Source organism: Vibrio sp. CCB-PB317, from assembly GCF_022808245.1.
Classification (GTDB): Bacteria; Pseudomonadota; Gammaproteobacteria; order Enterobacterales; family Vibrionaceae; genus Vibrio; species Vibrio diabolicus.
In genome coordinates, this window is the sequence record NZ_JALGNU010000004.1 from 115,343 (window position 1) to 173,013 (window position 57,671).

Annotated in this window: 53 protein-coding genes and 8 tRNA genes; 48 read left to right on the plus strand and 13 right to left on the minus strand. The window is 45.9% G+C overall.

Going from position 1 to position 57,671, the window contains the following annotated elements; translation table 11 throughout:
* The first annotated feature begins 24 nt into the window (after positions 1 to 24).
* The 8 genes from MTR11_RS22755 to MTR11_RS22790 all read left to right on the plus strand — a co-directional run bounded on the left by MTR11_RS22755 (position 25) and on the right by MTR11_RS22790 (position 909).
* Positions 25 to 100, plus strand: a tRNA-Gly gene (locus tag MTR11_RS22755).
* Between the two features lie 42 nt (positions 101 to 142).
* A tRNA-Met gene (locus MTR11_RS22760) sits at positions 143 to 219 on the plus strand.
* Between the two features lie 30 nt (positions 220 to 249).
* Positions 250 to 325: transfer RNA gene (locus MTR11_RS22765), tRNA-Gly, on the plus strand.
* A 42-nt stretch (positions 326 to 367) separates the two neighbouring features.
* A tRNA-Met gene (locus MTR11_RS22770) sits at positions 368 to 444 on the plus strand.
* A 30-nt stretch (positions 445 to 474) separates the two neighbouring features.
* Positions 475 to 550 (plus strand) — tRNA-Gly (locus MTR11_RS22775).
* A 36-nt stretch (positions 551 to 586) separates the two neighbouring features.
* Positions 587 to 662, plus strand: a tRNA-Gly gene (locus MTR11_RS22780).
* 35 nt (positions 663 to 697) lie between these two features.
* Positions 698 to 773, plus strand: a tRNA-Gly gene (locus MTR11_RS22785).
* Between the two features lie 59 nt (positions 774 to 832).
* Positions 833 to 909: transfer RNA gene (locus tag MTR11_RS22790), tRNA-Met, on the plus strand.
* A 619-nt stretch (positions 910 to 1,528) separates the two neighbouring features.
* On the opposite strand, the gene queG is transcribed toward MTR11_RS22790, so the two are convergent.
* Positions 1,529 to 2,656, minus strand: coding sequence for a tRNA epoxyqueuosine(34) reductase QueG (gene queG / locus MTR11_RS22795; protein WP_104969880.1), 1,128 nt, complete (start codon positions 2,654 to 2,656; stop codon positions 1,529 to 1,531).
* Between the two features lie 277 nt (positions 2,657 to 2,933).
* Here queG and tsaE point away from each other — a divergent pair, with 277 nt between their 5' ends.
* The 8 genes from tsaE (at position 2,934) to hflC (ending at position 12,086) form a co-directional block, all read left to right on the plus strand.
* Entirely contained in the window at positions 2,934 to 3,398 is a 465-nt protein-coding gene (tsaE, locus tag MTR11_RS22800) for a tRNA (adenosine(37)-N6)-threonylcarbamoyltransferase complex ATPase subunit type 1 TsaE (protein WP_005395381.1), read from the plus strand.
* A complete protein-coding gene (locus MTR11_RS22805; RefSeq protein ID WP_005395379.1) occupies positions 3,392 to 5,107 on the plus strand; it encodes a LysM peptidoglycan-binding domain-containing protein in 1,716 nt (571 codons plus the stop codon). Before tsaE ends, MTR11_RS22805 begins: the two co-directional genes overlap by 7 nt.
* Before the next feature lie 18 nt (positions 5,108 to 5,125).
* A complete protein-coding gene (gene mutL / locus MTR11_RS22810) occupies positions 5,126 to 7,138 on the plus strand; it encodes a DNA mismatch repair endonuclease MutL (protein ID WP_243328452.1) in 2,013 nt (670 codons plus the stop codon).
* Positions 7,135 to 8,067 carry a tRNA (adenosine(37)-N6)-dimethylallyltransferase MiaA gene (gene miaA / locus MTR11_RS22815; RefSeq protein WP_005395375.1) on the plus strand — a complete coding sequence of 311 codons (933 nt, stop codon included), beginning with the start codon at positions 7,135 to 7,137 and terminating at the stop codon, positions 8,065 to 8,067. The genes mutL and miaA overlap by 4 nt, the downstream gene beginning before the upstream one ends.
* A gap of 193 nt (positions 8,068 to 8,260) precedes the next feature.
* On the plus strand, positions 8,261 to 8,524 hold the full coding sequence (hfq, locus tag MTR11_RS22820) for an RNA chaperone Hfq (protein WP_005381379.1): 264 nt from the start codon (positions 8,261 to 8,263) through the stop codon (positions 8,522 to 8,524).
* 38 nt (positions 8,525 to 8,562) lie between these two features.
* Positions 8,563 to 9,852 carry a ribosome rescue GTPase HflX gene (hflX, locus tag MTR11_RS22825; protein WP_005381380.1) on the plus strand — a complete coding sequence of 430 codons (1,290 nt, stop codon included), beginning with the start codon at positions 8,563 to 8,565 and terminating at the stop codon, positions 9,850 to 9,852.
* A 45-nt stretch (positions 9,853 to 9,897) separates the two neighbouring features.
* Positions 9,898 to 11,103: an FtsH protease activity modulator HflK gene (gene hflK, locus MTR11_RS22830; protein ID WP_005395374.1), complete on the plus strand. Its 1,206-nt coding sequence runs from the start codon at positions 9,898 to 9,900 to the stop codon at positions 11,101 to 11,103.
* Positions 11,104 to 11,105: 2 nt separating this feature from the next.
* A complete protein-coding gene (gene hflC, locus MTR11_RS22835) occupies positions 11,106 to 12,086 on the plus strand; it encodes a protease modulator HflC (protein ID WP_005395373.1) in 981 nt (326 codons plus the stop codon).
* A 62-nt stretch (positions 12,087 to 12,148) separates the two neighbouring features.
* On the opposite strand, the gene MTR11_RS22840 is transcribed toward hflC, so the two are convergent.
* Positions 12,149 to 12,334, minus strand: a complete 186-nt coding sequence (locus MTR11_RS22840) for a DUF2065 domain-containing protein (protein WP_005381383.1) — start codon at positions 12,332 to 12,334, stop codon at positions 12,149 to 12,151.
* Positions 12,335 to 12,506: 172 nt separating this feature from the next.
* On the opposite strand from MTR11_RS22840, the gene MTR11_RS22845 reads away from it, so the two are divergent.
* Positions 12,507 to 13,823: an adenylosuccinate synthase gene (locus MTR11_RS22845; protein WP_005395372.1), complete on the plus strand. Its 1,317-nt coding sequence runs from the start codon at positions 12,507 to 12,509 to the stop codon at positions 13,821 to 13,823.
* 219 nt (positions 13,824 to 14,042) lie between these two features.
* Positions 14,043 to 14,678, plus strand: a complete 636-nt coding sequence (motX, locus tag MTR11_RS22850) for a flagellar protein MotX (protein WP_005387944.1) — start codon at positions 14,043 to 14,045, stop codon at positions 14,676 to 14,678.
* A gap of 84 nt (positions 14,679 to 14,762) precedes the next feature.
* Here motX and hmpA read toward each other — a convergent pair whose 3' ends face one another.
* Complete coding sequence (gene hmpA, locus MTR11_RS22855; RefSeq protein WP_170903561.1) at positions 14,763 to 15,947, minus strand: NO-inducible flavohemoprotein; 1,185 nt, start codon at positions 15,945 to 15,947, stop codon at positions 14,763 to 14,765.
* A 157-nt stretch (positions 15,948 to 16,104) separates the two neighbouring features.
* On the opposite strand from hmpA, the gene nsrR reads away from it, so the two are divergent.
* The 5 genes from nsrR (at position 16,105) to trpS (ending at position 21,885) form a co-directional block, all read left to right on the plus strand.
* Positions 16,105 to 16,530, plus strand: coding sequence for a nitric oxide-sensing transcriptional repressor NsrR (gene nsrR / locus MTR11_RS22860; RefSeq protein ID WP_005387939.1), 426 nt, complete (start codon positions 16,105 to 16,107; stop codon positions 16,528 to 16,530).
* Between the two features lie 115 nt (positions 16,531 to 16,645).
* Positions 16,646 to 19,150 carry a ribonuclease R gene (rnr, locus tag MTR11_RS22865; protein ID WP_243328453.1) on the plus strand — a complete coding sequence of 835 codons (2,505 nt, stop codon included), beginning with the start codon at positions 16,646 to 16,648 and terminating at the stop codon, positions 19,148 to 19,150.
* A 70-nt stretch (positions 19,151 to 19,220) separates the two neighbouring features.
* Entirely contained in the window at positions 19,221 to 19,967 is a 747-nt protein-coding gene (rlmB, locus tag MTR11_RS22870) for a 23S rRNA (guanosine(2251)-2'-O)-methyltransferase RlmB (RefSeq protein ID WP_005395369.1), read from the plus strand.
* A 99-nt stretch (positions 19,968 to 20,066) separates the two neighbouring features.
* A complete protein-coding gene (locus MTR11_RS22875; protein ID WP_005395368.1) occupies positions 20,067 to 20,753 on the plus strand; it encodes a phosphoglycolate phosphatase in 687 nt (228 codons plus the stop codon).
* A 115-nt stretch (positions 20,754 to 20,868) separates the two neighbouring features.
* Positions 20,869 to 21,885 (plus strand): tryptophan--tRNA ligase, encoded by a 1,017-nt coding sequence (trpS, locus tag MTR11_RS22880; RefSeq protein ID WP_243328454.1) that lies wholly within the window; start codon positions 20,869 to 20,871, stop codon positions 21,883 to 21,885.
* A 55-nt stretch (positions 21,886 to 21,940) separates the two neighbouring features.
* Here trpS and MTR11_RS22885 read toward each other — a convergent pair whose 3' ends face one another.
* Positions 21,941 to 22,315: a hypothetical protein gene (locus MTR11_RS22885; RefSeq protein WP_012841336.1), complete on the minus strand. Its 375-nt coding sequence runs from the start codon at positions 22,313 to 22,315 to the stop codon at positions 21,941 to 21,943.
* A gap of 546 nt (positions 22,316 to 22,861) precedes the next feature.
* On the opposite strand from MTR11_RS22885, the gene MTR11_RS22890 reads away from it, so the two are divergent.
* From MTR11_RS22890 to MTR11_RS22915, 6 genes are all read left to right on the plus strand, one after another.
* Positions 22,862 to 25,816, plus strand: a complete 2,955-nt coding sequence (locus MTR11_RS22890; RefSeq protein ID WP_243328455.1) for an ExeM/NucH family extracellular endonuclease — start codon at positions 22,862 to 22,864, stop codon at positions 25,814 to 25,816.
* A gap of 175 nt (positions 25,817 to 25,991) precedes the next feature.
* Positions 25,992 to 26,579 (plus strand): aminodeoxychorismate/anthranilate synthase component II, encoded by a 588-nt coding sequence (locus MTR11_RS22895; protein WP_005397690.1) that lies wholly within the window; start codon positions 25,992 to 25,994, stop codon positions 26,577 to 26,579.
* A 361-nt stretch (positions 26,580 to 26,940) separates the two neighbouring features.
* Positions 26,941 to 28,152: an aspartate aminotransferase family protein gene (locus MTR11_RS22900; protein ID WP_005397689.1), complete on the plus strand. Its 1,212-nt coding sequence runs from the start codon at positions 26,941 to 26,943 to the stop codon at positions 28,150 to 28,152.
* A gap of 109 nt (positions 28,153 to 28,261) precedes the next feature.
* Positions 28,262 to 29,281: an arginine N-succinyltransferase gene (astA, locus tag MTR11_RS22905; protein WP_085344615.1), complete on the plus strand. Its 1,020-nt coding sequence runs from the start codon at positions 28,262 to 28,264 to the stop codon at positions 29,279 to 29,281.
* A gap of 28 nt (positions 29,282 to 29,309) precedes the next feature.
* Positions 29,310 to 30,767 (plus strand): succinylglutamate-semialdehyde dehydrogenase, encoded by a 1,458-nt coding sequence (gene astD / locus MTR11_RS22910; RefSeq protein ID WP_243328456.1) that lies wholly within the window; start codon positions 29,310 to 29,312, stop codon positions 30,765 to 30,767.
* Positions 30,768 to 31,016: 249 nt separating this feature from the next.
* On the plus strand, positions 31,017 to 31,808 hold the full coding sequence (locus MTR11_RS22915; protein ID WP_005397681.1) for a DUF1338 domain-containing protein: 792 nt from the start codon (positions 31,017 to 31,019) through the stop codon (positions 31,806 to 31,808).
* Between the two features lie 145 nt (positions 31,809 to 31,953).
* Here MTR11_RS22915 and crp read toward each other — a convergent pair whose 3' ends face one another.
* From crp to MTR11_RS22945, 6 genes are all read right to left on the minus strand, one after another.
* Positions 31,954 to 32,586: a cAMP-activated global transcriptional regulator CRP gene (gene crp, locus MTR11_RS22920; RefSeq protein ID WP_005381432.1), complete on the minus strand. Its 633-nt coding sequence runs from the start codon at positions 32,584 to 32,586 to the stop codon at positions 31,954 to 31,956.
* A 240-nt stretch (positions 32,587 to 32,826) separates the two neighbouring features.
* Positions 32,827 to 33,696, minus strand: coding sequence for a phosphoribulokinase (locus MTR11_RS22925; RefSeq protein ID WP_005397679.1), 870 nt, complete (start codon positions 33,694 to 33,696; stop codon positions 32,827 to 32,829).
* 124 nt (positions 33,697 to 33,820) lie between these two features.
* Positions 33,821 to 34,033: a YheU family protein gene (locus tag MTR11_RS22930; RefSeq protein ID WP_048626696.1), complete on the minus strand. Its 213-nt coding sequence runs from the start codon at positions 34,031 to 34,033 to the stop codon at positions 33,821 to 33,823.
* Between the two features lie 33 nt (positions 34,034 to 34,066).
* The gene (locus MTR11_RS22935; protein ID WP_046874535.1) at positions 34,067 to 35,074 is read right to left on the minus strand and encodes a hydrolase; all 1,008 of its coding nucleotides are present in this window, start codon (positions 35,072 to 35,074) and stop codon (positions 34,067 to 34,069) included.
* Between the two features lie 87 nt (positions 35,075 to 35,161).
* Complete coding sequence (locus MTR11_RS22940) at positions 35,162 to 35,650, minus strand: TIGR02444 family protein (RefSeq protein ID WP_005397673.1); 489 nt, start codon at positions 35,648 to 35,650, stop codon at positions 35,162 to 35,164.
* Positions 35,647 to 37,566, minus strand: a complete 1,920-nt coding sequence (locus MTR11_RS22945) for an ABC transporter ATP-binding protein (protein ID WP_243328457.1) — start codon at positions 37,564 to 37,566, stop codon at positions 35,647 to 35,649. Before MTR11_RS22945 ends, MTR11_RS22940 begins: the two co-directional genes overlap by 4 nt.
* 209 nt (positions 37,567 to 37,775) lie before the next feature.
* Between MTR11_RS22945 and kefG the strand changes: the two genes are divergently transcribed.
* From kefG to MTR11_RS22970, 5 genes are all read left to right on the plus strand, one after another.
* Complete coding sequence (gene kefG, locus MTR11_RS22950; protein ID WP_005397668.1) at positions 37,776 to 38,369, plus strand: glutathione-regulated potassium-efflux system ancillary protein KefG; 594 nt, start codon at positions 37,776 to 37,778, stop codon at positions 38,367 to 38,369.
* The gene (kefB, locus tag MTR11_RS22955) at positions 38,353 to 40,149 is read left to right on the plus strand and encodes a glutathione-regulated potassium-efflux system protein KefB (RefSeq protein ID WP_170892574.1); all 1,797 of its coding nucleotides are present in this window, start codon (positions 38,353 to 38,355) and stop codon (positions 40,147 to 40,149) included. Before kefG ends, kefB begins: the two co-directional genes overlap by 17 nt.
* Before the next feature lie 33 nt (positions 40,150 to 40,182).
* Entirely contained in the window at positions 40,183 to 40,383 is a 201-nt protein-coding gene (locus MTR11_RS22960) for a YheV family putative zinc ribbon protein (protein ID WP_005381449.1), read from the plus strand.
* A 92-nt stretch (positions 40,384 to 40,475) separates the two neighbouring features.
* Complete coding sequence (slyD, locus tag MTR11_RS22965; RefSeq protein WP_047010415.1) at positions 40,476 to 41,012, plus strand: peptidylprolyl isomerase; 537 nt, start codon at positions 40,476 to 40,478, stop codon at positions 41,010 to 41,012.
* Positions 41,013 to 41,142: 130 nt separating this feature from the next.
* Entirely contained in the window at positions 41,143 to 42,084 is a 942-nt protein-coding gene (locus MTR11_RS22970) for an isoaspartyl peptidase/L-asparaginase family protein (RefSeq protein ID WP_046874543.1), read from the plus strand.
* An 84-nt stretch (positions 42,085 to 42,168) separates the two neighbouring features.
* Here the strand turns inward: MTR11_RS22970 and MTR11_RS22975 are convergent, their stop codons facing one another.
* Positions 42,169 to 42,396: a SlyX family protein gene (locus MTR11_RS22975; RefSeq protein ID WP_005381455.1), complete on the minus strand. Its 228-nt coding sequence runs from the start codon at positions 42,394 to 42,396 to the stop codon at positions 42,169 to 42,171.
* Positions 42,393 to 43,379 carry a WD40 repeat domain-containing protein gene (locus MTR11_RS22980; RefSeq protein WP_237309558.1) on the minus strand — a complete coding sequence of 329 codons (987 nt, stop codon included), beginning with the start codon at positions 43,377 to 43,379 and terminating at the stop codon, positions 42,393 to 42,395. Before MTR11_RS22980 ends, MTR11_RS22975 begins: the two co-directional genes overlap by 4 nt.
* 128 nt (positions 43,380 to 43,507) lie before the next feature.
* Between MTR11_RS22980 and fkpA the strand changes: the two genes are divergently transcribed.
* The 12 genes from fkpA to MTR11_RS23040 all read left to right on the plus strand — a co-directional run bounded on the left by fkpA (position 43,508) and on the right by MTR11_RS23040 (position 53,400).
* On the plus strand, positions 43,508 to 44,290 hold the full coding sequence (gene fkpA, locus MTR11_RS22985) for an FKBP-type peptidyl-prolyl cis-trans isomerase (RefSeq protein ID WP_005397659.1): 783 nt from the start codon (positions 43,508 to 43,510) through the stop codon (positions 44,288 to 44,290).
* A gap of 143 nt (positions 44,291 to 44,433) precedes the next feature.
* The gene (locus MTR11_RS22990; RefSeq protein ID WP_031780643.1) at positions 44,434 to 45,156 is read left to right on the plus strand and encodes a transcriptional regulator; all 723 of its coding nucleotides are present in this window, start codon (positions 44,434 to 44,436) and stop codon (positions 45,154 to 45,156) included.
* Complete coding sequence (tusD, locus tag MTR11_RS22995; RefSeq protein ID WP_243328458.1) at positions 45,153 to 45,548, plus strand: sulfurtransferase complex subunit TusD; 396 nt, start codon at positions 45,153 to 45,155, stop codon at positions 45,546 to 45,548. Before MTR11_RS22990 ends, tusD begins: the two co-directional genes overlap by 4 nt.
* Complete coding sequence (gene tusC, locus MTR11_RS23000) at positions 45,545 to 45,901, plus strand: sulfurtransferase complex subunit TusC (protein ID WP_005397648.1); 357 nt, start codon at positions 45,545 to 45,547, stop codon at positions 45,899 to 45,901. Before tusD ends, tusC begins: the two co-directional genes overlap by 4 nt.
* A 7-nt stretch (positions 45,902 to 45,908) precedes the next feature.
* Positions 45,909 to 46,184, plus strand: a complete 276-nt coding sequence (gene tusB / locus MTR11_RS23005) for a sulfurtransferase complex subunit TusB (protein ID WP_047010412.1) — start codon at positions 45,909 to 45,911, stop codon at positions 46,182 to 46,184.
* Between the two features lie 177 nt (positions 46,185 to 46,361).
* Positions 46,362 to 46,736 carry a 30S ribosomal protein S12 gene (gene rpsL, locus MTR11_RS23010; protein WP_004399892.1) on the plus strand — a complete coding sequence of 125 codons (375 nt, stop codon included), beginning with the start codon at positions 46,362 to 46,364 and terminating at the stop codon, positions 46,734 to 46,736.
* A 101-nt stretch (positions 46,737 to 46,837) separates the two neighbouring features.
* Positions 46,838 to 47,308 carry a 30S ribosomal protein S7 gene (rpsG, locus tag MTR11_RS23015; RefSeq protein ID WP_005382796.1) on the plus strand — a complete coding sequence of 157 codons (471 nt, stop codon included), beginning with the start codon at positions 46,838 to 46,840 and terminating at the stop codon, positions 47,306 to 47,308.
* Between the two features lie 75 nt (positions 47,309 to 47,383).
* Positions 47,384 to 49,483, plus strand: a complete 2,100-nt coding sequence (gene fusA / locus MTR11_RS23020) for an elongation factor G (RefSeq protein ID WP_005397643.1) — start codon at positions 47,384 to 47,386, stop codon at positions 49,481 to 49,483.
* 153 nt (positions 49,484 to 49,636) lie between these two features.
* Positions 49,637 to 50,821: an elongation factor Tu gene (gene tuf, locus MTR11_RS23025; protein ID WP_012841309.1), complete on the plus strand. Its 1,185-nt coding sequence runs from the start codon at positions 49,637 to 49,639 to the stop codon at positions 50,819 to 50,821.
* Positions 50,822 to 51,152: 331 nt separating this feature from the next.
* On the plus strand, positions 51,153 to 51,341 hold the full coding sequence (locus MTR11_RS23030; RefSeq protein ID WP_031780493.1) for a (2Fe-2S)-binding protein: 189 nt from the start codon (positions 51,153 to 51,155) through the stop codon (positions 51,339 to 51,341).
* Between the two features lie 101 nt (positions 51,342 to 51,442).
* A complete protein-coding gene (bfr, locus tag MTR11_RS23035; protein WP_005395745.1) occupies positions 51,443 to 51,919 on the plus strand; it encodes a bacterioferritin in 477 nt (158 codons plus the stop codon).
* Positions 51,920 to 52,122: 203 nt separating this feature from the next.
* Positions 52,123 to 53,400, plus strand: coding sequence for a malic enzyme-like NAD(P)-binding protein (locus MTR11_RS23040; RefSeq protein ID WP_006742766.1), 1,278 nt, complete (start codon positions 52,123 to 52,125; stop codon positions 53,398 to 53,400).
* Between the two features lie 114 nt (positions 53,401 to 53,514).
* Here MTR11_RS23040 and metJ read toward each other — a convergent pair whose 3' ends face one another.
* Entirely contained in the window at positions 53,515 to 53,835 is a 321-nt protein-coding gene (gene metJ, locus MTR11_RS23045; protein ID WP_005381353.1) for a met regulon transcriptional regulator MetJ, read from the minus strand.
* Between the two features lie 225 nt (positions 53,836 to 54,060).
* Between metJ and MTR11_RS23050 the strand changes: the two genes are divergently transcribed.
* Positions 54,061 to 55,221: an O-succinylhomoserine (thiol)-lyase gene (locus MTR11_RS23050; protein WP_139060060.1), complete on the plus strand. Its 1,161-nt coding sequence runs from the start codon at positions 54,061 to 54,063 to the stop codon at positions 55,219 to 55,221.
* A gap of 15 nt (positions 55,222 to 55,236) precedes the next feature.
* Positions 55,237 to 57,645, plus strand: a complete 2,409-nt coding sequence (locus tag MTR11_RS23055; RefSeq protein WP_104969869.1) for a bifunctional aspartate kinase/homoserine dehydrogenase II — start codon at positions 55,237 to 55,239, stop codon at positions 57,643 to 57,645.
* The last annotated feature ends 26 nt before the right edge of the window (positions 57,646 to 57,671 follow it).

Genomic DNA, 57,671 nt, shown 5'->3' on the forward strand with positions numbered 1-57,671 from the left:
CTAAACAGCGGAAACGTTGTTGATGCGACACTAGCTCAGTTGGTAGAGCGCAACCTTGCCAAGGTTGAGGTCACGAGTTCGAACCTCGTGTGTCGCTCCAGTTTCATAGTTCTCACGGTACTTAACGGTGACACAATACGGACGCGGGGTGGAGCAGCTTGGTAGCTCGTCGGGCTCATAACCCGAAGGTCGTCGGTTCAAATCCGGCCCCCGCAACCAAATTCTATTAATAGCGACTGCTGTTGATATGCGACACTAGCTCAGTTGGTAGAGCGCAACCTTGCCAAGGTTGAGGTCACGAGTTCGAACCTCGTGTGTCGCTCCAGTTTTATAGTTCTCACGGTACTTAACGGTGACACAATACGGACGCGGGGTGGAGCAGCTTGGTAGCTCGTCGGGCTCATAACCCGAAGGTCGTCGGTTCAAATCCGGCCCCCGCAACCAAATTCCATTAATAGCGACTGCTGTTAATATGCGACACTAGCTCAGTTGGTAGAGCGCAACCTTGCCAAGGTTGAGGTCACGAGTTCGAACCTCGTGTGTCGCTCCAATATATAGCCCTCATCGTGCTTAACGGTGACGAAATGCGACACTAGCTCAGTTGGTAGAGCGCAACCTTGCCAAGGTTGAGGTCACGAGTTCGAACCTCGTGTGTCGCTCCAATATATAGCCTTCATCGTGCTTAACGGTGACAAAAGCGACACTAGCTCAGTTGGTAGAGCGCAACCTTGCCAAGGTTGAGGTCACGAGTTCGAACCTCGTGTGTCGCTCCAGTTTCTTTTTTATAAATGAAAGCAAAGCCTTCATCATCAACAAAGATGAAGCACTCGGACGCGGGGTGGAGCAGCTTGGTAGCTCGTCGGGCTCATAACCCGAAGGTCGTCGGTTCAAATCCGGCCCCCGCAACCAATACAAGACGATAGATTGAATGCTTATTTATTAGCACAATCCTAAGTCGTCGACGGATGCGCCGCTTGATTCAATTCCTGCTTCTCGCAACCAATCACATCGCTCTTTTCATAATGCTGCGAAGCATGAATCCCCAAAAAACTAAATTTTATCCGCATCATATGATGTCGGACGATTTCGTTTGTGTTTAAAACACGATATGAATCGGCTGGCGTACAAGCATGATGAGGTTCTGCATGTTTTATCTACTTTAATTAACAGAGTTATCCACATACGTCGTTCTGTGGATAAGTTAGTTGATAAAGTGTTTTTAGCTTGACTTTTTGCGATGGAGAAGAAAGATCTTTTCGCTGAAGGAAAGTCGAAATAATAACGAAATATTGATTAAGTCTTTGTTAAATAAGAGAAAAATAAGTTTTTTGTCGGATCGGATACGTTAAAATACGATCATTAACTGGTATTTTTTTGATCCTAGTCATTTCTCCGAGCTGTGTTTAACTTTTTTCTGCTAGCTTGTTTTTCTTGAATCTCAAATTTTTTTCCACATTACAAAATTGAGAACAAGGTCATGAATTGAACATGTAAAAGTGCTTTCAATCTCTTGCATATAGACTACGCACTATGCGTCTCTTGGTAGCCCCTTCTCGACGATTCTTATTAAGCGCTGCTTTTTCGTCTCTGTAGATGCTTTATTCTCAATGGGGAGTTGATTCAGTTGCTCGGCCAAAGCCCATTTGATGTGTTCATCAAGTAATTTATTTTCACCTTGTCGACTTTCTAACGCATCAATGACTCGTTGACTGTATTCTGCATTACCAAGTGCGACAGCAATATTACGCAGCCACTGTATATGACCAATGCGACGAATAGCGGAGCCTTCCATATTTTTTAGAAAAGTCGCTTCATCCCAGTTAAACATGTCAACGAGATCCGGGTTTTTGAAACTATCGCGACGATGGAAATCACTCTGCTCCGTTATGTCGGCGTAGCGATTCCATGGGCAAACCAATTGGCAGTCATCACAGCCATAAATGCGGTTACCCATTGGCTTGCGAAACTCTTCAGGGATCACGCCATCGAACTCGATGGTGAGGTAAGAGATGCAGCGTCTAGCATCGACAACTTTGTCTTCAACGATGGCTTGTGTTGGGCATGAGGTAATGCATGCTTTGCATTTACCGCACTGATCAACGCTTGGCTCGTCAACGGGAAGTGGCAAGTCGATAAGTAACTCGCCTAAAAAGAACCACGAGCCACAGTCCTGATCTAAAATCAGGGAATGTTTCCCTGTCCAGCCTAAGCCTGCTTTTTGGGCGAGTGGTCGCTCCAATATTGGTGCGGAGTCGACGAAAGGTCGGTAACCATACTGACCAACTTCTTGTTCAATAAGTTTGCCAAGTTTATTCAGTTGTTTTCTGACGAGCTTGTGATAATCACGCCCTAATGCATAGCGACTAATATAGGCATGATTTTTATTTGCTAGGTTCGAAGCGAATTGTGCTTCTGGTGGTAGGTAGTCCATCCGAACGCTGATCACACGAACGGTTCCCGGGAGTAGCTCATTGGGTCTAGCTCGCATCATACCGTGACGAGCCATCCAGTCCATTGAGCCGTGATAGCCTGCATCGAGCCATTTTTTCAGTGCGGCTTCATGCTCACTCAGATCAACGTCGCAGATCCCAACTTTTTGGAAGCCGAGCTCTTTTCCCCAAATTTTGATTTGTTGTGCGAGTTGTTCGTAGTTCATGCTAACCACCGGAATAAAAGGGGGGCGGATCTTAACGGATCTCTGGCTTTGGTGCTACCCAGTTAGGGACGTTTTTGATGCTGTGAATACTGCTTATTGAAGTCATTTGCATATATTCTAAATCTAGGTCGATACTAAGGTGATTAAGATACCGTTCCTTGGATACTTTTTTCGCACATATGACATTTGAAAGCTTGTCTCTCAAAACCAACACGGTTTACTATTCCTGTTCTTTTGATTTTTATATAGTCAACGATCATTAGTTAGAGAAGCATCAATGAGCACGAAACAATTCAATTTAAAAGATGAGCACGAAACGGTTGCACTAGGTACCGCTCTGGCTCACCTTTGTTCGCAACAAACCACAATTTATCTGCATGGTGATTTGGGTGCAGGTAAAACAACCTTTAGTCGTGGTTTTGTCCGTGCTCTTGGCCATCAAGGTAACGTGAAAAGCCCAACTTATACTCTAGTCGAACCGTATCAGTTGGATCAGTGGCAAGTGTACCATTTCGATCTTTATCGTCTTGCGGATCCTGAAGAGCTTGAGTTCATGGGGATTCGAGATTACTTCACAGATGATGCAATTTGCTTGGTTGAATGGCCTGAAAAAGGGCATGGTTTGTTGCCACAACCGGATCTTGATGTGAACATTCGCTACCAAGGTGAGCAGCGTGTAGCCGAACTAACAGCTAATAATGATTATGGTGTGCAGTTACTCAGTCGATTGGAGCTATGTTGAGTTTTTCAAATTTTAGAGTAGTGGCGACGTTTGTCGCCACTTTTCTCCTTCTCATCCCCAATTTAGCATTTGCTAACGTCGTTAAGAGTTTTCGAGTTTGGCCTTCTCCTGATGAAACGCGTGTTGTCATCGATTTAGGCTCGGAAGCTGACTATTCCTATTTCTCTTTATCCGGACCGGATCGTCTTGTCGTGGATTTAAAAAGCACGACCATGCAGGCCAAACTGCCTGTTACTGTTACGGACAGCCCGGTTTTAAAGCTAGTTCGAAAAAGCTCTCCGCCAGAGAAGGGCACCTATCGTTTGGTGTTTGAACTGAAAAAGAGCGTTCAAGCGGAATTGTTTAAATTAAGCCCAACACCTGGCGGGCAATATGGTCACCGTTTGGTGATTGACCTGCCGCACGGTAAGAAAGCATCGACTTCAGCCTCTAAACCGAGCAAGCCAGCGGCGACCAGTAAAGACATGAGTTCAGTTCAACGAGCTCAAGAAGTCTTGATCGTTATCGACCCTGGTCACGGTGGTGAAGATCCTGGCTCTATTGGCCCTTCACGCCGTAAGTATGAAAAAGATGCAGTATTAAGTATTTCACGAAAAATCGCCGCTCAGCTCGATGCTACGCCTGGGATTAAAACGCGTATGACACGTACCGGAGATTACTTTGTGAATCTAAACCGTCGTGTGGCCATTGCCCGTGAAAATGATGCGCACTTACTGATTTCCATTCACGCTGATGCGTTTACCTCACCGAAGCCTCGCGGAGGTTCGGTTTTCGTACTGAATACTCGTCGTGCAAATACTGAAATTGCTCGCTGGGTTGAGAACCATGAGAAACAATCTGAAATATTAGGTGGTTCGGGTAATGCGTTCTTCACTAAGACCAAAGATCGTAACGTGAACCAAACTTTGTTGGACTTGCAGTTTAGTCATTCACAAAAAGAAGGATATAAGCTGGCAACAGAAATCCTTGGTGAGATGGGACGTGTTGCGCACCTGCATAACACCAAACCGATTAATACTAGCCTTGCTGTTTTACGCTCTCCGCAGATTCCGTCTGTATTAGTGGAAACGGGCTTTATTTCTAACCCAACAGAAGAGCGGTTGCTGTTTCAACGAGCGCACCAGGATAAGTTAGCTCAGGCGATCACTAAGGCGGTCGTTAAGTACTTAAAAGATAATCCACCAGAGGGTACGGTATTCTCGCCTTCAGCGAAGCCAATAGTGCATACCGTAAAACGTGGCGAGTCGTTATCGGTGATTGCGAATAAATATGGGCTTAGCTCTAAAGCGCTGATGTCGGCAAACAACTTGAAGTCGACTGGATTAGCAATTGGTCAGAAGCTCAAAATCCCTTCTGCTGGCACGATTAAAGTGCCAAGTAAACCGATTACTGTTGAGACAGAAACCATTATTCACAAGGTTAAGTCAGGTGAGTTCTTAGGTAAGATCGCGAGTCACTATAAAGTGAAGGTTTCAGATATCCGCCGTGAGAACAACCTGAAGTCAGATACCTTGTGGGTAGGACAAAAGTTGAAGATAACAGTCGCTGTCAAAGATAAGCCGATCCGTAAGCACAAAGTTTCTCGAGGTGAATACCTTGGTAAAATAGCGTCCAAATACGGCGTCAGCGTTTCGAGCATTCGTAAAGCGAACAACTTACGCTCTGATCAGCTGGCGGTTGGGCAAGTTCTTATCATTCCAAACAAGTAGGTGAGCTTTTAACTCATTATGACGATTAAAATTTTGCCAGCTAGACTTGCAAACCAAATCGCAGCAGGGGAAGTGGTCGAAAGACCAGCCTCTGTGATTAAAGAACTGGTTGAAAATAGTCTTGATTCTGGCGCAACTCGAATCGATATCGATATCGAGAAAGGAGGAGCAAAGCTGATTCGTGTTCGTGATAACGGCAAAGGTATCGCGAAAGATGAACTCGGCTTGGCGCTCAGTCGTCATGCTACATCTAAGATACATACCTTGGATGATCTTGAAGCCATCATGAGTCTAGGTTTTCGCGGTGAAGCGTTAGCCAGTATTAGCTCAGTCTCGCGTTTGACGCTCACATCGCGTCCTGCGGCACAAGAAGAAGCCTGGAGTGCCTACTCCGAAGGGCGTGATATGCAGGTGAAGCTTAAGCCTGCAGCGCACCCGATTGGTACGACTGTTGAGGTGTTGGATTTATTTTTTAATACTCCAGCGCGTCGCAAGTTTCTTCGTACGGAGAAAACAGAATTTGCTCATATTGATGAGTTATTGAAACGCATTGCGTTAAGTCGCTTTGATGTCACCATCAATGTGCGTCATAACGGCAAGATCATCCGTCAATATCGCGCGGCGAAAAATCAGCTTCAAACCGAAAAACGTATTGCAGCTGTCTGCGGTAACGCGTTTGTTCGACACATGCTCAGAATAGAGCTTGAGCATCAAGGGTTAAAGCTACATGGGTGGATTACCACACCAGAGGGAGCCAGGCAGCAAAGCGATTTACAATATTGCTATGTGAATGGCCGAATGATGCGTGACAAATTAATCAATCACGCGATTCGTCAAAGCTATGAAATGAGCTTAAAGCCAGATCAGTTTGCTGCGTATGTGCTCTTTATTGAGCTAGATCCGCACCAAGTAGATGTGAATGTTCACCCTGCTAAGCATGAAGTGCGCTTTCACCAAGCTCGCTTAGTGCATGATTTCATCTATCAAGCTTTGGCGGATGCACTTGCGCAAAGCGCCGTGATTGATAAACCACAGGTTAATGAATCCGCATTTCATCGTGTGGAACCGACTGAGTCCGAAGAGGTTGAGCATTCGCCTGAGCCTGAAAAATTGCAAAGGCCGACACCTTCACCAGTTCCAGAGCGTGTTTATCAAGCGATAGAGAGTACACCGGCTTATCCTGGACGCAGTGATTATGAAGTTAAACCTCGCGATCGCAGTCCTAGGGATACTTCCGTGCGAGAAGCTCGCGTTGCGGACTCGTTCAAGCGTACTGATTGGGTGGAATCCAAACCAGCACCAAAGCCGAATCACAATAAAGAGCGCCATGTTGAGCCAGCACCAAGCAAGCAAGAAGTGCGCGCTTATCACGAGTTGTTGAAAACGCCAGAGTTTGAGTCTCAACCCGTAACGCCGATAGAGCCCCAAAAGGCAACTTCGAATGCATCACTTCCATCGATTAATGCATTAGGCAAAGCGCTAGTGATGGTCGATGAGCAATTTGTTTTGATGAGCAGTGACAGTGGGGCGGCGTTAGTCTCGTTACCTAGAGCGGAATTTTATCGTGTAAAAGGGCAGCTCACTCCAAGCGATGGCGCGCTTAAAGCACAACCTCTACTCGTTCCTCTATCTATTAAGTTAGAGGCCGAGTTAGTGAAGCTGGCTCAAGATTATCAACAAGATTTGGCGTTACTTGGCATTCAATTGAAAGCGAGAAATGAGCAAGCCTTAATGGTGATGGGCGTTCCCGCGCCGCTACGTCAACAAAACTTACAAAATCTAGTACCAGATCTGTTATCTTACGCGCAATCTTGTGTGAAGGAAGGTATAGCAACGGCTCAGATGCTGTCTGAGTTGATAGATTGGCTCGCATTGCAGGTCACGACAGTGAAGAGTCATTATACTTTTTCTGAAGCAATTCAAATTATTGCGGAACTTGAACAGCTAAGAGATGGTCAATTGCCATTAGAGGATACAAAATTCGTATCCGCTGTTGATTTCTCTGCCACGATAGCCAAATTAAAACCATGACAGATAAACTACCTTTGGCGCTATTTTTAATGGGGCCAACAGCATCAGGCAAAACTGAGTTGGCGATTCGTCTTCGTCAAAAGTTCCCGGTTGAGATCATCAGTGTTGATTCTGCTTTGATCTATAAAGGGATGGATATCGGTACGGCGAAACCGGATGAAAAAGAGTTAAGTTTAGCGCCTCATCGCTTGATTGATATTTTGGATCCGAGCGAATCTTACTCTGTAGCCGACTTTCGTCGTGATGCATTGAAAGCGATGGATGATATTGTTGCAGAAGGAAAAATTCCACTCTTAGTGGGTGGGACAATGCTGTATTATAAGGCGCTACTTGAAGGTTTATCCCCACTTCCTGCTGCAAATCCTGAAATTCGTCAGCAAATTGAACAAGAAGCATTGACTAAAGGTTGGTCAGTGTTGCACGATGAACTCAAAGAGGTTGATCCTGTGTCAGCAGCGAGAATCCATCCCAATGATCCCCAACGTTTATCTCGGGCATTGGAAGTTTTTCGTATTTCAGGTAAAACTTTGACTGAATTGACTCAAACGAAAGGTGAAAGCCTGCCATACCGAGTCAAGCAGTTTGCAATAGCTCCCAAGGATAGGGCAGAACTTCACCGTCGAATTGAACTTCGTTTCGAAAAGATGATGGAAGCGGGCTTTGAAGAAGAAATGAAAGCGCTACATTCGCGAAAAGATCTTCACCCCGATCTTCCTTCCATACGATGCGTCGGTTACCGACAGATGTGGGAGTATTTAGATGGGGAGTGTACACGTGACGAAGCAGTATTTCGTGGCGTATGCGCGACTCGTCAATTGGCCAAGCGTCAAATCACCTGGTTACGCAGCTGGGATGACTTAACTTGGTTGGATAGCGAGAACATTGAACAGGCATTAGAAACGATGTCGGAAGCAATAGCATCTGATTGACATAGCTGTGTATAATGTGATCGTTTTTGCGTGAACGCACTCTCAAAGGATCTGTTGTTGGCGGTTTTTATACTATGCTGCTAATTACTTAGAGTGCATTTTTGATTCGTTTAGCTCAGATGCAAAAGCAGTATCTTTTGCATTGCACCACTAGCTAAATAATTACAACTACAAATTAAATAAGGAAAATAAAATGGCTAAGGGGCAATCTCTACAAGACCCATTTCTAAACGCGCTACGTCGTGAGCGTATCCCGGTATCTATCTACCTTGTGAATGGTATTAAACTACAAGGTCAGATCGAATCGTTCGATCAATTTGTGATCCTGCTGAAGAATACTGTTAACCAAATGGTGTACAAGCACGCGATCTCAACAGTTGTGCCGGCTCGTCCAGTGAGCCATCACAGCGGTGAACGTCCACAAGGTGAGCGTCCACAAGAGAAATCAGAAGATTAATTCTTCATCGAGTATTTTTAAAATAAGGAGTTGATTGCTTGTTTGACCGTTATGAATCCGGTGAGCGAGCCGTACTTGTTCATATCAACTTCACGCAAGAAGGTGAATGGGAAGATCTGGCTGAGTTCGAAATGCTGGTTTCTTCTGCTGGGGTAGAGGCGCTACAAGTGGTAACTGGTAGTCGTCAATCCCCACACCCGAAATACTATGTCGGAGAGGGTAAGGCCCAAGAGATTGCTACTGCGGTACAGTCGACAGGTGCCGAAATTGTGATTTTTAATCACGCCCTCTCTCCTGCCCAAGAACGTAACCTCGAAGCACTGTGCCAATGTCGAGTTCTCGACCGCACTGGTCTTATTCTCGATATCTTTGCTCAACGAGCTCGAACACACGAAGGTAAGCTACAGGTAGAGCTGGCTCAACTTCGTCATATCTCTACTCGTTTGATTCGTGGTTGGACGCACCTTGAAAGGCAGAAAGGGGGGATTGGTTTACGTGGCCCGGGTGAAACCCAGCTGGAAACCGACCGTCGCTTATTGCGTGACAGAATCAAAGCCATCCTGCGACGCTTAGACAAAGTAGCGAAGCAGCGTGAACAAGGGCGCCGCGCCCGAAATCGAGCTGAAATCCCAACGGTTTCACTCGTGGGTTACACCAACGCGGGTAAGTCGACACTCTTCAACCGTATTACAGAAGCTGGCGTGTATGCCGCTGATCAACTATTTGCTACTTTGGACCCGACTTTACGTAAGATAGAGTTAGCAGATGTTGGGCCTGCCATTTTGGCTGACACGGTTGGTTTTATTCGACATTTGCCTCACGACTTGGTAGCGGCCTTCAAGGCAACCTTGCAGGAAACGCAAGAAGCTGACATTTTGTTACATGTTGTTGATGCCAGTGATGAGCGTTTTCGTGAGAATATTCAAGCTGTTCATGAAGTACTAGAAGAGATCGACGCACATGAAGTGCCGACTCTGGTTGTCATGAACAAAATCGACAATCTAGATTCGCAGAAACCACGTATAGAACGAGACGAGGAAGGCGTACCTCGCGCAGTTTGGGTTTCAGCAATGGATGGGTTGGGCATTGATGTCCTGTTTGAGGCACTGACGGAACGTCTGGCGTCACAAATGGTCGAGCATCAGTTGCGAATTCCTCCACAGTATCAAGGACGATTCCGTAGTACCTTCTTCCAAATGAAGTGTATTCAACGTGAGGAATATGACCAGGATGGTAACTTGTTGATCGATATTCGAATGCAGCAAGTAGATTGGTCTAGACTTGAAAAAAGAGAAGGGGCAGTTTTGACTGGCTTTATAGTCACTTAAAGGACTGCTACAGTATAACGTCATATCAAATGATGGAGCTTTCTAATGGCGTGGAATGAGCCTGGAAATAACAACGGCAACAATGGCCGCGATAATGACCCTTGGGGTAATAATAATCGTGGTGGCCAGCGTCCTGGTGGCCGAGATCAAGGTCCGCCAGATTTAGATGAAGTGTTCAATAAACTGAGTCAAAAACTGGGTGGCAAGTTTGGTAAAAAAGGCGGCGGTGGTTCTCCAATCGGCGGCGGTGGTGGTAGTGCAATTGGCTTTGGCGTGATTGCTCTTATTGCTGTTGCAGTTTGGTTCTTCGCTGGTTTTTACACCATCGGTGAAGCAGAGCGTGGTGTTGTGCTGCGTTTAGGTAAATACGATCGTATCGTAGACCCAGGCCTTAACTGGCGCCCTCGTTTTATTGATGAATACGAAGCGGTAAACGTACAAGCGATTCGTTCACTACGTGCATCTGGTCTAATGCTGACTAAAGATGAAAACGTCGTAACAGTCGCGATGGATGTTCAGTACCGAGTGACTGACCCGTACAAATACTTGTACCGTGTAACCAATGCAGACGATAGCTTGCGTCAAGCAACGGATTCTGCACTACGTGCAGTAATTGGTGACTCATTGATGGATAGCATTCTAACCAGTGGTCGTCAGCAAATTCGTCAAACTACGCAAGAAACACTGAACCAAATCATTGATAGCTATGATATGGGTCTGGTACTTGTTGACGTAAACTTCCAGTCTGCGCGTCCACCAGAGCAAGTGAAAGATGCGTTTGATGATGCAATCGCAGCTCGTGAGGATGAAGAGCGTTTCATCCGTGAAGCAGAAGCTTATAAAAACGAGATTCTGCCGAAGGCAACGGGTCGTGCTGAACGTTTGAAGAAAGAAGCACAAGGTTACAATGAGCGTGTAACTAACGAGGCTCTTGGTCAGGTAGCACAGTTCGAAAAACTACTACCAGAATACCAAGCGGCACCAGGTGTAACGCGTGACCGTCTGTACATTGACGCAATGGAAGAAGTGTACTCAAGCACTTCGAAAGTGTTGATTGACTCGGAATCAAGCGGCAATCTTCTGTACCTTCCAATCGATAAGTTGGCGGGCCAAGAAGGTCAGGCAGACACAAAACGTAAATCGAAGTCATCTTCAACCTACGATCAAATTCAACTGGAGTCTGAGCGTACACAAGAAGACACTTCGAACACGCAGTCTCGTTCAACAGGTTCACGTCAAGGGAGATACTAAGAATGCGTAAGTTAATGATCCCTGTATTGGTAATCGCACTGGCATTAATGTTGATGTCTCTGTTTGTGATTCCTGAAGGTGAACGCGGTATCGTGGTTCGATTTGGTCGTGTTCTTAAAGACAACAACGACATCACTCGAATTTACGAGCCTGGTTTGCATTTCAAGATGCCTCTGTTTGACCGTGTGAAACAACTTGATGCACGTATCCAAACGATGGATGGCCGTGCAGACCGTTTCGTAACGTCTGAGAAAAAAGACGTTATTATTGATACCTACGTGAAGTGGCGTATTGAAGACTTTGGTCGTTACTACCTAGCAACAGGCGGTGGTAATTCGCTAACGGCGGAGGCACTACTTGAGCGTAAAGTAACGGATGTGCTTCGTTCTGAAATCGGTGCTCGTGAAATCAAACAGATTGTATCTGGTCCACGTAACGATGATGTACTACCAGAAGATGCAAGTGCAGATGTTGTCGCAACTGAAGCGGCACGTGAAGCGCTTGAGATTGATGGTGAACGTGACCTAATTATGTCTGAAGTATTGAAAGACACGCGTGAAAGCGCGATGAAAGACTTGGGTGTTCGTGTTGTTGATTTCCGCATGAAGAAAATCAACCTGCCTGATGAAATCAGTGAGTCTATCTACCGTCGTATGCGTGCAGAGCGTGAGTCTGTAGCTCGTAAGCACCGTTCTCAAGGTCGTGAGAAAGCGGAAGTTATTCGTGCTCAAGCTGAGCTAGAAGTAGCCACCATTCTAGCTGAAGCTGATAAGACTGCTCGTGTAACACGAGGTGAAGCGGATGCAGAAGCAGCGAAGATTTATGCTGAAGCATACAACAAAGACCCTGAATTCTTTAGCTTCCTACGTTCGCTACGTGCGTATGAGAAGTCCTTCAGCTCTAAGAGCGATATCCTGGTACTTGATCCGAAGAGTGAGTTCTTCCAATACATGAACCAGTCGAAGGGCGGCATGGAGAAATAATCTCAGCGTCAAATGAAACAAAAGGCTCCTTAGGGAGCCTTTTTTGTATCTGATGCTAAGTGCTAGCTCATCATTATGGCGATTACGGCTCCAGCAACCACTAGGCAGCCACCGATGCGTCGTAGCTGATTGTTGGGCTGTTCACTTAATTGAGCCACCATATTCCGCCAACCGTTTGGAGCAATGAGTGGTCCAATGCCTTCCACGATCAGGACGAGCCCAATCGCCAACCATATGGATTCAGACATACCGCTTTCCAGTCGAATAAAGAAAACTAAATACTATCAGTGATATGCTGATTTCAAAATGAGCAAAGCAGCAAGATGACATTCTGGTAGCAACTCTGTGAACAAAAAATGACTGCAAGAAGCGTGATTCGGTGCTAGAATCCATTTTTAACTAGCAATCAGACTTGGAAAGATGGGAAATAACGTAGTCGTTCTAGGCACCCAATGGGGTGACGAAGGTAAAGGTAAAATCGTAGACCTTTTAACTGAAGATGCAAAATACGTGGTACGCTACCAAGGCGGTCACAACGCAGGTCATACTCTCGTAATTGACGGTGAAAAAACCGTTCTTCACTTAATTCCATCAGGTATCCTTCGCGATAACGTAAAATGTGTTATCGGTAACGGTGTTGTACTATCACCTGAAGCTCTACTTAAAGAAATGAAACCTCTTGAAGAGCGCGGTATTCCAGTACGCGAGCGTCTTTTCATTTCTGAAGCATGTCCGCTAATTCTTCCTTACCACGTTGCAATGGACCAAGCTCGCGAAATCGCTCGCGGTAAAAAAGCTATCGGTACAACAGGTCGTGGTATCGGTCCAGCATACGAAGATAAAGTTGCTCGTCGCGGTCTACGCGTTGGCGACCTATTCGATATGGAATCGTTCGCTGAGAAGCTAAAAGAAGTCATGGAGTTCCATAACTTCCAACTCGTTAACTTCTACAAAGCGGAACCAGTAAGCTACGAAGCTGTGCTTGAAGAAGCAAAAGGCTACGCAGAGCTACTTACTTCAATGGTTATCGACGTAACTGACGAACTAGACGCAGCACGTAAGCGCGGCGATAAGATCATGTTCGAAGGTGCACAAGGTACGCTACTTGATATCGACCACGGTACTTACCCATACGTAACGTCTTCTAACACGACTGCTGGTGGTGTTGCTGCAGGTTCAGGTTTTGGTCCTCGTCACATCGGTTACATCTTGGGTATCGCGAAAGCGTACTGTACTCGCGTTGGTGCAGGTCCATTCCCGACAGAACTATACGATGGTCTAGATAAGCAAGATCCAATTGGTAAGCACTTAGGTGAAGTTGGCCACGAGTTCGGTGCAACAACTGGTCGTCTACGTCGTACTGGTTGGTTCGATGCTGTTGCTATGCGTCGTGCAATCCAAATCAACTCTGTATCTGGTTTCTGTCTAACTAAACTAGACGTACTAGATGGTCTAGAAGAGCTAAAAATCTGTACTGGTTACAAGATGGAAGATGGCTCTGTGCTAGAAGTTTCTCCGATGGCTGCTGAAGCATTCGAAAAAGCAACGCCAATCTACGAAACAATGCCTGGTTGGTCTGAGAACACATTCGGTGCTAAAGCGCTAGAAGATCTACCACAAGCGGCTCTTAACTACATCAAGCGTATTGAAGAGCTAACAGGTGTGCCTGTAGATATCATTTCAACAGGTCCTGACCGCAACGAAACTATCATCAAGGTTCATCCATTCGAAGCTTAATTGATAGTCGTTAAAGATTGCAAAAGCCGACCTTCTGGTCGGCTTTTTTGTATCTGAACAAAAAACGGCAGTGATTCTCATATGGCAAATTTTTGCCGCTGAGTCTAAGTCAGAGGCAAAAATTGTCTAAAGCTTAGCTGGTTTTTGCCGATAAGGTTATCAAGCAGAGGAGATCCTTCATCGATCTTTGGTTTCTTAGATACCTTAAAGAGTACGTTTATGAAGTTACGAACAGTGGCTGCTTCACTGTTATTGACCTTGGTAGCTACCACAGCGAAAGCCAATGTTGCTGATGTGGGGGCGCCAGTTCCTATCTACACCGAAGCAGAGCTGATAAAGCTTATTGAGCAAAATAAGCACTTACAACGTGTGCGCGCTGATAACTGCCAGCTGGTGGAGGATATCGTTGCTCGTGCGACTCGAATTAACTTGCCCGCTTATGAATTTCTGTACGGCGACATGTTGGCGTGGGGTGTGTGTGTCGAGCAAGATGTCGAACTAGGCCTTTACTACATCGAAAATGCAGCACATCAGGGATTACCTGCCGCGCTAGAGCAGATTGGTCGATACTATTCGCGTGGCACTTTAGTGCAGCAAGATAAAGAGCGAGCGATTCCTTACTTGCGAGAAGCCGCCTCAATGGGAAACCTAAATGCGCGTATTCATTTAGCCGAATTGCTCCTGCGTGATTACGGCAGCCCACTTGATTACGAAGATGCGTATCGTTGGTTATATAACTCTGTCACAGCAGATAAGCGGCAGCATAAGCGTATCACTGTATTGAGAAATGGCCTTGAGCAGCGCATGCCACAAAACGTTATTGCTCGAGCTAAACGGCGAGATACCTTTTGGTAACGTCTTATCAAGGCAAACAACTTCATACAACAAAGCCCACATAATGTGGGCTTTGTTGTTTTCCCGAAGAGTAATCTTGAGCGATTAAACGACTTTGTGTGGACCGAAGCATTCGTAATGGAATTGCTCTTGTGGTACGCCAAGTTCTAATAGTTGTTTCGCTACGTGCTGCATGAACCCGACAGGGCCACAGAAGTACACCTGCACGTTATCTTGCTTTAATGCGGCTTCAATTTCATACAGATTGACAAAACCCGTGAAGTGGAAGTCTTCACCTAGCTTGTCTTCTGCCGTTGGGTGGTTATACCAAACGAGCGCGTTCATGTTTTCTTTCGCCGCGACTAGTTGGTTCACGTGTTGCTTGAAAGCATGCTGTTGACCATTTTCTGTTGCATGAACCCAAGTTACAGGTGCTTGATGTACTGAGAGACTTTCTAGCATGGACAGCGTTGGCGTAAGTCCTACACCTGCAGAAATTAGAACAACGGGTGTTTGTGGTTCGGCATCCATAAAGAAATCACCGGCAGGGGCGGCAAGCTGCACTTTTTCGCCAATGTTCAGGTTATCGTGCAGGAAGTTCGATACTTTTCCGCCTTCTTCACGTTTTACTGAGATACGGTAGGTGTTCTCTTGGACCGCAGAAGATAGGCTATATTGGCGAATTTCTTGGTTTTCTAACTGGTCACTGTTGATATAGATGCCAAGATATTGTCCCGGTTTATACGGTGCCACTTTTTGGCCATCGGTTGGCTTAAACACAAAGCTGCAAATGTGTTCGCTCTCGATTTGTTTATCGACTAATTCAAATTCGCGTAGACCGCGCCAACCGCCTTCCAAAGCTTCATTTTGTTGGTAAATTTGTTCTTCGCGCTGAATAAATACATTCGCAAGTACGCCGTAAGCCTCAGCCCAAGCATCCAACACTTCTTGACCTGGATTAAATAACTCATCAATCGTCGCAAGTAGATGTTTACCAACGATTTGGTACTGATCTTCTGTGATCAAAAAGCTCGTGTGTTTATGCGCAATTTTTTCTACTGCGCCAAGTAGGGCTGGCAAATTTTCAATATTGGCAGCATAGGCGCAGATGGCGTTGAATAGCGCTTCACGCTGATCGCCGTTACGCTGGTTACTCATATTAAAAATATCTTTCAACTCTGGGTTATGAGTAAACATACGTTCGTAAAAGTGCGCGGTCAGTTTTGGTCCCGTTTCGGCGATAAGTGGTGCGGTCGCTTTGACGATCTCGATGGTTTGATTGCTGAGCATATGGGCTTCCTACTTTAAGTTGTATTTATAATGCATGTTTAAAGTTGTATCTCAAATGTATCTTTCGATCAAGAAAAGATTTACACTTTTATCGATAGCTCAAGTTTGGCGTTTTAGTGTCACCAGCGAGTTATTGAATCGCACTTTGGGAGAGAATATGCAGTTAACGAGCTTTACTGATTATGCGTTGAGAACCTTAATTTTCTTGGCTTCGTTGCCGGAAGATGAGTTAACTAATATCACTGAAGTGACGGATTTATTTGGTGTGTCACGTAACCATATGGTCAAAGTTATCAACCGTTTAGGGCAATTAGGCTATGTCCACACCGTGCGTGGAAAAAACGGTGGTATTCGGCTGATGAAACCTGCTTCTGAAATCACAGTAGGTGGTGTCGTGCGAGATTTAGAGCCGTTAGATTTGGTCAATTGCGGCGTAGATTTTTGCCATATTACCCCTGCCTGTCGCCTCAAAGATAAATTGGCAAAAGCAAAAAGTGCCTTTTTGGCGGAGCTGGATGATTGCACGATCGAATCCTTGCTGAGCGACAATTCTGAGTTGTTGATCTTACTGGCTCGTCCTTAACTCATTTGCACGTCTAGAGTCGATCTCGATCATTCTTTTTTCAAAGCAATTCTGTAGCTTATCGAGAGACTCAGATATACTAGCCATATACCTTCCTTGCTAGATAGGCGTGCCTATGTCAGACAATATTCCAAACGATCCTTTTGCAGATCGTGAATCCAAAAATTACGAAAATCCAATTCCAAGCCGAGAGTTTATCATCGAGTTTCTAGAGCAAGCGGGCGTTCCAATGAATCGCAATGACTTGTTTGAGGCACTAAAGCTTGAGGGCGAAGAGCAATACGAAGGGTTGCGTCGTCGGCTACGTGCGATGGAGCGAGATGGTCAACTGGTGTTTACCCGCCGTCAGTGCTACGCATTGCCTGAAAAACTTGAAATGGTGAAAGGTTACGTGATTGGTCATCGTGATGGCCACGGTTGGGTGCGTCCAGAAGGCAGCGTCGGCAAGGATGATGATATTCTGTTACCGCACCATCAAATGAAGAACATCATCCACGGTGACTTTGTTTTAGTGCAACCTACAGACAACAGCAAGCGCGGTCGTCGTGAAGGGCGCTTGGTTCGAGTGTTAGAGGAGCGTAATGATCAAATCGTCGGTCGTTTCTTCCTCGAATATGGTTATTCCTATGTTGTCCCTGATGACTCGCGTATCAGCCAAGATATTCTGATCCCAAATGAGCACAAAGCGGGTGCACGCATGGGTAACGTGGTCGTGATTGAAATTACTGATCGTGGCTCACGCTCACGTGGCATGATGGGGAAAGTGGTTGAAGTACTTGGTGAAAATATGGCACCAGGTATGGAAACGCAAATTGCGATTCGTACACACCAAATTCCTCACGAGTGGCCAGAGGCCGTCGATAAACAAATCGAAAACTTAGGCGAAGAAGTACCAGAAGAAGCCAAAGTTGGTCGTGTGGATCTACGTGATCTACCACTTGTGACCATTGACGGCGAAGACGCACGAGACTTTGATGATGCCGTTTACTGTGAAAAGAACAAAGAAGGTGGTTGGCGTTTATGGGTAGCGATTGCTGACGTCAGTTACTACGTTCGTCCTGACTCTGCGTTGGATAAAGAAGCGATCAATCGTGGTAACTCAGTATATTTCCCGTCGCAAGTTGTGCCAATGTTGCCAGAAGTACTATCGAACGGCCTATGTTCGCTTAACCCGCAAGTAGATCGCTTGTGTATGGTGTGCGAAATGACCATTTCTGATACAGGTAAGCTGTCTGGTTACAAGCATTACGAGGCGGTGATGAACTCGCACGCTCGTCTCACATATAGCAAAGTGAGCGCGATTCTAGAAGGGGATGAAGAACTACGTGAGCGCTACCAGCCGCTTGTTTCTCATCTAGAAGAGTTGCACAAGATGTACAAAGTGCTGAAAGAAGCACGAGATCAACGCGGTGCAATCGAATTTGAAACCGTTGAAACCAAATTTATCTTCAATGCGGAACGTAAAATCGAAAGCATTGAGCCAGTAATTCGTAATGACGCGCACAAGATCATCGAAGAATGTATGATTTTAGCCAACATTGCTTCGGCATCGCTGGTAGAAAAAGCGAAAGAGCCTGCGCTCTATCGTATCCACGAATCTCCAGGTGAATTACGCCTGCAAGGTTTCCGAGACTTCTTAAGTGAACTTGGTCTTGAGCTAAAAGGTGGTCTAGAGCCTTCACCAACGGACTATGCTGATCTCGCACGTCAAATCTCTGGGCGTCAAGATCAAGAGTTGATTCAAACCATGCTGCTGCGCTCAATGAAGCAAGCGGTATACAACGCAGATAACGCGGGGCACTTTGGATTGGCACTGAAACGCTATGCGCACTTTACGTCGCCAATTCGTCGTTACCCTGACTTGTTACTTCACCGTGCAATCAAGTATCTGATTGCTAAAGAAGAAGGTCGTAATCAAGATCGCTGGACACCAACAGGTGGCTATCATTACTCGTTTGACGACATGGATTTTTACGGCGAACAATGTTCGATGACAGAGCGCCGTGCTGATGATGCAACACGTGATGTTGCGGATTGGCTGAAGTGTGAATACATGCAAGACCACGTCGGTGACGAACTAGACGGTGTTATTGCTAATGTCACTAGCTTTGGCTTCTTTGTACGTTTAACGGATTTGCACATCGATGGTTTGGTGCATATTTCTACCCTTGCGAACGACTACTATCAATTTGACCCGATTGGTCAACGACTTATTGGTGAAAGTTTCGGTAACATCTACCGCTTAGGCGATGCAGTAAAAGTAAAAGTACTGGCTGTTAACCTCGATGATAAGCAAATTGACTTTGAATTGGTCGAAACAAGTCGTAAGCTACGCGGCGAAGGTAAGACTGCGAAGAAACGCGCAGCGGAAGCAAAACGCAAAGCGAAAGATAAAAAACGCGCTGCGACTCGCTCTTCATCGAAAGAAGGTGGCGCGGCTCGTGCAGTTCCTGCGATAGAGCCAACTAAACGCCCAGAAGAAACGGGCGCAGTGAGTAAGCGCAATGGCCCCAAACGTGATGACGCCGAAGGCAAAAAGAAGCCTAAAGTGAAAAAAGCACGTAAAAAAAAGCCACACAGTAAGCCGAAGAAAACCAAGCGCACTAAAAAAGAAGCGTAGTAGGCTGAAGCGCCAGCTCAGTTCAAACTCAGCTGGCGCAGGCAATACGACCCGAACAACAGGTTAAACAATGAGTAACGAATTTATCTACGGCATTCACGCAGTGAAAGCGGTATTGGAGCGCGAACCAGAGCGTTTTATCGAGGCATACGTTTTAAAAGGTCGTCAAGATGATCGCCTAATGCCAATCCTAAATGATCTTCAGGTTTGTGGTGTCTCTATTCAACAAATGACGCGTAAAACACTGGATGACAAAGCGCGTGGTGCAAATCACCAAGGCATCATTGCTCGCGTAAAACCAGCAAAACAGCTGAACGAGAACGACATTGATGACATCTTAGCGCAGCATGAATCACCGCTACTGTTAGTGCTGGATGGTGTGACGGACCCGCACAACCTTGGTGCGTGTTTGCGTAACGCAGATGCGGCAGGCGCTGCGGCGATCATCGTACCGAAAGATCGTTCTGCACCAATGAATGCCACGGTAAGTAAAGTAGCATGTGGCGCTGCAGAGGTTGTGCCTTTGATTCGTGTAACCAACCTTGCACGTACAATGCGTACGCTACAGGAAAAAGGGATTTGGTTTGTGGGTACGGCTGGTGAAGCTACGCACGACATTTATCAAGCTAAGCTTACTGGTCCTCTTGCTATCGTGATGGGTGCTGAAGGTGATGGTATGCGTCGTCTTACTCGCGAAACCTGCGATGATTTAATTAAGATCCCTATGGCGGGCAGTGTATCAAGCTTGAACGTATCAGTGGCTTCTGGTATCTGTTTGTTTGAAGCGGTTCGTCAGCGTTTGGCTGCCCAAAAATAAGGCGAGCACACTAAGCGTCGCTGAGTGTGACACTGAGTGACATCAAGATTAAGCACACAGGATGGGGAACCATCCTGTGTTATTTTAGCTAGGGAATTTATGACCCAACAAGATATTAAATTGATTGCTTTTGATCTGGATGGAACACTGCTTGATAGCGTGCCAGATCTTGCCGTAGCGGCCGATCAAGCAGTTCAGGCGTTAGGCTATCCTTCTGTATCAGAAGAGCAGGTGCGTGATTACGTTGGTAATGGTGCTGATATATTGATTGGACGTGCATTAAGCCAAAGCATGACCATCAGCAGTGATTTGAGTGATGAGCTGCGTGCTAAAGCGCGTGAGCTGTTTGATGAATACTACAAGCAAAGCGGCCATAAGCTAAGTCACCTTTACCCAACAGTAAAAGAGACGCTTGAAGAGCTACACCAAGCTGGTTTTACGATGGCGATTGTGACGAACAAGCCCTCGAAATTCGTACCAGAAATTCTAGAGCAGCATGACATCGCCAAGTACTTCGTAGACGTATTAGGTGGTGACGCGTTTCCAGAGAAAAAACCAAACCCGGTGGCGCTGAACTGGCTAATGGAAAAGCACCAGGTAAAACCAGCAGAGATGTTGATGGTTGGGGATTCGAAAAACGATATCTTGGCGGCGAAAAATGCGGGTTGTGCTTCATTTGGTTTAACTTACGGTTATAACCACGGCGAGCCCATTTCAGCTTCGAACCCTGACGTAGTGGCGAACCGCCTCGCGGAATTACTGGAAGTCGTCGCTGTTTCTGCATAACGGCAACAAAAGATCTTCCAAAATACTTGTTAATGAGTACACTGAGTAAACCGTGCGCTAAAAGCCGCACGGTTTTTCATTTTAATTAGATTACGAAGTCAAAGGAATCATTCTAATGAGCAAACCCATTGTATTGAGTGGTGTTCAACCGTCAGGTGAACTAAGTATCGGTAACTACTTGGGTGCTCTACGTCAATGGCAGCAGATGCAAGACGATTATGATTGCCAATACTGTGTAGTAGACCTTCATGCGATTACGGTTCGTCAGGATCCTAAAGCACTGCATGAAGCGACATTAGACGCACTGGCAATTTGTCTGGCAGTTGGTGTTGATCCGAAGAAGAGCACGCTATTTGTTCAGTCACACGTACCAGAGCATGCTCAACTTGGTTGGCTTCTTAACTGTTACACGCAAATGGGTGAGCTGAGCCGTATGACTCAGTTTAAAGACAAATCGGCACGTTACGCAAATGACGTAAACGTGGGGCTGTTTGATTACCCTGTGTTGATGGCAGCAGATATTTTGCTTTACGGCGCACAACAAGTGCCAGTTGGTAGCGACCAGAAACAGCATCTTGAGTTAGCACGTGATATCGCAACGCGTTTTAACAACATCTACTCACCAGAGAGTCCGATTTTTACCGTTCCTGAGCCGTACATTCCAACAGTCAATGCACGTGTGATGAGTCTTCAAGACGCGACGAAGAAAATGTCGAAGTCAGATGATAACCGTAAGAACGTGATTACTCTGCTTGAAGAGCCAAAGTCGATCATCAAGAAGATCAACAAGGCGCAAACAGACACCGAAACCCCACCAAGCATTCGCCATGATATCGAGAACAAAGCGGGTATCGCGAACCTAATGGGACTTTACTCTGCGGCGACAGGAATGAGCTTTGAAGATATCGAAGCCAAGTACAAAGGCGTAGAAATGTATGGTCCATTTAAGAAAGATGTTGGCGAGGCGGTTGTAGCAATGCTGGAGCCAATTCAAGCAGAATACCATCGTATTCGCGCTGATCGTGCTTACATGGATGAGGTAATGCAGCAAGGTGCAGAAAAAGCATCGGCTCGCGCTGCTGAAACGCTGAAGAAAGCATACAAAGCGGTAGGCTTTGTCGCTCGCCCATAGTCGCTAAGAATCGATTACAAAAAGCTCCACGTTGGTGGAGCTTTTTTTATACTTTTTACTGGAATGGCGTGTCTTTCATGCAACGTTCCATATCGTAATATTCAACACGTCCTCGAGCACCTAAAAAGGCGGACTTCACCACCATGCCTCTATCAATGAAGTAACTGAGCTGCACGCATGATATATCGTAGCTAAGTTCTTTAATTCTTGCTGGGATCCAGTAGGTTCCTGGTGTTCTTAGACGCTGGGTAAAAGTAATAACACCCTCGTCACTGACCTCTAACTCTTCAATTCCATCCAGCTCATTTTTGGCTGATTCGATGATGTTTTGATTCGCGGTAGGTTGAAGTGGCTCACTGGCGGTCAATTGACATCCCGTTATCAAGCCAAGTAAGAAGAGAGCTAGCGCACTGCGTTGAATTTTTTTCATTTATCGTTCCTGGGTTTACAGCTAATGAGATCTTAATGTCTCGCTCAGGTGTTATATATTTTGTGTATGAATTTGGCTAGTGAATAAGGAGAAGTTATTGAGCAAATGATGAAAATTTTGAAGTATAAGGGTCATGCGTAAGAAAAAGCCAAGCGAATAATAGGTGACTTAAGTTTAGACATGGCTATAAAAATGAAAATCACAGCTTTCTAAATTAGTGATTAATTATATTTTCATTTATAACAAAGTGAGCTTGGTTAATAAGCCACTTCACGAGCGATGTATTTTCTACTCCTTAACATGAAGTGAAAAAATAAACTGAGTAATTAATCTAAATTTTGATTTGTTTATCAATAGCGTTCTGTATTTATTACAAAAAATGTTTGAATGGGATGTTCTGGCATATTTTCTTACATTCACATGTGATTCATTTCACGGCTTTAATTGCTCATTCTTATTTATTTCATAAATAAACCTGATAGTAGACGCAAATGGTAGGCTCTGATCAGAGCTAAGTTTGCATTTACATAAATATCAGGTATGACAATGGACACGTTAATCAAACCCTCAATACTCGCACTAACCATCGCCTGTGCACTTAGCGCAAACGCGAACGCAGAGATTATTATTTCCCAGTATGTGGAAGGCGGCGCTTATAATAAAGCGGTCGAGATCGCCAATACAGGTGATACTGCGGTGACACTCACAGGCTATGAATTAGCAAAATCTTCGAATGGTGGCGGCTCGTGGGGCAGCACTCTTGATCTTAGTGACGTAACGTTACAAGCGAAGCAAGTGTATGTGCTTGCTCATGGCGATGCGAGCGAAGCAATAAAGGCGGTTGCGGATTACACTGATAAAAATGTAGCGAACTTTAACGGCGACGATCCGTTGGCACTTCTTAAAGATGGGGAAGTGCACGATATATTAGGTGTGATGGGGGACGTGGATTTCGCTAAAGACACCACGTTAGTTCGTAACAGTGATGCGCTTACACCTTCAACTACCTACCAATCCACTCAGTGGACAGCCTTAGCCAAAGATAATATTGATGGTTTAGGGGAATTAAATACAACTGAGCCACCTGCGCCATTTGCTTGTGAAGTAGATGGACAAGAACCAGCCTTTACCACCATCCAAGAGATTCAAGGTGAAGGTGCTTCTTCTCCATTTATTGATGGCTACCCTTACATCACGACCGAAGATCACTTCGTAACTGGTGTGGTCAGTGCGGTAACAACAGGCTTAACTAAAGGCTTCTACCTGCAAGCACTTGAGAATGATGGCAACGACAAGACATCTGAAGGTTTGTTTATTCACACCGATGTTGCAGATACAGAGCTGAAAGCTGGTGATGTTGTTTGTGTGAAAGGGAAAGTACAAGAGTACTACAGCAACACTCAGCTTTCTTCTGATGCAAACAGTTATGTAAAAACAGGCACATCAAACGCCTCTTTGGTTACTCCGTTAACGATTAAGGAAGGGGAAACACTACGTGATGCACTAGAGCGTCATGAAGGTATGCAAGTTGAGCTCAGCTCGGCTAGCGAACTTTTCGTTACTCGTAACTTTTCTTACGATTATGACTCTCGACGCAACAACATGATGTTGTCTCATGAAGCACCGTTGTTTAAGCCGACTCAATTGCATGCAGCAGAGAGTGACGCTGCGGTTGCCCTTGCCAAAGAGAATGCGGCCAACCGTATTTACTTGGAATCGGATAGCAAAGCGCCAAATGGTCAAATCCTATATTTCCCAACGTTTGCACAAGATCTTGACCAAAATGGCTCTTCAGAGCAGCACATTCGCCTAGGCTCTCGTGTCGAAGGCCTGCAAGGTGTTGTGGCTTACAGCTACAACGAGTACCGCCTAATTGCGACCAATGAAGTTGATAGCAGCAACTTTGTCACGTCAGGTGATGACTTTGACGTTGCGCGTAAAGCGGCGCCAGCCATAGCCGATTCTGATTTACGAGTGGCGAGCTTTAACGTTCTTAACTACTTCACTTCGGTTGCTGACAGCGGGCACGACAACCCAACCGGGCAAAATCGTGGCGCAACAAACCTTGATGAGTTCTTGATCCAGCAAGCGAAAATCGTTTCAGCGATGAATAAGATGGACGCGGACATCATTGGCTTGATGGAAGTGGAAAACAACGGCTTTGGTGATGGTAGTGCTATCCAAAACTTGGTTGATGCTTTAAACGCTGAGATTGATGACGTGGAAGATCATTACACGTATGTCGAAATCGAAGAGCAAGACAAATACCAAGAGGAATACTTTGGCAGTGATGCGATCATGGTTGCGATCTTATATCGTGCTAACGCAGTAACACCAAAAGAAGCAGCAAAAGTCATTGTGACGCCAGAGCAACACATTGCAGAGAACACCATTACTCGTAAAGAGGGCACTGAAAGTAACCCTGCATACGACAAATATCAACGCCATAGCTTATTACAGACCTTTACAGTGAAAGAGACTGGCGACGATCTTTCAGTGGTCGTGAACCACTTTAAATCGAAAGGTTCTGAATGTATTGAAGAGTGGATTGCTGGTGTAGAAGACTCAGAACCAGTGGATCTGCAAGGTAACTGCAACAACTTCCGTGTTTCTGCTGCGAAAGTCGTTGGTGAAGCGCTGAAAGATATTGATGGCGATGTGCTCGTCATGGGCGATTTGAACGCTTACGGCAAAGAAGATCCGTTACTTACCCTCACTGATTACTCACAAGAGAAATACGGCCGTGATATCTACACTGCCGCTTACACAACCATTGGTGGCGGTGAGCTTCAAGTAGAGAAAACCAAGATTGAAAAAGGCTACGGCCTACACAATTTAAACACCTTGCTGCATGGCGCTGATACGTTCTCGTACACCTATTCAGGTGAGTTGGGGAACTTGGACCATGCATTGGCAAGCAGCAGTTTAGCGCAAAAAGTGGTGGCGATTGAAGATTGGCACATCAACTCACTAGAAAGTAACTTGTTTGAATATAGCAGCAAATACACGGGTGACATGCCGAAGTACAAAGATGCGTTCTCAGCGTCTGATCATGATCCAGTGATTATTGCTATTGATTTGCCAGATGATGATATCGATTTACCGAAAACGGGTGAAAACTTAGCTATTGATGTACGTCTACCACCAACTGCGGTTGCGGGCGATATTGTGACAGTGAACTTAACAGCATCCACACAAGCGGCCGCGACAAGCAGTGATGCAAAAGTTTACTCGGCTAGCCAAACCTTGACTCAAACTGACATTGACGCACGCAGCGTGAATATTGAGTTTGAACAAGCGCCAGAACAAGGTAATTACCAGTTAGAAGAGAAAGTGACAGACTCGACAGGCAACGTCGTTAAGTTTAGCTCTGTTCGTGATGTCTCAATGACGCAAACTGAAACGGATGCAGGAGGTTCTAAGGATTCAGATGGTGGTTCGTTTGGTTTTGGCGCGCTACTCGCGATGCTAGGACTTGGCTTAGTACGTCGCCGCAACTAAGCTTTTATCTCCTAAAATACAGCTGTAAAGACCAAAGGCCAGCCGATGCTGGCCTTTTTATTGCACAAAGACTTGCCTTTCTAGTTTGGTGTTGCAAAATACCGCCCTTAATTGTCGCAAACCAGACAATCATCTCTTAAGTCTTGCCTAAACGGATTGGAGCAGCTGACACTCTATGTTGTTGATCATCGATAACTACGATTCTTTCACTTACAACCTCTACCAATACTTTTGCGAGCTTGGCGCTAGTGTAAAAGTCGTGCGTAACGATGAAATTGACATTCAAGGGATTGAAGCGTTGAACCCAACTCACTTGGTAATCTCACCTGGACCGTGTACGCCAAACGAGGCAGGTATCTCTCTACAAGCTATAGAATACTTCGCTGGTAAGCTTCCAATATTGGGTGTTTGCCTTGGTCATCAAGCGATAGCGCAAGTGTTTGGTGGGGAAGTCGTGCGCGCCCGACAAGTGATGCATGGGAAAACGTCACCTATTCGTCACAATGGTCGCAGTGTGTTTAAAAACCTGAATAACCCACTCACCGTAACCCGTTATCACTCTCTCGTGGTGAAAAACGGTACGTTACCCGATGTGTTTGAACTGACCGCATGGACTGAGCTGCCGGATGGAAGTATGGACGAAATCATGGGTTACCAACATAAAACCCTGCCAATTGACGCAGTGCAGTTTCACCCAGAATCGATCAAAACAGAGCAAGGTCACGAGTTGCTTGCGAACTTTTTAGCACGTAAGGCGATCTGATCGCGATCACTTTTCTTAACAAATCATTCATCTTTTTGCCGAGGTGAGTGGATTGCAAAACTATGCGGTTCATTCTGGCCTCTTTGTCTATTCATGTCTTTTTAAACCTTCTATCCCCTGTATTACATAACATTTATAAAAAATCGCTTCTCTATTTTACTTTCTTGATGCATAAATAGTCATAAGCAGTGATTAATGGAAGTTGCTTTCGAGAACGAAAAGAATAAATCACTATTGAAATGGTTAATTAAATGTAAATACAATGCCGCAATAGCTTAAATGCAAAACATTATTTGCTGGCAAAGAGAGCCGGTTAAATTCGCTTATCTGCTACGCATGCGGTATCAAGAAGGAATGTGCAATGACAACGGAAATTAAAGTAGAGCGCGGTTTATTCGATGAGGTAATGGTACCTTGCTATAACCCGATGGAAATGATCCCTGTTAAAGGTGAAGGTTCACGTGTTTGGGATCAGGAAGGTAATGAATATATCGACTTTGCTGGTGGTATTGCAGTGAGCTGTCTTGGCCATTGTCATCCAGTAATGGTAAACGCATTAACAGAGCAAGCTAACAAGCTTTGGCACTTAAGTAACGTGATGACGAACGAACCAGCACTTCGTCTGGCGAAAAAGCTAACAGAAGTGAGCTTTGCTGAGCGCGTATTCTTTGCTAACTCTGGCGCAGAAGCGAACGAAGCGGCACTTAAGCTGGCACGTCGTTACGCTGCTGACGTTCATGGCGCTGAGAAATCAGAAATTATCGCATTCAAACAAGGTTTCCACGGTCGTACGTTCTTTACCGTAACGGTTGGTGGTCAAGCGGCTTACTCTGACGGTTTTGGTCCTAAGCCTGGAGACGTTACCCACTTACCTTACAATGATATCGAAGCACTACAGGCACACATGTCTGATCGCACATGTGCGGTGATGATGGAGCCGCTACAAGGTGAAGGCGGTATCGTGCCACCAACGCCTGAGTTTGCTCAAGCAGTACGTGAGCTGTGTGACAAACACAACGCGCTACTGATCTTCGATGAAGTGCAAACCGGTAATGGTCGTACAGGTAACTTCTACGCTTACCAAGGTTTAGGTATTACACCTGATATTCTAAGCACCGCGAAATCACTTGGTGGCGGTTTCCCAATCGGTGCAATGCTTACTACTGCAAAATTAGCAGAGCACATGAAAGTCGGTACGCACGGTTCAACATACGGCGGTAACCCACTCGCGTGTGCTGTAGCAGAAGCAGTTGTGAACGAAGTTACTAAGCCTGAAGTGTTGGCTGGTGTGCTAGAACGCGAAGCGATGTTCCGCGAAGGTCTAGAGAAGATCAATGCTAAGTATAACATCTTCTCAGAAGTGCGTGGTCAAGGTCTCTTGCTTGGCGCTGCACTAAATGAAGAATGGCAAGGCCGTGCGCGTGATGTTCTTGTCGCTGCAGGCAAACAAGGTCTCATGGTATTGGTTGCGGGTGCCAATGTCGTACGTTTCACACCATCACTCGTTATCACACAACAAGAAATTGAAGAAGGCTTGGCGAAACTGGATAAAGCGATCGCGACTTTAGTTTAAGCGCGATATTAGTTTCAACGTCAACGCAGACACCCCCGTCAAGGATCTCTGATGGGGGAATTGTTCCTACAATATAGTTAGGATCTTCTTGCATCTGGAGGGAGTATTGATGCTAGTAGTTCGCCCTATCGCGATGTCGGATTATGACGCGCTGCACACTTGTGCGGTGGAGTCTGGTCACGGATTTACATCTCTACCGGTTAACGAAGAACTGTTAACCAATCGAATCAAACACTCAGAGTACAGCTTTGGTAAGCCAGATGTGGCAGAACCAGGTGATGAAGGCTACCTGATGGTCGGCTTTGACTCTGAAACGGGTGAGGTTGCGGGTACCACCGGAATCGAAGCATCTATCGGCTGGGATGTCCCATTTTACTCGTATCACATTAGTAAAGTGGTGCACTCGTCACCAAAGCTTGGCGTCAATAATGTCGTCAAACTGCTTACTTTTGGTAATAACTACACGGGTAACAGCGAAATTTGTACCTTGTTCTTGCGTGAGAAATTCCGCCAAGGTCTGAATGGTCGTCTAATGTCGAAGTGTCGTTTCCTCATGATGGCTGAGCACCCAGAGCGTTTCTCTGAAACGATCTTTGCGGAGATGCGTGGTGTTTCAGACGACGAAGGCAACTCGCCGTTCTGGCAATGGTTACAAGAGCATTTCTTCTCCATCGATTTCACGCTTGCGGATTACCTCACAGGTATCGGCAAGAAAGGCTTTATTGCTGACTTAATGCCGAAGCTGCCTATTTACATCAACCTGTTGAGTCCAGAAGCGCAAGCCGTGATTGGTCAAGTACATGACAATACTCGCCCAGCATTAAAGCTGCTTGAGCGTGAAGGCTTCACTAACCGTGGCTACGTGGATATTTTCGATGCGGGTCCAACCGTTGAATGTGACTTACGCAATATTGAATCGGTACGTCACTCGTTCCGTGCGCAAGTGAAAATTGCACAACATAGCAGTACGCAAGACTTCTTGATGTGCAACTCATCGTTCGAAAACTTCCGCGCAGCAGTCACCAAAGCGGCGTATGACCCTGAAACACAAAGCGTCATGATCGCACCAGACGTTGCGGATGCACTTTTGGTTGAGGAAGGGGATTTTGTTCGCCTTCTTCCGCAGTAACAGACGACAGAATTTAAGGATAGAAACAATGACACATTGGATTGCAGGTGAATGGGTACAAGGTCAGGGTGAAGCATTTACGTCTCTGTCACCTTACAACCAAGAAGTGATCTGGCAAGGCAACGGTGCAACGGCAGAGCAGGTGAATCAAGCGGTATCTGCAGCGCGTGAAGCGTTTATTGACTGGAAAAAACGCCCATTTGCAGAGCGTGAAGCGATCGTGTTGGCTTTTGCTGAGAAAGTAAAAGAGAACAGCGAGAAAATCGCTGAAGTCATTGCCAAAGAAACTGGTAAGCCAATTTGGGAAACGCGCACTGAAGCAGCGGCAATGGCAGGTAAAATTGCAATCTCTATTCGTGCTTACCATGACCGCACTGGTGAAGCGAGCCGTGAAGCGGCGGGCAACCAAATTGTGTTACGTCATCGCCCACTGGGCGTGATGGCGGTATTTGGCCCATATAACTTCCCTGGTCACCTACCAAATGGTCACATTGTGCCTGCGTTACTAGCGGGTAACACCGTTGTGTTCAAGCCATCCGAGCAAACGCCTTGGACTGGCGAGCTAGCTATGAAACTTTGGGAAGAAGTAGGTCTGCCGAAAGGCGTGATCAACCTTGTCCAAGGTGCGAAAGAAACCGGTATTGCGCTTGCTGATGCGAAAGGCATTGATGGCGTACTGTTCACGGGCAGCGCGAACACGGGGCATGTATTGCACCGTCAATTTGCGGGTCAACCAGGCAAGATGCTCGCACTAGAAATGGGTGGTAATAACCCGATGGTGATCTCTGATAAATACGGTGATTTGGATGCCACGGTGTACACCATCATCCAGTCAGCGTTTATCAGTGCCGGGCAGCGTTGTACGTGTGCTCGTCGTTTGTATGTGCCATTGGGTGAGAAAGGCGATGCGCTTATCACCAAGCTCGTCGAAGCGACGAAGAATATTCGCGTAGACCAACCATTTGCAGAGCCTGCGCCATTTATGGGGCCGCAAATCTCCGTTGCCGCAGCCAAGTTCATTCTCGATGCACAAGCGAACCTTCAATCACTTGGTGGTGAAAGCTTGATTGAAGCTAAAGCAGGAGAGGCGGCGTTTGTTTCTCCGGGCATTATTGATGTAACGAACATTGCTGAGCTACCAGATGAAGAGTACTTCGGTCCACTTCTGCAAGTGGTGCGTTACGAAGGGCTAGAAAAAGCCGTAGAACTGGCGAACGACACGCGCTTTGGTCTCTCTGCTGGTTTAGTTTCAACTGACGACCAAGAATGGGAATACTTCGTTGACCATATTCGCGCAGGGATCGTGAACCGTAACCGCCAGCTCACAGGTGCAAGTGGTGATGCGCCATTTGGTGGCCCTGGTGCGTCAGGTAACCTACGTCCAAGCGCTTATTACGCAGCAGACTACTGTGCGTACCCGATGGCATCAATGGAAGGTCAAGAGACTATCTTGCCTGCAACATTAAGCCCAGGTGTGGCGCTATAAGTTTTAATAACAGAGTCGCAACCATGTATTGCGGCTCACCTTGCCGGCGAATCATTTAGGTATGGGTTGTAGTGATCGTTGGCAGAACACGGAAAGTGAGCAAAGACTCGGAAAAGCGTGTTGACTGACTGGCATTTACCGTCACAGGTTGATGGCTGCTCGTTCATTATTCTGGACAACTTTTCGTTGTGAACGAGCAGTCAACTTCCGCTTACCTTTTAACTCTACATCTCGTAACAAGGAGTCGTTATGACGCCCGATGTGTTATTTGAATCGCTATGGCAAGATTACATTCAACGTCTTTGCCCCTCTGCTGCGAAAGTACATCAGCTGCTTCAAGAAGATGAGCCTCTGATTAATGATCATATAGCTTTACGTACCTTCAATATTGCGCCTCTTGGTATCGAAACCTTAGCTAAACCATTTGTAGCCATTGGCTACCAGGCATGTGGTGACTACGTTTTCGAAAGTAAAAAGCTGGTTGCTAAGCACTATGAACACCCTGATCCGAAGCAACCTAAAGTCTTTATTAGTGAGCTAAAAGTTGAGGAGTGTTCACCTGAGCTGCAAGAGATTGTGAAAAAGCTGGTGGCACAAGTCGATGCAGGCAAGCTGAACGATAGCGCATTCTTACATGGTGGACGCTTGTGGGATTTAAGCTTTGCTGACTACCAAACGTTGGCTAAAGAAAGTGAGTACGCATCTTGGTTGGCGGCGCATGGTTACGGCGCAAACCACTTCACGGTGAGCGTTAACCAGCTCAATGAATACGAAGAAGTGAAGCAAGTAAACGATCACTTACGTACGGCCGGATTTACCATTAATGAAAACGGCGGGGAAGTGAAGGGCACTCCTGAGGTGCTGCTAGAACAATCATCGACCATGGCGGATAAAGTGGCGGTTCGCTTTAGCGAAGGCACTGAAATTATCCCTGGTGGCTTTTACGAGTTTGCTAAGCGCTACCCGATGGAAAACGGTGAGCTGTACCCAGGTTTTGTGGCGGCTTCAGCGGACAAAATCTTTGAAAGTACGAATGGCTAACTTTTAGGGTTAACCTTTCGGCTAACCAACTTGCTCATTAGTCTTTTGTTGCTCTGAGCTTAATGTGGTTACAAGACAAATAAAAAGCCACCAATGTCGCCATTGGTGGCTTTTATAATTTTGTTCGCGTCACTCTGGTTTGAGATTAACGAGTACCGTAAACCACGATAGTTTTACCGTGCGCAGAGATTAAGTTCTGCTCTTCTAACATTTTCAAGATACGACCTACTGTCTCACGAGAACAGCCAACGATTTGACCGATTTCTTGACGAGTGATCTTGATTTGCATGCCGTCTGGGTGAGTCATTGCGTCTGGTTGTTTTGCAAGGTTCAGAAGCGTCTGAGCGATACGACCAGTTACGTCTAGGAACGCCAGGTCACCCACTTTTTGGCTAGTTACTTGAAGACGACGAGCCATCTGCGCAGAAAGGCGCATTAGGATGTCTGGGTTTACTTGGATAAGCTGACGGAATTTCTTGAAAGAAATTTCAGCAACTTCACAAGGAGATTTAGCACGAACCCAAGCTGTGCGCTCTTGGTCTTCCTCGAATAGACCAAGTTCACCAATAAAGTCTCCTTGGTTTAGGTAAGAAAGGATCATCTCCTTACCTTCTTCGTCTTTGATAAGAACCGCAACAGAACCTTTAACGATGTAGTACAAAGTTTCTGCCTTTTCGCCCGCATGAATTAGCGTGCTCTTTGAAGGGTACTTATGAATATGACAGTGTGAAAGAAACCACTCTAATGTTGGGTCGGTTTGAGGTTTACCTAGAACCATAATATCTCACTTCCTCTGCAGGGTACGCTTGCGCTATCCATATTTTAGCTAAGCCTGAATTAGGCCTACTAGAATAAGAGCACTTTTTATATGCTGCAAGCTCTCTTGTGTTTCGGTAAGAAATAGTATCCTTTTTCGAAAACGATTTCTTGATTTTAATCGTGCCATGATTGAGATTTTGTAAGCAAAACTGTGCACATGATCACGGTATGAAAAGTAAACATCTTCGCAGGCAGGTTTTTAGCCAATTTTCCCTGTTTCGATGAGCTGTTGTAGGATAGGCCGAACTATGAGCTCCATTGCAAAGCTCATCTTACCGCCTGGCACGACAATCGTGTTGTGGCGTGACATGAATGAGCCATCAATCATAGCCAGGAGATATGGGAAGTCGACTTTCTTTATCCCACGCAAGCGAATTACGACAAAGCTCTCATCCAGGCTTGGGATACCCTTCGCATTAAGGGGGTTGGAGGTATCGACCGTTGGGACGCGCTGAAAGTTAATATGAGTGCGAGAAAATTGCGGAGTGATGTAGTTAAGATAATCGTCCATCGAGCGCACGATAGAATCCATTACTGCTTCTCGTGAATGACCGCGGTCACGAGTATCACGCACAAACTTTTGGATCCACTCTAAGTTTACGATTGGTACCATACCAATCAAGAAATCCACATGCTGCGCAACATTAACATCGCCATCCACAACACCGCCGTGCAAGCCTTCATAGAAGAGAACGTCACTGTTCTCCGGTAAGTCCTGCCACGGTGTGAAGGTTCCAGGCATTTGATTATAAGGTACGGCCTCGTCAAAGGTGTGTAGGTAGCGACGTACGCTGCCTGCGCCATCGTGACCATATTTACGGAAAAACTCTTCCAATCCTGGAAAGTCATTAGCTTGAGGGCCAAAGTAGCTAATGTGTCGACCTTGCTCGCGCGCTTTACGGATTTCTATATCCATTTCAGGGCGAGTAAAGCGATGGAAGCTGTCGCCTTCAACCCATGCGGGTTTAACGTTCATCATATTGAACATCTTACGGAAGGCTTCAGATGTAGTGGTCGTGCCGGCACCGGATGAACCAGTAACCGCAATAATTGGGTGTTTAGCTGACATGACAAACCTTGTCGAAAATTACTTACCTGTAATGTGCAGTAGGCTGCTACTGCACGGTCGATAACCCACTATAGCACGTAACAATGCCTTGTCATTGAGTGGGGTACGGTAAAATGTGAAGGGTCTAAAATTTTGTTTTTACCTGAATATCGACGGTTTCGTGCAGTTCAGAGAACACGATAACCGCTTCGCCTTTTTCTAATTGAGTTTTTACTTGATCCACTTTGTCTTGCAAAGAAATCTCGACGGTTCCGTAATCCGTGCCTTCACGTAAGACGAATTCACGAATTAAGTTTTCCAATGTTTCTGGCGCAATGTCTTGCCATGGAATGATCATAAATACCTCGAACTTTTATGATGAGCGGCTAGTTTACTGCTTTCGCTGCTTGGATACAGCAGAAAGGTAATCTGCGGCAATACTTTCGTAATACGCTGGCAGCGCTTCTTCCAACCAAAATTTCGGCTTGAGCGCTGAACCGGTAAGGAAACCAACATGCCCACCGTGCTCAAAGAGACGGTAATCAATATTATCTGGCAGAACAAATTTCGGGATCACATCGTCGGTCATGAATGGATCGTCTTTGGCGTGAATGATCAGTGTCGGTAGCGTGATCTGTTGTAATTTACTTAAGCCAGAACATTGATCGTAATAATCTTGTGCGTCTTTAAAACCGTGCAGTGGTGCCGTGATCAAATCATCAAATTCATACAATCGTGTGACACGTTTTATTGAGTTGTAGGACAAAGCGAGCTCGCCATGCAACAAGTGATGTTTTTGCAACGCGTTGCGTTTGAGCGAAGAGAGCAGGTAACGGCGATACACTTTCGAAAAGCCTTGTTCAATACGGTTCGCACACGCTGCTAAGTCTAAAGGTGCTGAGATAATGGTCGCCGCATTCAAAATGGGGTGGTCTTTGTATTGGGCTAAATAATTCGCCAACATGTTACCGCCAAGAGAAATGCCAACCGCAACTTTGGGGTTATCAGGAAAGCGTTGCTCAAGGTGCTCTAAGAAGTGGCGGGCGTCAGTCACTTCACCAGAATGATAGGCGCGAGCTTTCTTGTTTGGCTTACCGCTACAACCGCGGAAATGCATCATCACCGACAGCCATCCGGATTGAGCAAATGCATTCATTAGGCCATTGGCGTAAGGGCTATAGAAGCAGCCTTCTAGTCCATGAAATAAAACAAAAATCGGCTTTTTTTGCGCAGGTTCTTGGGTTGGGTCCTCGCTCCATGCGAGATCGAGAAAATCGCCATCGGATGTATCGAGGGTTTGCCAAATCGGCGTAAACAACGCTTTTTTGCGAATAAAACGCGGTAAAAGCGTTTGAAGGTGCGGGTTTTTGATCCCGGCGGCTGCGAAAAATTGTGTCATACCTAACTGCTCTTATGCGGTTCTTCGGTGTCAGTTGAAGAACTTATTAATATAATCCTTTATAAAGATTATAGGTATTCTACAGATTTATGGGCGTTTTGGTGGGTGAATGTTTGGCACCGGAATAGCAAAGGCCTGTTGCAAATGCTCACCACCAAGTTGACGACAGTATCTCAGCGTGAGTGGGGCGCCATCATTTTTGACCAGCGTGAGCGAGTTAATGCAGTTCACCAAATCCGCTTGTTGCTGCTTTTCTAGTTGCAGCTCAAACTGCAAGGTTTCACGATATAAAGCGTCATTGACTTGAGACTTAAGATGGCGACGTAAGTCGCGAAAAGAGTGCAATAAGGTTTCGCTTCGGCCCAGACAGCTTTGTACCAGAGGCCAGTCTTTTTCTTGGAAAATGAGTTGCTGCTCATCGAGCCATCTGAGCAGCAGGAGTAGGTTCACGTTGCCGTGATAATTGTTCTGTAATGATAAACACGCTTCTTTCACTTCTCGCACACCATAAAACTGCAGACTGAACTGCCAAAGGTGCTCTAGGGTGAGTGTGTATTCAGCGTGTTGATTACTCATTGATTAAACTCTAGCTCCATCTGCTCCAGTTCTTCCTGAGCAGACATCCATTCCATTTCAATTTCTTCGAGCTCTGCCTTACTAGAAGCTTGAAGAGCCAGCACTTGGTTAAGTTTAGCTTTATTTTCGGCTTCATACAGTGAGTTATCTGCCAATTGTTCTTCAGCTTCGGCCAGTGTAGCACCTAACTTATCCATTTTATTTTCTAATTGTGTCAGCGTTTTGCGAATTGGCGCCGTCTGCTTACGAAATTCTGCATCGCGACGTTTCTGCTCTTTTTTCGCTGCCGCGCTGTTGGCGCTATCTTTGGCTGGCTGTGCAGCTTGTGCTTCTTTGCGTTCCGCTCTTTGTTGCTCAGTTAACCATTTGTAGTAGTCGTTTAAGTCACCATCGAACGGCGCAACTTGACGATCATGCACCAAGTACAAGTCATCGGTTGTAGCACGCAGTAAGTAGCGATCGTGCGAAACAATCACCATTGCACCTTCGAACGTTTGCAGTGCCATCGTCAATGCCTGACGCATGTCCAAATCCAAGTGGTTGGTTGGTTCATCAAGTAGCAACAGGTTTGGCTTTTGCCACACAATTAAGGCCAGCACTAAACGGGCTTTTTCACCACCCGAAAACGGCGCGACTTTCTCCAGTGCTTTGTCGCCTTGGAAGCCAAAGCTGCCCAGGTAATCACGTAGCTGTTGTTCGGTTTGATCCGGCGCGATCTGCATCATGTGTTGCAGCGGCGTTTCCTCAGGGTGCAGCGTTTCTAATTGATGCTGAGCAAAGTAACCTATTTTTACGCCTTGTGAGTAAGTCAGATCGCCACCTTGCGCGTTAAGCTCACCAGAGAGCAATTTGATCAAGGTCGATTTACCCGCGCCATTACGGCCGAGTAGACCAATGCGACTGCCAGGAACCAAGTTCAAGCGGATCTTCTCTAAGATCAGGTTGTCACCGTAGCCTGCCGATACTTCATCCATCATCATGATTGGGTTTGGCAGCGCCGCGGGCTCACGGAATTGGAAGCTAAATGGGTTATCGAATTGAGCGGGTAACACTTTCTCCATGCGCTCCAAAGCTTTAATACGGCTTTGAGCCTGGCGTGCTTTAGAGGCTTTATAACGGAAGCGGTCGATGTAGCTTTGCATGTGCGACATCTGTTTCTGTTGCTTCTCGAACATCGCTTGCTGCAGCACCATTTTTTGCGCTCGTTGGTTTTCGAACGACGAATAGTTACCCGTGTATTCGTTCAATTGTTGGTTTTCGATGTGAATAATACGGCCAACAATGGGGTCAAGGAAGTCACGGTCGTGCGAGATCAGGATCAGTGTGCCTGGGTAGTTTTGTAGCCAACGTTCAAGCCACATCACCGCGTCTAAGTCCAAGTGGTTGGTTGGCTCATCGAGTAGCAATAAGTCAGAACGGCACAATAGCGCTTGGGCTAAGTTAAGGCGCATACGCCAACCACCTGAGAATTGAGTCAAACTCCAACTCATTTGCTCTTGGCTGAAACCTAAACCGTCGAGCAATTCTGCCGCGTGAGCGCGAATGCTATAACCGCCGATGGTTTCAATTTTACCGTGGATCTCGGCAACCAAGGTGCCGTTGTCTTGTGCTTCCGCTTCAGCCAACTTCTTTTCGAGCGCTCGGTACTCGCGATCACCATCAATGACGTATTCCAGTGCAGTGCGCTCTAGCGCAGGCGTTTCCTGTGCGACCCAGGCCAACTCCCAATGTTGAGGTTGGCTAAATGAGCCTGCATCAATCGACAGTTCATCTTTCAGCAATGCAAATAGCGTTGATTTACCGCAGCCGTTTTTGCCCACAAGACCGACTTTATCGCCAGGATGGATAGTCGCTGAAGCTTGATCTAAAAGAGGTTTACCGCCACGCAGTAACTGAATATCAGAGAAGGTAATCATAAAGTTTTCATTCACTTTGCGCAGTGCGCGTTGCTTGGTTACATAGCGAAGTGGTTTCAATCGTTTTTAAAGCCACTTGGGTATATATCTAGCGGTGAATAGTAGGGGTATTGGCCGGAAAAGTCGATTGATTCGCTTTAATTGCATTATGCTGTACAAAAAAGTATAACAATTTGATAACGGATAAAAATAACCACAAGGACGACCATTTGGCTGTTGCACCGTCTATTCTCCCAAGAGTTCTGGTCATTTATGCTCATCCAGAGCCACATAACTCGATTGCTAATCAAGTGATGATTAAAAAAGCTCAGTCGCTTGAGCACGTCACTGTGCACGATCTTTACGGTGTTTACCCTGACTTCTTTATTGATGTGAATTATGAACATGAGTTGTTGCTCACGCATGATGTGATCGTGTTTCATCACCCGCTTTATATGTATTCATGCCCAGCCCTGTTAAAAGAGTGGTTGGACCGAGTGCTGGGCAAAGGTTTTGCTTTTGGCGGAGGTTCGGCGCTGGAGGGAAAATACTGGCGCAGTGTGATTACAACGGGAGGGAAAGAAGAGGCCTTTAGCGCGAAGGGGTACAACAAATATCCATTAGAGCAAATCTTACAACCGTTTGAACTGACGGCTGCCTTGTGTCAAATGCACTGGATTGAACCTTTGGTGTTGTATTGGTCGCGTAATGTCTCGGATATTGAGCGGTATGAGCACGCCGAATTGTATCGTCGGTGGTTGAACAACCCACTTGAAAACTGGGAAGCAACAGACCAAGGAGGTCAGTATGGCGATAACCAGTGAGTTTCTTCAAAGTAGCGTGGTCTTTCTCTCAGCAGCGGTTATCGCGGTGCCGATTGCTCAGCGTCTCGGACTTGGCTCGGTTTTAGGTTATTTACTTGCCGGTGTGTTGATTGGCCCTTGGGGCCTTGGCTTAATCAGTGATGTTGATGCTATTTTGCACTTTGCTGAACTTGGGGTCGTGTTGTTACTGTTCTTGATCGGCCTTGAACTAAATCCTAAAAAACTGTGGCAAATGCGAGGACCGATTCTAGGTTTAGGCGGCGCGCAGGTGGTGGTTACGACCGCCGTGATCGGCAGTGTCGTCAGTATGTTCGGCGTAAGCATGCAAGTGAGTTTGGTGATTGGGATGGGGTTGGCGCTGTCCTCGACGGCAATTGCTCTTAAAGTGATTGAAGAGCAAGGGCTCAATGGCACCGAAACGGGTCAGTCTGGTTTTGCGGTATTGCTCTTTCAAGATATTGCCGTGATCCCAATGTTGGCAATGTTGCCCTTGCTTGCTGGCGGGCAGAGTGGCGGTAGTTGGTTAGATGTCTTCACGGTATTAGGTAGTGTGGTGGCCCTGTTGATTGGTGGTCATTTCTTATTGCGTCCACTATTTCGTTTTGTTGTGATGAGCGGCGTTCGTGAGCTCTTTACCGTCGCCGCATTGTTGGTTGTGCTTGGGATTTCTGTCGTGATGCAAAAGCTCGGGCTTTCTATGGCTCTAGGGACTTTCTTAGCCGGCGTTCTGCTGGCTGAGAGTGAGTATCGACATGAATTGGAAATCGCTATCGAGCCGTTTAAAGGTTTGTTGTTGGGGTTGTTCTTCATCGCGGTTGGCATGGCGGTAAATTTGGGGTTATTGGCATTACACCCTTTAGAGATTCTGGGCGCGGTGGTGGCTTTGGTCGTGGTTAAGGGCTTGGTTTTGTATGCATTGGCGAGAGCTGCCCATGTCGGAGCCAAAGCGAGAAGCCGTATGGCCGCGATTTTAAGCCAAGGTGGTGAGTTTGCCTTTGTCATATTTACCGCAGCGAGCCAAGAGGGCATTTTATCCAAAGAGCAAGTAGCGTTTTTGTTGGTGGTGGTCAGTTTATCCATGGTGACGACACCACTTTTGCTGATGGGACAAAAAAAATGGTTTGCTCATACCCTGAATCAAGAAGAAGAGGGCATGACCACGAAAGTAGTGGATCGCCGGCCACGCGTGATCATTGCAGGCTTTGGACGTTTCGGTCAGATCGTCGGACGTTTAATGTATGCCAATAAAATCAAAGTGACGGTATTAGAAAGTGATGCCAGCCAAATCCACCTACTGCGCAAGTATGGTTACAAAGTGTTTTATGGTGATGCTACCCAAATTGATCTTTTACGGGCTGCTGGCGCAGATAAAGCAGAAGCATTGGTCATTTGTACCGATTCACCTGATGAGGTGATGGCCATCGTTGATATCTGCCGCGTGCACTTCCCGAAACTTAAGTTGCTAGCCCGAGCAAGAAGCCGTGTCGAGGCGTATCAGTTAATGAGCCACGGTGTCGAGAATTACTCTCGTGAAACATTTTTAGGGGCATTGGATCTCGGTCGCCAAGCGCTCGTAGAACTTGGTATGCACCCATATCAAGCAAAGCGGGCAGAAGCACATTTTCGTAAGTTAGATAATGCTATGCTTAAGGACTTATTGCCTCAGCACAATGAAGATAAGAAATTGGCTCAGAGAGCGAAAGAGGCACGCAAAGAGCTAGAAGAAATTTTTGGTCGTGAGATGGAGAGCGACCATCAGTCACCTAATCATTGGAAGTAGTACTTGAGCCAAGACTCAAGCTAAGGAAATAGCGTGAAAATCAAGAAACGTTTTATTGCCGGCGCTAGCTGCCCAAATTGCAGCCAGCAAGATACCCTGCGCTGGTGGATTGAAAATAATATCGAGTTAGTTGAGTGTGTCGAGTGTGAGTTTACTGAGCAGCGTAAACCGCAATCTGTAGAGAAAAATAAACACTCAGATCAGGAAATGATCGGAATTTTTAAGCCGGAATAATTGAACTTCGATAATTGATCCCCATAATACACCCAGATATCTCAGTACTTAACCCCATTCAGGTTAAGTCAATTAATCTCCCTGGAGTTAGTATGAAAATTGAAAAGAACGTTGTTGCAAGCCTTGCATACAAAGTAATGTTGGAAGACGGTGTCGTTGTTGATCAATCAACAGCAGAAGCGCCTCTAGATTACCTTCACGGTCACAACAACCTAATCACTGGTCTTGAAAAAGAGCTTGAAGGTAAAGTGGCTGGCGACAAGTTCTCAGTAACGGTAGCTCCTGAGGAAGCTTACGGCGAGCACAACGATGCGCTAGTACAACGCGTTCCTGCGGACGTATTCCAAGGCGTTGACCAAATCGAAGTGGGCATGCGCTTCCTAGCTGACACTGACCAAGGTCCAATCCCTGTAGAAGTAACAGAAGTTGACGGCAACGAAGTGGTTGTTGACGGTAACCATATGCTAGCTGGTCAAACACTAACTTTCGAAGTAGAAGTTATGTCTACACGTGAAGCAACAGCAGAAGAGATCGAACACGGTCATATCCATCAAGCTGGTGGCTGTGGTCATGACCATGATCACGACGATGAAGGCTGCTGTGGCGGCGGTAGCTGTGGTTCTCACTAATCATAAGCTCCTTCACTAGATAATCTTATCTAGCAAAGCTTTGAAAAGCGCAAGTTGAGGTTTCAACTTGCGCTTTTTGTTTATCTAAGGTGTAGTGCATAGAAGAAAAGAACAACTCATGGAAAAAGCGATGACAAAACCTTTCTCGATTGCGATTCATGGTGGCGCAGGCACCATTTTACGTGAACAGATGAGCAATGAACTTCAGCAATCGATCTTGGCTGATTTGGAAGCGTCGGTAAAAGCTGGCTATCAAATTCTAGAGAAAGGCGGCGACGCTTTGGATGCGGTTGTTGCTGCAGTAAAAGTATTGGAAGACTCGCCTAACTTTAATGCGGGTAAAGGCTCGGTGCTGACCAACAACGAAATGGTAGAAATGGATGCCTCTGTCATGGATGGTCGAAACCAAGCCGCAGGAGCGGTCGCTGGTGTTCGTCATATCAAGAATCCAATTGAGCTCGCTCGTGACGTAATGCGAAACAGCAATCACGTGTTGTTGGTGGGTGAGGGCGCAGAGAAGTTTGCTTTTGAACAAGGCCATGAGTATACCGAACAGGATTACTTCTTTACTGATCGCCGTTATGAGCAGTTGCTGTCTATGCGTGAGAAAGGGCTGTTTGCTTTGTCGGAATCTCGTTACCCAGATGATCGTAAACATGGCACCGTCGGAGCCGTAGCGTTGGACCAACAAGGCAACTTAGCCGCTGCCACCAGTACGGGGGGCGTGACGAATAAGCAATACAATCGAGTCGGAGATTCGGCTTTGATAGGCTGCGGCACGGTGGCCGAAAATGGCGTCGTCGCGGTCTCGACTACGGGTGTCGGTGAGTTTTTTATCCGTAAACGTGTCGCAGAAGACGTCGCCGCGCGGATGCGTTACTTACAAGAAGATATTCATACTGCTTGTGAGCATATTATTCAGGGGGAACTGAAAGAGATGGGCGGCGAAGGCGGTTTAATCGCAATTGACGCGCAAGGTGAGCTGCACTTTGCGATGAACAGCTCTGGCATGTACCGAGCTGGCATTAATACGCAAGGCGAGCTGAGCGTCAAAATTTACGCCGACGAATAGCTTCCTCTTGAGCAACCTTCTTAAGTAATCAATACAATAAAGCCCAGAACATTTTCTGGGCTTTATGCTATTTGAGCCTGCCTTTTAATAATGCGGTGGTGGGGTTTCTTCTGACGGATCGGCTAAATTCGACGAGTCCATATTTTTTACTTTACCTACCACATATTTCATCTGATCGAGCATCTTGGTAATTTGCAGTTGCTGCTGCGATAAGGCACCGTTCAGATCTTCAATAGTCTGTTCTTGGAACGCAAGCTGACATTCTAAGTCATTAATGCGTGCTTCCAATTGCTGAATGATTTTTTCTGTCATGATCCTTTCTCTAACTGCCAAGCTTGGGCAATACCTGCTGAAGTAGCAGTAATTACGCGTTGTTTTGAATCAAAGGCTGCATCATACACGACCGCACGGGGAGGGCGAGTGTCTTTTTTTGGCTCAACTTCAAATCCGCCAATCCGTTTTCCGGTTTGAGTATTCCATATTGAAACGCGGCCAGAAGGCGTTCCTGTCACTAACTGAGTTCCGTCATCAGAAAATCGCGCAGTAGAAAAGATCAATTGGCGCGACCAACTGCTCAACTGTGTGACTTCTTGTCCAGTTTTTAAATCCCAAATTACTGCTTGGTTTCCGCCATCGGATGTCATTGCTAACTTGCCATCTCGTTGCAGGGCAACACGAACAACCCGTTGTTCATGTTCGAAGGTCCGCAGCACTTGTCCGGTTTCGGTGTCCCACAAATACGCTTTGTAGTCATTACCACCAGTCAGTGCGAAGCGGCCATTAGGAGAAATGGCGACGGAATTGACTTTTTCACGATGCGCAAGGAACTCCAAGCGACGTCCGGTGACTAAGTTGACGTAAATTGCTTTACCGTTGGATAACCCGAGCAGAACTTGCTCACCGTTACTGGTGATATCAACGTCGCGAATGAGCGCATCAGAAATAGACCAAAGGCCTTCGGATTGCGTCCAACCTAAGTCCCAAACTGCGAAGTTCATTTGGCTTGCTGTGACTGCATAGCGACCATTGTCTGAGATACGAATATGGGATACCACGTTGGCATCGGCATCGAGCTCGCCCAGGTTGGCTAGTTGTTCATTTTGCTCTAGGTCCCACAGCATCAAATGGTGTTGCTGAGAATAGAGCAGAGCAAATCGTCCATCTCTGCTAAGTGCGAAGCTCGTCGCACCCTGAGGCTCTATCGGCCAACGGTGCACTTCACGCTCGGCGAAAAAGCAACCATTTAACGTGGTGATGACAATTAAATATAGGAATAAATGAGAAATTCTTTGCATCACATCTAATAATCCGGTTTGTGTCTTAAGACATATAGCTAGTATATTGGTATAACGATTGTCTTCACTAGTCTCATAGAAGATTTGTGCACAACAACCAATGGCAAAGCCATTATTGGGAGAATTTAATGAAATCAGTTTTAAAAGTGTCGCTACTTGCTGCAACAGTTATGCTAGCGGTAGGTTGTCAGAAAGAAGAAACTAAAACAGAAGCCGCACCTCAAGCAGAACAAGTTCAAGCAGAAACCGGTAAAGCGGTTCACTTTAAAACCGACGACGATAAAGCGGCATACGCAATCGGTGTTTCATTTGCTAACTACCTAAGCACAAGCATCGACAAGCCAAGCGAAATCGGCATTAATCTTAACAAAGACTTGGTACTAAAAGGTATCGAAGACGTCTTCAAAGGCAATGCTGAATTGAATGAAGAAGAAACACGTGCAGCACTAGAATCTCTAGATAAGCGTGTTGCTGAAAAGATGCAAGCACAAGCGGCTGAGAAAGCTGCTGAAGCAAAAAAAGCTGGCGATGATTTCCGTGCTGAGTTCGAGAAGCAAGAAGGCGTAGTGAAGACAGATACAGGTCTTCTATACCAAGTTATTACTCCTGCTGAAGGTGAGAAGCCAAAAGACACTGATACGGTTCAAGTACACTACAAAGGTACGCTAATCGATGGTACGCAATTTGATAGCTCTTACGATCGTGGTGAACCTGCAACATTCCCACTTAACCGTGTAATCCCAGGTTGGACAGAAGGTGTTCAGCTAATGCCTGTGGGTTCTAAATTCAAATTCGTTATCCCGCCAGAGCTAGCATACGGTGATCAAGACACACCAAGCATTCCTGCTAACTCAACGCTAGTATTTGAAGTTGAGCTGCTAAAAGTCGAGAACGACAACGCAGAGCAATAACAATAAGCCGCGATAAGTTATTGAAAAAGGTCCGTTTAACGGGCCTTTTTTGTTCTAGGTCACTAGTTGGTGAGTTTGCTAGGTTGATTTTCAAATTTTCTGATAAACTTACACCAATTTGTTGATTTTTCGCTCGAAGGCTTATGACAACTACAGAAACAATAAACGCGGAGATGTTGCTCGAAATGGAATCCGTTAACGTGATGCCGTTTACCGAGCACGACAAAATCATTTTAAGATCTTATGAGGCGGTCGTTGATGGTATCGCCAGCCTGATAGGCCCCTTTTGTGAAATCGTTCTTCACTCGCTAGAAGACTTAAATACCTCTGCAATTAAAATCGCTAACGGTGAAAACACGGGTCGCCAAGTCGGCTCACCGATCACTGATTTAGCGCTTAAAATGCTAAAAGACATCGAAGGCTCGGAGCGCAACTTCTCACGTTCGTACTTTACCCGTGCAAAAGGTGGCGTGTTGATGAAGTCGATCACTGTTGCCATTCGTAATGGTGAAAATCGCGTGATTGGTTTGTTGTGTATCAACGTCAACTTGGACGCGCCTTTCTCGCAAGTCCTTCAATCTTTCATGCCAACGCAAGAAGCAAAAGAAGCGGCTTCCTCAGTTAACTTTGCTAGTGACGTAGAAGAGTTGGTGGACCAAACTGTTGAACGCACCATCGAAGAGATCAATGCGGATAAATCCGTATCGAACAACACCAAGAATCGCCAAATCGTGATGGAATTGTACGACAAAGGCATCTTCGATATTAAAGATGCCATCAACCGCGTTGCAGATCGTCTTAACATTTCAAAACACACCGTCTACTTATACATTCGTCAACGTAAAACCGAGGACGATGAAAAGTGAGTAAACTGACTTACACATTGGTGGTGAACGGTCCTGTTTACGGTAGCCAGTCAGCGCGCAGTGCTTATCAGTTCGCCAAGGCGGTGATTGAGCAAGGCCATCAGTTAGTGAGCGTTTTCTTTTATCAAGATGGCGTGACCAATGGTAATGCTTTGAGTGTGCCTGCCAACGACGAATTTGATCTCAATAAGGCATGGCAATCTTTGGCAAAAGAGCATGGTGTTCGTCTAGAAACTTGTGTTGCTGCGGCTTTGCGTCGCGGGATCGTAAGTGAAGAAGAAGCGAATCAACATGGTTTGGTCCAGAGCAATCTAGCGGAAGGTTTTGAGCAAGCCGGCTTAGGTAGCTTAGCCGAAGCGATGTTAACCCAAGACAGAGTGGTACAGTTTTGAGTCAGCTAACTTATCTATTTCGTAGCGCACCGCATGGCAGTGCGGCTGGTCGTGAAGGTGTGGATGCACTGTTAGCCGCGTCGGCTTACTGTGAAGATATCAGCGTCATTTTCATGGGAGATGGGGTTTACCAGCTTCTACTAGGACAAGAACCGAGTAAGATCTTGAGCAAAGATTATGCGCCGATGCTGAAGCTTTTCGATTTATACGATATCGAACAAGTCTTTGTGTGCTCAGAGTCATTAGCTCAGCGAGGTTTGGCTCAAGCGGATTTAGTCATTGAAGCTCAAGCGTTAAGCTCAGAGCAGCTCAAAGATAAGTTGCAACACGCTGGCAAGCTACTGTCGTTCTGAGGAAGTTATGCTACATATTATAAAAACGGTCTCCGCCCTAGAAGACGCCATGCCCTTATGTAATGTACAGGATGACATCTTACTTATAGAAGATGCCGTGTACGCTGCTAACTCGCAGCATAAAGCGTTTTCCCACCTAAAAAACCGCAGTGTATTTGTGCTAGAGAGCGATATTCACGCTCGCGGTATTGCGAATCGTATCAGTCCATCACTGACGATCGTGAATTACTCAGGCTTCGTTGAGCTCACAGTTAAACAGGATAAATCGCTTACTTGGGATTGAACGTGATTTACTGTCGCTAAAGCTTTACGGATGAATTGTCCTAATTGAACAAAAAAGATCCGTATATTTCTTGACACACCTCTCACTGCTGCATAGAATTTTGCGTCCCTAACTGCAATGGTAGTTGGGGATAGATTTTTCACAAAGCTTACTTTCAAGTAAATCAGGAGCTAGTTAATGGCAACTATTAACCAGTTGGTACGTAAGCCTCGTGCAAAGCAAGTTGTTAAAAGCAACGTGCCTGCACTAGAAGCGTGCCCACAAAAACGTGGTGTATGTACTCGTGTTTACACTACTACACCTAAAAAACCTAACTCAGCACTTCGTAAAGTTTGTCGTGTACGTCTGACAAACGGCTTCGAAGTTACATCGTACATCGGCGGTGAAGGTCACAACCTTCAAGAGCACAGTGTTGTACTAATCCGTGGCGGTCGTGTAAAAGACCTTCCGGGTGTACGTTACCACACTGTTCGCGGTGCACTTGACTGTGCTGGCGTTAACGACCGTAAACAAGGTCGTTCTAAGTACGGTGTGAAGCGTCCTAAGTCTTAATGGATTCCGTTAAGTAAGGCCAAACACTAAATTATTTTTAATTTTTTGAAAAAACTGAAAAGTTTTGGATAAAACCTGAAGAAGACAACGGAGATAAATCCATGCCACGTCGTCGCGTCATTGGTCAGCGTAAGATCCTTCCAGATCCAAAATTCAAATCTGAATTGCTGGCAAAATTCGTTAACATCCTAATGGTTGACGGTAAAAAATCTACTGCAGAGAAAATCGTTTACACTGCACTAGATGCTATGGCTGAAAAGTCTGGTAAAGACCACTTAGCTATTTTTGAAGAAGCTCTTGAAAACGTACGCCCTGCGGTAGAGGTTAAATCTCGCCGTGTTGGTGGTTCAACTTACCAAGTACCTGTAGAAGTACGTCCGGTTCGCCGTAACGCACTTGCTATGCGTTGGTTGGTTGAAGCTGCGCGCAAGCGTGGTGAAAAATCTATGGCTCAACGCCTAGCAGCTGAAATGCTAGACGCGTCTGAGAACAAAGGTACTGCGGTTAAGAAACGTGAAGACGTTCACCGCATGGCTGACGCAAACAAAGCGTTCGCTCATTACCGCTGGTAATACCTTCTGTGCTGCGAGGTTCTCTCGCAGCACTTTTCTATACTCTAAGGTACACCTTAGTAAGAGGATACAATCGTGGCTCGTAAAACTCCTATTGAGCGCTACCGTAATATCGGTATCTGTGCTCACGTAGATGCAGGAAAAACAACCACAACTGAGCGTATTCTGTTCTACACTGGCCTTTCTCACAAAATCGGCGAAGTTCACGATGGTGCAGCAACCATGGACTGGATGGAGCAGGAGCAGGAACGTGGTATCACTATCACATCCGCTGCGACTACTACATTCTGGCGTGGTATGGAAGCACAGTTCCCTGAGCATCGCGTAAACATCATTGATACCCCTGGACACGTTGACTTTACTATCGAAGTAGAGCGTTCTCTTCGTGTACTTGATGGTGCTGTGGTTGTGTTCTGTGGCTCATCTGGTGTTGAACCTCAGTCTGAAACTGTATGGCGTCAAGCAGACAAATACCACGTTCCACGTTTGGTATTTGTAAACAAGATGGACCGTGCGGGCGCAGACTTCCTACGCGTTGTGGACCAAATTAAAAATCGTCTTGGTGCGAATCCTGTTCCAATCCAACTGAACGTTGGTGCAGAAGATGAGTTCAGAGGTGTCATCGACCTTATCAAGATGAAGATGATCAACTGGAATGAAGCCGATCAAGGCACTTCGTTTACTTACGAAGACATCCCAGCTGACATGATCGAACTTGCTGAAGAGTGGCGCAACCACATGGTTGAATCCGCTGCTGAAGCTAGCGAAGAGCTGATGGACAAGTACCTTGAAGAAGGTGAATTGACTGAAGCTGAGCTCAAACAAGCTCTACGTACTCGTACACTAAACAACGAAATCGTACTGGCCACTTGTGGTAGTGCGTTTAAGAACAAAGGTGTTCAAGCGGTACTAGATGCTGTGATCGAGTTCTTGCCATCGCCAGTTGACGTACCTGCAATTAAAGGTGTTGACGAAAGAGAAAATGAAGTTGAGCGTCACGCTGACGACAACGAACCATTCTCTGCGCTAGCATTTAAGATCGCGACTGACCCATTCGTGGGTACGCTAACGTTCATGCGTGTTTACTCTGGTGTAGTAAACTCCGGCGACGCTGTTTACAACTCTGTAAAAGAGAAGAAAGAGCGTTTCGGTCGTATCGTTCAGATGCATGCGAATAAGCGTGAAGAAGTGAAAGAAGTTCGCGCTGGTGATATCGCTGCTGCTATCGGTCTGAAAGACGTAACAACAGGTGACACACTGTGTGATCAGAACCACAAAGTGATTCTAGAGCGCATGGAGTTCCCTGAACCAGTTATTCAGATTGCTGTAGAACCTCGTTCTAAGGCAGACCAAGAGAAAATGGCTATCGCGCTAGGTAAACTGGCTGCGGAAGATCCATCATTCCGCGTGGAAACGGACGACGAATCAGGTCAGACTCTGATCTCAGGTATGGGTGAACTTCACCTAGACATTATCGTTGATCGTATGAAGCGTGAATTCAGCGTTGATTGTAACGTTGGTAAACCTCAGGTTGCTTACCGTGAAACCATTCGTGGTAAAGCGGAAGTTGAAGGTAAGTTTGTTCGTCAATCAGGTGGTCGTGGTCAATACGGTCATGTGTGGGTCAAACTTGAGCCTTCTGAACCTGGCGAAGGTTTCGTATTCGTAGACGAAATCGTGGGTGGTGTGATTCCTAAGGAATACATCAGTTCGGTATCGAAAGGTATCGAGGAACAAATGAATAGTGGTGTTCTAGCGGGTTACCCTGTACTAGATATTAAAGCTACACTATTTGATGGTTCTTACCACGATGTAGACTCAAGCGAGATGGCGTTTAAGATCGCTGGCTCGATGGCATTCAAGAAAGGTGCACTAGAAGCACAACCTGTGATTCTAGAACCAATGATGAATGTCGAAGTAACCACTCCGGAAGACTGGATGGGTGACGTTGTTGGTGACCTAAACCGTCGTCGCGGTATCATTGAAGGCATGGACGAAGGTGTGGCTGGTCTTAAGATCATCCGTGCTCAAGTACCACTATCTGAAATGTTCGGTTACGCAACTGATCTACGTTCTGCAACTCAAGGCCGTGCGTCTTACTCTATGGAGTTTCACGAGTACGCTGAAGTGCCGAAAAACTTCGCAGATAAAATTATTGCAGAGCGTGGTTACTAATTGACGATTGAACTACAAAAAGTTTACGACTTTTTGCGAGATCAGGGCGTCCAAATATTGCGCTAACGGGCGTTGGCGCATAAAATAACAATTTCTGGCGCGTCGTCGATCAATAATGATCACGACGAATCATAACTAGGAAGGAACACGATCGTGTCTAAAGAAAAATTTGAACGTACGAAACCGCACGTTAACGTTGGTACTATCGGCCACGTTGACCACGGTAAAACAACTCTAACTGCAGCTATCTGTACTACTCTTGCTAAAGTTTACGGCGGTGTAGCTAAAGACTTCGCATCTATCGATAACGCTCCAGAAGAGCGTGAGCGCGGTATCACAATCGCAACTTCTCACGTTGAGTACGACACTCCAACTCGTCACTACGCACACGTTGACTGTCCAGGACACGCGGACTACGTTAAAAACATGATCACTGGTGCTGCACAGATGGACGGTGGTATCCTAGTTGTTGCTGCGACAGATGGCCCAATGCCACAAACTCGTGAGCACATCCTACTAGGCCGTCAGGTTGGTATCCCATACATCATCGTATTCATGAACAAATGTGACATGGTTGACGATGAAGAGCTACTAGAACTAGTAGAAATGGAAGTTCGTGAACTTCTATCTGAGTACGATTTCCCAGGTGATGACCTACCAGTTATCCAAGGTTCTGCACTAGGCGCACTAAACGGCGAAGAGCAGTGGGAAGCGAAAATCGTTGAACTAGCTGAAGCTCTAGATACTTACATCCCTGAGCCAGAGCGTGCGGTAGATCAGCCATTCCTAATGCCTATCGAAGACGTATTCTCAATCCAAGGTCGTGGTACAGTAGTAACTGGTCGTATCGAGCGTGGTATCCTAACTGTAGGTGACGAAGTTGCTATCGTAGGTATCAAGGAAACAACTACTACAACATGTACTGGTGTAGAGATGTTCCGTAAGCTTCTAGACGAAGGCCGTGCAGGTGAGAACGTTGGTGCACTTCTACGTGGTACTAAGCGTGACGAAGTTGAACGTGGTCAAGTACTAGCGAAGCCTGGTTCAATCACTCCACACACTAAGTTCGAATCAGAAGTATACGTACTGTCTAAAGATGAAGGTGGTCGTCACACTCCATTCTTCAAAGGCTACCGTCCACAGTTCTACTTCCGTACAACTGACGTAACTGGTGACATCCAGCTACCAGAAGGCGTAGAAATGGTAATGCCAGGTGACAACGTACAGATGACTGTTGAGCTAATCGCACCAATCGCAATGGACGAAGGTCTACGTTTCGCGATCCGTGAAGGTGGCCGTACAGTAGGTGCTGGTGTTGTTGCTAAGATCTTCGACTAATTCATAACGAATTAAACGAAATCTTGCACTCTTCTTCTTTATGAAGAAAGCGCATCGAGAAAGGGAAGCTTAGGCTTCCCTTTTTTATATCTAAATTATATTTGGTTATAAGTGTTCGTAGGAAATACGTTAATTTTTTAATTTAAAAACAGAATATTACCGGCTCTATTTTTCAACACCTTTAGTCGTAACACCTAACCCTCTGATCTTTGCCTACTGTCACCAAATCTATATAACAAAATATTCTGAACAGGCCTATCAATGCGACTGGTAACAAGAACTATTCTTGTTTATATTGGTTGCCACAGGTTAATTTAATAGGTTTTTGAGTATGTACGTTTGTCTTTGCCATGGGGTCTCCGACAAGAAAATTAGGAAGTTGGCGATAGATGAAGGCGTAACGGATATTAAAGGAATCAAAAAATGCACAGCATTGGGTAGCCAATGTGGTAAGTGCATCAGACAGGCCAAGGATATTTTAGCGGAAACCAGTTACACGGTATTCAAACAAGCTAGCTAATTACTGTGAGCATGCGGTAATTAAGTAATTATTTGCCTAGCGTTTTGACACCTTCTCATTTGCTTCTACATTTAAATGAAGCCAAAGAGGAGGTTTTTGTCATGAAAGGCGATCCAATCATCATCCAACATCTCAATAAAGTGCTCGGAAATGAGCTCATCGCTATTAATCAGTATTTTCTTCATGCTCGAATGTATAAGGACTGGGGGTTAAAGCACCTAGCAGATAAGGAATATCACGAATCTATCGATGAGATGAAACATGCCGATCATCTGATTGAGCGTATTTTGTTTCTTGAGGGCTTACCTAATCTACAAGATTTAGGCAAGTTGATGATAGGTGAAGACACTAAAGAAATGCTCGAGTGTGACTTAAAGCTTGAAATGGCCGCCATTCCAGATTTAAAAGATGCGATTGCTTATGCTGAAGACATTCGAGACTATGTGTCTCGCGATCTGTTTCAAGATATTCTTGAAGATGAAGAAGAGCATGTTGATTGGCTAGAGACGCAACTTGGCTTGATTGAAATGTCTGGCATTGAGAACTACCTCCAAGCGCAATACGTAGACGAAGAGTAATAACGTCCAGGATTTTGCGCACTTCAATTGTAAGAAGAAAAGAGCACCTGACTCGAAAATCAGGTGCTTATCCCCGCTATCTGGTCTAATCTCTTTTATTATCGGCTTTTTAAGGATATTGCTCGCAATCTTGCCTATGAAGTTTGATTTCTATCCGATAGAATTTATCCCCCCTTACCTAAAAATAAAAAAGAGAAACGTCCATGTCTGAAGACAATCGCCAAGCAGCCACTCCAGAAGAAGAACATCGCCAAAAAGCATTGGATTACCATGCTTATCCAACTCCAGGGAAGATTGCTGTCGAATTGACAAAGCCTGCGGAAACGGCGGGTGATCTTGCCCTTGCTTACAGCCCAGGTGTTGCAGAACCAGTGCGTGAAATCGCACAAAACCCTGATAACGTGTACAAGTACACAGCGAAAGGCAACATGGTTGCTGTTATTTCTAACGGTACCGCTATTTTAGGTCTAGGTAACCTAGGTCCACTTGCATCTAAGCCAGTAATGGAAGGTAAAGCGTTATTGTTTAAACGTTTTGCAGGTCTTGATTCTATTGATATTGAAGTTAAGCACCGCACGATAGATGAATTTGTTGATACTGTTGCAAGCATTGCAGACACCTTTGGTGGTATCAACCTTGAAGATATTAAAGCACCAGATTGTTTTGAGATTGAAAAGCGTCTAATTGAGCGTTGTGATGTACCAGTATTCCACGATGATCAGCACGGTACTGCGATTGTAACGGCGGCAGGCATGCTGAACGCGATCGAACTTCAAGGTAAGAAGCTTGAAGACTCAACGATCGTTTGTCTTGGCGCTGGCGCTGCAGCCGTTGCGTGTATGGAGCTGCTGATTAAATGTGGTGCAATGCGCGAAAAAATTTACATGCTGGATCGTAAAGGTGTGATCCACACTCGTCGTGATGATCTTAATGAATACAAGCAGCTATTCGCAAACAACACGGACAAACGCACATTAGAAGACGTGATTGAAGGCGCGGATCTGTTCCTAGGTGTATCTGGTCCAAACCTATTGCCAGCGGAAGCGTTGAAGCTGATGGCAGATAAGCCAATCGTATTTGCATGTTCGAATCCAGATCCTGAAATTAAGCCGGAACTTGCCCACGCTGTTCGTGATGATTTGATCATGGGGACTGGCCGTAGTGATTACCCGAACCAAGTAAACAACGTATTGTGTTTCCCATTCATCTTCCGTGGTGCTCTTGATGTGCGCGCAAGTGAAATCAATGATGAAATGAAACTTGCAGCCGTTGAGGCGATTCGTGAGCTAGCAAAAGAGCCTGTACCTGAAACTGTATTGAAGGCCGCAGGCGTCGATAAGCTTGAGTTTGGTGCAGACTACATCATTCCAAAACCAATGGACTCACGTTTACTACCACGTGTTGCAAAAGCTGTGGCTCAGGCGGCAGTTGATTCAGGTGTTGCTCGTATCGAGATGCCTGAAAACTACATGGCAGAGTAATATATCTATTAGATGTGATGTACAAAAAATGGGACGCAATCGCGTCCCATTTTTTATGTCATTCTTTTGGCTCGATATAAGAATTGCTATCTGAAGCCTCAAGCCTCGCTTTTTTTACTCTTCGTCAAACGACTCAAATTCGATGCCCATTTCCGTCATCAGTGCTTTTACTTCTGTTGGAATATCATCTGGACGGTCTTTACGAAGGTCTTCATCTGTTGGAAGTGGCTGACCTGTGTACGCGTGCAAAAATGCTTCGCATAGTAATTCACTATTGGTTGCATGGCGTAAGTTATTGATCTGACGGCGAGTACGCTCATCAGTTAGCACTTTTAAAACTTTTAGCGGGATAGAGACGGTAATTTTTTTTACTTGTTCGCTTTTTTTGCCGTGCTCTGCATATGGGCTAATGTATTCGCCATTCCAGTCAGCCATTGCACACCTTCATTTATGTAATCAGTTAAAAATAATTTAGGTGCTGATTTTAGCTGCATTTACCGCCATAAGCAAAGACATATAGACGTCTGGAAGTGTTGACGTCTCATTTTTTGACGAGTAAAGTGAACAGAACAGCAAAGGAAGTGTGTTGATCACTTTATTTTACTCATTAGATATAGCGCATTCCTATTTAGAAGTCATTACCCGTGAAAGGATACACCCATGAGCTCTCGCAAACCTGCGACCATTGCAGTACGCACTGGTATTGAATCAGACAGCCAATATCACGCTGTCGTTCCGCCTATTTATCTTTCCACTAACTATGGTTTTCCTGCTTTTGGTGAAGTACCTAAGTATGATTACACGCGATCTGGAAATCCAAACCGCGGACTGTTGGAAAGTGCGTTATCTGAACTCGAGTCTGGAAAAGGAGCGGTTGTCACGAACTGCGGTACGTCGGCATTAAATTTATGGGTGTCCGCTTTTCTTGGCCCTGATGATCTCATTATTGCTCCTCACGATTGTTATGGCGGCACCTATCGTCTTTTTAATACCCGAGCCAACAAAGGCGATTTTAAGGTTCAGTTTGTCGATCAATCAGACGAGCAAGCTTTGGATGCAGCATTAGCACAAAAACCAAAACTCATTTTGCTAGAAACTCCGTCAAACCCTCTGGTTCGCGTAGTGGATATTGCAGCTACCTGTGAAAAAGCGAAACAAGTCGGCGCGTTAGTTGCGGTGGACAATACCTTTTTGACACCCGTGTACCAAAAGCCTTTGGACTTGGGCGCAGATTTCGTCATTCACTCCACAACGAAGTATATCAACGGTCATTCAGACGTGATTGGTGGCGTGATCATCACCAAAACAGAAGCGCATGCAGAAGAGCTTGCATGGTGGGGCAATTGCATTGGTGCGACTGGCACACCTTTCGATAGTTATATGACGTTGCGAGGCATTCGTACACTTGGTGCTCGCATGCGAGTGCATGAAGAGAGTTCACAGCAGGTACTGGCTTATCTCCAGAAGCAAGCGTTAGTTAAAACCATTTATCATCCAAGCCTGCCGGAGCACCCGGGTCATGACATTGCTAAAAAGCAGCAAACTGGTTTTGGCTCTATGCTGAGCTTTGAGTTTGCCGGTTCGTTTGAGCAGTTAAAAGTGTTCGTTAAAGAGCTCCAACTGTTTTCATTGGCCGAGTCATTAGGTGGTGTAGAAAGCTTGATTTGTCATCCGGCATCCATGACGCATCGAGCTATGGGAGAGGAAGCACTGGCAGAAGCGGGGGTGTCACATCAACTATTGCGTTTGTCTGTCGGCTTGGAAGATGCACAAGATCTCATCACGGATTTAGAGCAAGCATTCGCTAAAGCTGCCCAATAATAGGAGACGAGAATAATGACTGTACAACGTCAGCTGCATAAGTTTGGTGGCAGTAGCTTAGCAAACCCAGAATGCTATTTACGCGTTGTGGATATTCTTAAGGAGTATTCGACGGAAAATGATCTTGTGGTCGTCTCGGCGGCAGGAAAAACCACTAACCGCTTGATTGAGTTCCTGGAAGGGCTAGACAAAGATGGCCGAATCGCGCATGAAGCACTTCAAAGCCTAAGGCAGTTCCAAACGGAGCTAATAGAAAACTTGTTGGAAAATGAAGTACAAGAAGAACTATTAGCGTTACTGCATGATGAGTTCAGTACCTTATCTGAGCTGACAGCACCACTCACTGGCGCGCAAAAAGCCGCGGTACTAGGACACGGAGAAGTTTGGTCTGCTCGCCTATTGGCCGCGTTATTATCTCAACGTTCTATCCCCGCTGTTGCACAAGATGCACGAGCGTTTTTACGTGCGGAAGCCGGGACTCAACCTGAAGTTGATCGCGCTCGTTCATATCCTTTGATAAAAGAAGTTCTCGCGCAACACAATCATAAACGTGTGGTAATTACTGGCTTTATGGCTCAGAACGAGGCGGGCGAAACCATTTTACTTGGTCGTAATGGCTCTGACTATTCTGCAACTGTCATCGGTGCTCTGGCTGAAGTGAGCACGGTCACCATTTGGAGTGACGTTGCCGGTGTCTATAGTGCCGATCCGCGTTTGGTGGCAGACGCGTGTCTGTTACCGTTACTTCGATTGGATGAAGCCAGCGAACTCGCCCGTTTAGCCGCCCCAGTTCTACACAGTCGTACACTTCAGCCTGTGGCGCAAAGTACTATGGATCTCAACCTCAAGTGTAGCTATCTGCCGGAATCGGGCTCTACTCGTATTGAGCGTGTCTTGGCGTCTGGCCGTGGCGCTAAAATTATTACCTCGCTGGATGATGTTTTATTGGTGCAGCTGTCTTTCATGCATGGGCACGACTTCGAAAAAACACAGAATGATGTATTACAAGCGTTGCAGCGAGCGCAATTGGAGCCATTGGCATTTGAGGCACAGCCCGATCAACACACGTTGCGCTTGGCGTATACCGCAGAAATTGCCGGTGGCGCACTGAAACACTTACAAGAGCTTGCGGTTGAAGCGGAGATTAAGCTCAAAGAAGGCTACTCTCTCTTGGCGGCGGTAGGCGCTGGCGTTACGAAAAACGCCAACCATTGTTTTGGTTTTTATCAGAAGTTAAAACACTCTCCGGTTGAATTTATTTCTGAAACTGAGTCGGGGCTGAGTTTAGTCGCCGTTTTGCGTCGTACTGATACCGAAGTGTTGGTTCAAACGATTCATAGCCAGTTGTTCCAAGCGCAAAAGCGCGTGGCGGTGGCTTTATGTGGCAAGGGCAACATTGGTTCTAGTTGGTTAAATTTATTTGCAACTCAAAAAGGTGAGCTCGAAAAACGTCATGGCATGAGCTTTGACCTTGTCGCGGTCGTGGATAGTCAAACCTACTGGTTCGATGAGCAAGGTATTGATGCAGCAAGTGTTGCTGAACGATTTGATGATGAAAGCCTAGCAAACGATGGGTCTTGGTTGACTCACTTAGGAGCGCTAAAAAATTACGATGAAGCCGTAGTGCTTGATGTGACAGCGAGCAAAGACTTAGCTCAGCGCTATGTAGAAATTGCGCAGCAGGGCATTCATTTGATTTCCGCTAACAAAGTGGCGGGTTCGGCAGATAGCCAGTATTACCATCAGGTTCAAGATGCATTCGCTAAAATTGGTCGTTACTGGCTGTACAACGCGACGGTTGGTGCGGGGTTACCAATAAACCATACCGTGCGAGATCTACGTGAAAGTGGTGATGAGATCGTTGCTCTATCGGGTATTTTCTCAGGGACGTTATCATGGTTATTCCAACAATTTGACGGCTCAGTACCATTTAATGATTTAGTCGACCTCGCTTGGCAGCAAGGTTTAACAGAGCCTGATCCTCGTTCTGATTTAGATGGTTCAGATGTTATGCGTAAGCTGGTTATCTTAGCTCGAGAGTCTGGTCTCGATATTGAGCCGGGCAGCGTTAAGGTTGAATCTCTGGTACCAGAAGAATTAAGAGAACTTAGCATCGATGACTTCTTCGATAACGGAGGGCTGTTGAGTGAAATACTGCAAGAGCGCCTGACAAAAGCACAGAGAAACGACCAAGTGCTTCGCTACGTTGCTCGTTTAGAAAAAAATGGTAAAGCGACGGTGGGAGTAGAAGCGTTATCTCGTGAACATGCGCTCGCCAACCTACTGCCGTGCGACAACATTTTTGCCATTGAAAGTAAGTGGTACAAAGATAACCCACTCGTTATTCGAGGGCCTGGCGCAGGAAGAGAAGTGACAGCCGGCGCGATTCAATCCGACCTCAACCGATTAGCCGGTTTATTCTAAAGTTGCGAGATACCTAAAACCCTGGA

Coding starts and splice junctions, on each gene's coding strand:
- fkpA (WP_005397659.1), top strand. CDS start 43,508: ATGAAATCAGTTTTAAAAGTGTCGCTACTTGCTGCAACAGTTATGCTA.
- slyD (WP_047010415.1), top strand. CDS start 40,476: ATGAAAATTGAAAAGAACGTTGTTGCAAGCCTTGCATACAAAGTAATG.
- miaA (WP_005395375.1), top strand. CDS start 7,135: ATGACAGATAAACTACCTTTGGCGCTATTTTTAATGGGGCCAACAGCA.
- motX (WP_005387944.1), top strand. CDS start 14,043: ATGAAGTTACGAACAGTGGCTGCTTCACTGTTATTGACCTTGGTAGCT.
- MTR11_RS22930 (WP_048626696.1), bottom strand. CDS start 34,033: ATGATCATTCCATGGCAAGACATTGCGCCAGAAACATTGGAAAACTTA.
- MTR11_RS22885 (WP_012841336.1), bottom strand. CDS start 22,315: ATGAAAAAAATTCAACGCAGTGCGCTAGCTCTCTTCTTACTTGGCTTG.
- astD (WP_243328456.1), top strand. CDS start 29,310: ATGACACATTGGATTGCAGGTGAATGGGTACAAGGTCAGGGTGAAGCA.
- MTR11_RS22975 (WP_005381455.1), bottom strand. CDS start 42,396: ATGACAGAAAAAATCATTCAGCAATTGGAAGCACGCATTAATGACTTA.
- tusB (WP_047010412.1), top strand. CDS start 45,909: ATGCTACATATTATAAAAACGGTCTCCGCCCTAGAAGACGCCATGCCC.
- crp (WP_005381432.1), bottom strand. CDS start 32,586: ATGGTTCTAGGTAAACCTCAAACCGACCCAACATTAGAGTGGTTTCTT.
- MTR11_RS22895 (WP_005397690.1), top strand. CDS start 25,992: ATGTTGTTGATCATCGATAACTACGATTCTTTCACTTACAACCTCTAC.
- MTR11_RS23040 (WP_006742766.1), top strand. CDS start 52,123: ATGTCTGAAGACAATCGCCAAGCAGCCACTCCAGAAGAAGAACATCGC.
- MTR11_RS22890 (WP_243328455.1), top strand. CDS start 22,862: ATGGACACGTTAATCAAACCCTCAATACTCGCACTAACCATCGCCTGT.
- MTR11_RS22945 (WP_243328457.1), bottom strand. CDS start 37,566: ATGATTACCTTCTCTGATATTCAGTTACTGCGTGGCGGTAAACCTCTT.
- tsaE (WP_005395381.1), top strand. CDS start 2,934: ATGAGCACGAAACAATTCAATTTAAAAGATGAGCACGAAACGGTTGCA.
- rpsG (WP_005382796.1), top strand. CDS start 46,838: ATGCCACGTCGTCGCGTCATTGGTCAGCGTAAGATCCTTCCAGATCCA.
- rlmB (WP_005395369.1), top strand. CDS start 19,221: ATGAGTAACGAATTTATCTACGGCATTCACGCAGTGAAAGCGGTATTG.
- MTR11_RS22980 (WP_237309558.1), bottom strand. CDS start 43,379: ATGCAAAGAATTTCTCATTTATTCCTATATTTAATTGTCATCACCACG.
- hflK (WP_005395374.1), top strand. CDS start 9,898: ATGGCGTGGAATGAGCCTGGAAATAACAACGGCAACAATGGCCGCGAT.
- MTR11_RS23050 (WP_139060060.1), top strand. CDS start 54,061: ATGAGCTCTCGCAAACCTGCGACCATTGCAGTACGCACTGGTATTGAA.
- MTR11_RS23055 (WP_104969869.1), top strand. CDS start 55,237: ATGACTGTACAACGTCAGCTGCATAAGTTTGGTGGCAGTAGCTTAGCA.
- MTR11_RS22915 (WP_005397681.1), top strand. CDS start 31,017: ATGACGCCCGATGTGTTATTTGAATCGCTATGGCAAGATTACATTCAA.
- rpsL (WP_004399892.1), top strand. CDS start 46,362: ATGGCAACTATTAACCAGTTGGTACGTAAGCCTCGTGCAAAGCAAGTT.
- rnr (WP_243328453.1), top strand. CDS start 16,646: ATGTCAGACAATATTCCAAACGATCCTTTTGCAGATCGTGAATCCAAA.
- MTR11_RS22845 (WP_005395372.1), top strand. CDS start 12,507: ATGGGAAATAACGTAGTCGTTCTAGGCACCCAATGGGGTGACGAAGGT.
- MTR11_RS22970 (WP_046874543.1), top strand. CDS start 41,143: ATGACAAAACCTTTCTCGATTGCGATTCATGGTGGCGCAGGCACCATT.
- bfr (WP_005395745.1), top strand. CDS start 51,443: ATGAAAGGCGATCCAATCATCATCCAACATCTCAATAAAGTGCTCGGA.
- metJ (WP_005381353.1), bottom strand. CDS start 53,835: ATGGCTGACTGGAATGGCGAATACATTAGCCCATATGCAGAGCACGGC.
- MTR11_RS22940 (WP_005397673.1), bottom strand. CDS start 35,650: ATGAGTAATCAACACGCTGAATACACACTCACCCTAGAGCACCTTTGG.
- trpS (WP_243328454.1), top strand. CDS start 20,869: ATGAGCAAACCCATTGTATTGAGTGGTGTTCAACCGTCAGGTGAACTA.
- hmpA (WP_170903561.1), bottom strand. CDS start 15,947: ATGCTCAGCAATCAAACCATCGAGATCGTCAAAGCGACCGCACCACTT.
- MTR11_RS22925 (WP_005397679.1), bottom strand. CDS start 33,696: ATGTCAGCTAAACACCCAATTATTGCGGTTACTGGTTCATCCGGTGCC.
- hfq (WP_005381379.1), top strand. CDS start 8,261: ATGGCTAAGGGGCAATCTCTACAAGACCCATTTCTAAACGCGCTACGT.
- MTR11_RS23030 (WP_031780493.1), top strand. CDS start 51,153: ATGTACGTTTGTCTTTGCCATGGGGTCTCCGACAAGAAAATTAGGAAG.
- MTR11_RS22935 (WP_046874535.1), bottom strand. CDS start 35,074: ATGACACAATTTTTCGCAGCCGCCGGGATCAAAAACCCGCACCTTCAA.
- MTR11_RS22805 (WP_005395379.1), top strand. CDS start 3,392: ATGTTGAGTTTTTCAAATTTTAGAGTAGTGGCGACGTTTGTCGCCACT.
- queG (WP_104969880.1), bottom strand. CDS start 2,656: ATGAACTACGAACAACTCGCACAACAAATCAAAATTTGGGGAAAAGAG.
- hflC (WP_005395373.1), top strand. CDS start 11,106: ATGCGTAAGTTAATGATCCCTGTATTGGTAATCGCACTGGCATTAATG.
- MTR11_RS22840 (WP_005381383.1), bottom strand. CDS start 12,334: ATGTCTGAATCCATATGGTTGGCGATTGGGCTCGTCCTGATCGTGGAA.
- nsrR (WP_005387939.1), top strand. CDS start 16,105: ATGCAGTTAACGAGCTTTACTGATTATGCGTTGAGAACCTTAATTTTC.
- kefB (WP_170892574.1), top strand. CDS start 38,353: ATGGCGATAACCAGTGAGTTTCTTCAAAGTAGCGTGGTCTTTCTCTCA.
- MTR11_RS22875 (WP_005395368.1), top strand. CDS start 20,067: ATGACCCAACAAGATATTAAATTGATTGCTTTTGATCTGGATGGAACA.
- astA (WP_085344615.1), top strand. CDS start 28,262: ATGCTAGTAGTTCGCCCTATCGCGATGTCGGATTATGACGCGCTGCAC.
- MTR11_RS22990 (WP_031780643.1), top strand. CDS start 44,434: ATGACAACTACAGAAACAATAAACGCGGAGATGTTGCTCGAAATGGAA.
- mutL (WP_243328452.1), top strand. CDS start 5,126: ATGACGATTAAAATTTTGCCAGCTAGACTTGCAAACCAAATCGCAGCA.
- MTR11_RS22900 (WP_005397689.1), top strand. CDS start 26,941: ATGACAACGGAAATTAAAGTAGAGCGCGGTTTATTCGATGAGGTAATG.